This is a genomic window from Aurantivibrio plasticivorans (genome assembly GCF_055392955.1).
Genome location: NZ_AP036020.1, coordinates 1,845,491 through 1,903,161, shown reverse-complemented (window position 1 = coordinate 1,903,161; position 57,671 = coordinate 1,845,491). Strand labels below are relative to the sequence as shown.

51 protein-coding genes and 1 pseudogene (2 of these 52 running past the window's edge) are annotated in these 57,671 nt (G+C 45.5%); 27 read left to right on the top strand and 25 right to left on the bottom strand.

All coding sequences use genetic code 11. The annotated features are described in order from the left end of the window. On the top strand, positions 1–128 hold the 3' portion of the coding sequence (gene trmA / locus ACZ5NB_RS08425; RefSeq protein WP_460232698.1) for a tRNA (uridine(54)-C5)-methyltransferase TrmA. The gene continues 991 nt to the left of window position 1, outside the view; 128 of the gene's 1,119 nt are visible here — the last part of the coding sequence; its start codon lies beyond the left edge, outside the window; the stop codon is at positions 126–128. Positions 129–178: 50 nt separating this feature from the next. Here trmA and rmuC read toward each other — a convergent pair whose 3' ends face one another. Then, entirely contained in the window at positions 179–1,642 is a 1,464-nt protein-coding gene (rmuC, locus tag ACZ5NB_RS08420) for a DNA recombination protein RmuC (protein WP_460232696.1), read from the bottom strand. On the opposite strand from rmuC, the gene ACZ5NB_RS08415 reads away from it, so the two are divergent. From ACZ5NB_RS08415 to ACZ5NB_RS08380, 8 genes and pseudogenes are all read left to right on the top strand, one after another. Further along, positions 1,623–2,141 (top strand): tetratricopeptide repeat protein, encoded by a 519-nt coding sequence (locus ACZ5NB_RS08415; RefSeq protein ID WP_460232694.1) that lies wholly within the window; start codon positions 1,623–1,625, stop codon positions 2,139–2,141. The genes rmuC and ACZ5NB_RS08415 overlap by 20 nt on opposite strands. Continuing rightward, the gene (gene murI, locus ACZ5NB_RS08410) at positions 2,134–2,964 is read left to right on the top strand and encodes a glutamate racemase (RefSeq protein ID WP_460232692.1); all 831 of its coding nucleotides are present in this window, start codon (positions 2,134–2,136) and stop codon (positions 2,962–2,964) included. Before ACZ5NB_RS08415 ends, murI begins: the two co-directional genes overlap by 8 nt. A 46-nt stretch (positions 2,965–3,010) precedes the next feature. Next, on the top strand, positions 3,011–5,785 hold the full coding sequence (locus tag ACZ5NB_RS08405; protein ID WP_460232690.1) for a PD-(D/E)XK nuclease family protein: 2,775 nt from the start codon (positions 3,011–3,013) through the stop codon (positions 5,783–5,785). A 33-nt stretch (positions 5,786–5,818) separates the two neighbouring features. Further along, positions 5,819–9,328: a UvrD-helicase domain-containing protein gene (locus tag ACZ5NB_RS08400; RefSeq protein ID WP_460232688.1), complete on the top strand. Its 3,510-nt coding sequence runs from the start codon at positions 5,819–5,821 to the stop codon at positions 9,326–9,328. A 118-nt stretch (positions 9,329–9,446) separates the two neighbouring features. Continuing rightward, positions 9,447–10,511: a 3-deoxy-7-phosphoheptulonate synthase gene (locus ACZ5NB_RS08395; RefSeq protein ID WP_460232687.1), complete on the top strand. Its 1,065-nt coding sequence runs from the start codon at positions 9,447–9,449 to the stop codon at positions 10,509–10,511. A 256-nt stretch (positions 10,512–10,767) separates the two neighbouring features. Further along, complete coding sequence (locus ACZ5NB_RS08390) at positions 10,768–11,469, top strand: response regulator (RefSeq protein WP_460232686.1); 702 nt, start codon at positions 10,768–10,770, stop codon at positions 11,467–11,469. Next, positions 11,462–12,850: an ATP-binding protein gene (locus tag ACZ5NB_RS08385; protein WP_460232685.1), complete on the top strand. Its 1,389-nt coding sequence runs from the start codon at positions 11,462–11,464 to the stop codon at positions 12,848–12,850. The genes ACZ5NB_RS08390 and ACZ5NB_RS08385 overlap by 8 nt, the downstream gene beginning before the upstream one ends. 194 nt (positions 12,851–13,044) lie before the next feature. Then, positions 13,045–13,976, top strand: a pseudogene (locus tag ACZ5NB_RS08380) (GGDEF domain-containing protein). A gap of 14 nt (positions 13,977–13,990) precedes the next feature. Here ACZ5NB_RS08380 and rluB read toward each other — a convergent pair. From rluB to ACZ5NB_RS08355, 5 genes are all read right to left on the bottom strand, one after another. Then, positions 13,991–14,881 carry a 23S rRNA pseudouridine(2605) synthase RluB gene (rluB, locus tag ACZ5NB_RS08375; protein WP_460232683.1) on the bottom strand — a complete coding sequence of 297 codons (891 nt, stop codon included), beginning with the start codon at positions 14,879–14,881 and terminating at the stop codon, positions 13,991–13,993. Positions 14,882–14,964: 83 nt separating this feature from the next. Further along, positions 14,965–15,876 (bottom strand): SMC-Scp complex subunit ScpB, encoded by a 912-nt coding sequence (gene scpB, locus ACZ5NB_RS08370; RefSeq protein WP_460232682.1) that lies wholly within the window; start codon positions 15,874–15,876, stop codon positions 14,965–14,967. Between the two features lie 6 nt (positions 15,877–15,882). Continuing rightward, positions 15,883–16,827 carry a segregation and condensation protein A gene (locus ACZ5NB_RS08365; RefSeq protein WP_460232681.1) on the bottom strand — a complete coding sequence of 315 codons (945 nt, stop codon included), beginning with the start codon at positions 16,825–16,827 and terminating at the stop codon, positions 15,883–15,885. 229 nt (positions 16,828–17,056) lie between these two features. After that, positions 17,057–17,674: an L-threonylcarbamoyladenylate synthase gene (locus tag ACZ5NB_RS08360; RefSeq protein WP_460232680.1), complete on the bottom strand. Its 618-nt coding sequence runs from the start codon at positions 17,672–17,674 to the stop codon at positions 17,057–17,059. Positions 17,675–17,745: 71 nt separating this feature from the next. Continuing rightward, entirely contained in the window at positions 17,746–18,573 is an 828-nt protein-coding gene (locus tag ACZ5NB_RS08355) for a PHP domain-containing protein (protein ID WP_460232679.1), read from the bottom strand. A gap of 118 nt (positions 18,574–18,691) precedes the next feature. On the opposite strand from ACZ5NB_RS08355, the gene ACZ5NB_RS08350 reads away from it, so the two are divergent. The 7 genes from ACZ5NB_RS08350 (at position 18,692) to ACZ5NB_RS08320 (ending at position 23,334) form a co-directional block, all read left to right on the top strand. Beyond that, positions 18,692–19,420, top strand: a complete 729-nt coding sequence (locus ACZ5NB_RS08350; protein ID WP_460232678.1) for a VC0807 family protein — start codon at positions 18,692–18,694, stop codon at positions 19,418–19,420. A 40-nt stretch (positions 19,421–19,460) separates the two neighbouring features. Continuing rightward, positions 19,461–19,760, top strand: coding sequence for a YciI family protein (locus ACZ5NB_RS08345; protein WP_460232677.1), 300 nt, complete (start codon positions 19,461–19,463; stop codon positions 19,758–19,760). 176 nt (positions 19,761–19,936) lie between these two features. After that, positions 19,937–20,596 (top strand): TIGR04211 family SH3 domain-containing protein, encoded by a 660-nt coding sequence (locus ACZ5NB_RS08340; protein ID WP_460232676.1) that lies wholly within the window; start codon positions 19,937–19,939, stop codon positions 20,594–20,596. A gap of 64 nt (positions 20,597–20,660) precedes the next feature. After that, positions 20,661–21,215 carry a peptidylprolyl isomerase gene (locus ACZ5NB_RS08335; RefSeq protein ID WP_460232989.1) on the top strand — a complete coding sequence of 185 codons (555 nt, stop codon included), beginning with the start codon at positions 20,661–20,663 and terminating at the stop codon, positions 21,213–21,215. A 33-nt stretch (positions 21,216–21,248) separates the two neighbouring features. After that, entirely contained in the window at positions 21,249–22,004 is a 756-nt protein-coding gene (locus ACZ5NB_RS08330) for a pyridoxine 5'-phosphate synthase (protein ID WP_460232675.1), read from the top strand. A 110-nt stretch (positions 22,005–22,114) separates the two neighbouring features. Next, positions 22,115–22,534 (top strand): CBS domain-containing protein, encoded by a 420-nt coding sequence (locus ACZ5NB_RS08325; protein ID WP_460232674.1) that lies wholly within the window; start codon positions 22,115–22,117, stop codon positions 22,532–22,534. Positions 22,535–22,596: 62 nt separating this feature from the next. Beyond that, positions 22,597–23,334, top strand: a complete 738-nt coding sequence (locus tag ACZ5NB_RS08320; RefSeq protein ID WP_460232673.1) for a TrmH family RNA methyltransferase — start codon at positions 22,597–22,599, stop codon at positions 23,332–23,334. Here the strand turns inward: ACZ5NB_RS08320 and ACZ5NB_RS08315 are convergent. Next, on the bottom strand, positions 23,324–23,953 hold the full coding sequence (locus tag ACZ5NB_RS08315) for a hypothetical protein (protein WP_460232672.1): 630 nt from the start codon (positions 23,951–23,953) through the stop codon (positions 23,324–23,326). The genes ACZ5NB_RS08320 and ACZ5NB_RS08315 overlap by 11 nt on opposite strands. A gap of 378 nt (positions 23,954–24,331) precedes the next feature. On the opposite strand from ACZ5NB_RS08315, the gene ACZ5NB_RS08310 reads away from it, so the two are divergent. Both ACZ5NB_RS08310 and ACZ5NB_RS08305 read left to right on the top strand, forming a co-directional pair. After that, the gene (locus ACZ5NB_RS08310; protein WP_460232671.1) at positions 24,332–24,541 is read left to right on the top strand and encodes a cold-shock protein; all 210 of its coding nucleotides are present in this window, start codon (positions 24,332–24,334) and stop codon (positions 24,539–24,541) included. Positions 24,542–24,718: 177 nt separating this feature from the next. Beyond that, complete coding sequence (locus ACZ5NB_RS08305; protein WP_460232670.1) at positions 24,719–25,411, top strand: MgtC/SapB family protein; 693 nt, start codon at positions 24,719–24,721, stop codon at positions 25,409–25,411. A gap of 56 nt (positions 25,412–25,467) precedes the next feature. Here ACZ5NB_RS08305 and nfuA read toward each other — a convergent pair whose 3' ends face one another. The 6 genes from nfuA to ACZ5NB_RS08275 form a co-directional block, all read right to left on the bottom strand. Further along, positions 25,468–26,052, bottom strand: a complete 585-nt coding sequence (nfuA, locus tag ACZ5NB_RS08300; protein WP_460232669.1) for a Fe-S biogenesis protein NfuA — start codon at positions 26,050–26,052, stop codon at positions 25,468–25,470. 126 nt (positions 26,053–26,178) lie between these two features. Further along, positions 26,179–27,219, bottom strand: a complete 1,041-nt coding sequence (locus tag ACZ5NB_RS08295; protein ID WP_460232668.1) for an Ldh family oxidoreductase — start codon at positions 27,217–27,219, stop codon at positions 26,179–26,181. Then, positions 27,219–28,382, bottom strand: coding sequence for a carboxylate--amine ligase (locus ACZ5NB_RS08290; RefSeq protein WP_460232667.1), 1,164 nt, complete (start codon positions 28,380–28,382; stop codon positions 27,219–27,221). Before ACZ5NB_RS08290 ends, ACZ5NB_RS08295 begins: the two co-directional genes overlap by 1 nt. A 4-nt stretch (positions 28,383–28,386) precedes the next feature. Further along, positions 28,387–29,454 (bottom strand): hypothetical protein, encoded by a 1,068-nt coding sequence (locus ACZ5NB_RS08285; RefSeq protein ID WP_460232666.1) that lies wholly within the window; start codon positions 29,452–29,454, stop codon positions 28,387–28,389. A gap of 14 nt (positions 29,455–29,468) precedes the next feature. Beyond that, the gene (locus tag ACZ5NB_RS08280) at positions 29,469–30,176 is read right to left on the bottom strand and encodes an RraA family protein (protein WP_460232665.1); all 708 of its coding nucleotides are present in this window, start codon (positions 30,174–30,176) and stop codon (positions 29,469–29,471) included. Between the two features lie 51 nt (positions 30,177–30,227). After that, on the bottom strand, positions 30,228–31,217 hold the full coding sequence (locus ACZ5NB_RS08275) for a hypothetical protein (protein WP_460232664.1): 990 nt from the start codon (positions 31,215–31,217) through the stop codon (positions 30,228–30,230). Positions 31,218–31,709: 492 nt separating this feature from the next. On the opposite strand from ACZ5NB_RS08275, the gene ACZ5NB_RS08270 reads away from it, so the two are divergent. From ACZ5NB_RS08270 to ACZ5NB_RS08240, 7 genes are all read left to right on the top strand, one after another. Further along, on the top strand, positions 31,710–31,946 hold the full coding sequence (locus ACZ5NB_RS08270; RefSeq protein WP_460232662.1) for an acyl carrier protein: 237 nt from the start codon (positions 31,710–31,712) through the stop codon (positions 31,944–31,946). Positions 31,947–32,076: 130 nt separating this feature from the next. Next, positions 32,077–33,192 carry an acyl-CoA dehydrogenase family protein gene (locus tag ACZ5NB_RS08265; RefSeq protein ID WP_460232661.1) on the top strand — a complete coding sequence of 372 codons (1,116 nt, stop codon included), beginning with the start codon at positions 32,077–32,079 and terminating at the stop codon, positions 33,190–33,192. A 12-nt stretch (positions 33,193–33,204) separates the two neighbouring features. Further along, positions 33,205–34,680, top strand: a complete 1,476-nt coding sequence (locus ACZ5NB_RS08260) for an amino acid adenylation domain-containing protein (protein ID WP_460232660.1) — start codon at positions 33,205–33,207, stop codon at positions 34,678–34,680. Further along, positions 34,677–35,714 carry an amidohydrolase family protein gene (locus ACZ5NB_RS08255; protein ID WP_460232659.1) on the top strand — a complete coding sequence of 346 codons (1,038 nt, stop codon included), beginning with the start codon at positions 34,677–34,679 and terminating at the stop codon, positions 35,712–35,714. Before ACZ5NB_RS08260 ends, ACZ5NB_RS08255 begins: the two co-directional genes overlap by 4 nt. Before the next feature lie 27 nt (positions 35,715–35,741). Beyond that, positions 35,742–36,443, top strand: coding sequence for a hypothetical protein (locus ACZ5NB_RS08250; RefSeq protein ID WP_460232658.1), 702 nt, complete (start codon positions 35,742–35,744; stop codon positions 36,441–36,443). An 18-nt stretch (positions 36,444–36,461) separates the two neighbouring features. Next, on the top strand, positions 36,462–37,694 hold the full coding sequence (locus tag ACZ5NB_RS08245; protein ID WP_460232657.1) for a carboxylate--amine ligase: 1,233 nt from the start codon (positions 36,462–36,464) through the stop codon (positions 37,692–37,694). Positions 37,695–37,819: 125 nt separating this feature from the next. Then, the gene (locus ACZ5NB_RS08240; RefSeq protein ID WP_460232656.1) at positions 37,820–38,743 is read left to right on the top strand and encodes a VanZ family protein; all 924 of its coding nucleotides are present in this window, start codon (positions 37,820–37,822) and stop codon (positions 38,741–38,743) included. Between the two features lie 4 nt (positions 38,744–38,747). On the opposite strand, the gene ACZ5NB_RS08235 is transcribed toward ACZ5NB_RS08240, so the two are convergent. The 9 genes from ACZ5NB_RS08235 to ACZ5NB_RS08195 form a co-directional block, all read right to left on the bottom strand. Beyond that, the gene (locus ACZ5NB_RS08235; protein ID WP_460232655.1) at positions 38,748–40,358 is read right to left on the bottom strand and encodes a TolB family protein; all 1,611 of its coding nucleotides are present in this window, start codon (positions 40,356–40,358) and stop codon (positions 38,748–38,750) included. Positions 40,359–41,174: 816 nt separating this feature from the next. Beyond that, a complete protein-coding gene (locus ACZ5NB_RS08230; RefSeq protein WP_460232654.1) occupies positions 41,175–43,151 on the bottom strand; it encodes a hypothetical protein in 1,977 nt (658 codons plus the stop codon). A gap of 239 nt (positions 43,152–43,390) precedes the next feature. Continuing rightward, positions 43,391–44,848, bottom strand: a complete 1,458-nt coding sequence (locus ACZ5NB_RS08225) for an O-antigen ligase family protein (RefSeq protein ID WP_460232653.1) — start codon at positions 44,846–44,848, stop codon at positions 43,391–43,393. 44 nt (positions 44,849–44,892) lie between these two features. Then, entirely contained in the window at positions 44,893–45,858 is a 966-nt protein-coding gene (locus tag ACZ5NB_RS08220; protein WP_460232652.1) for a sulfotransferase family protein, read from the bottom strand. Beyond that, positions 45,851–46,987, bottom strand: coding sequence for a glycosyltransferase family 4 protein (locus ACZ5NB_RS08215; RefSeq protein ID WP_460232651.1), 1,137 nt, complete (start codon positions 46,985–46,987; stop codon positions 45,851–45,853). Before ACZ5NB_RS08215 ends, ACZ5NB_RS08220 begins: the two co-directional genes overlap by 8 nt. 7 nt (positions 46,988–46,994) lie before the next feature. Continuing rightward, positions 46,995–48,557: an MATE family efflux transporter gene (locus ACZ5NB_RS08210; RefSeq protein WP_460232650.1), complete on the bottom strand. Its 1,563-nt coding sequence runs from the start codon at positions 48,555–48,557 to the stop codon at positions 46,995–46,997. A 21-nt stretch (positions 48,558–48,578) separates the two neighbouring features. Next, positions 48,579–49,517 carry a sulfotransferase gene (locus tag ACZ5NB_RS08205; protein WP_460232649.1) on the bottom strand — a complete coding sequence of 313 codons (939 nt, stop codon included), beginning with the start codon at positions 49,515–49,517 and terminating at the stop codon, positions 48,579–48,581. Positions 49,518–49,575: 58 nt separating this feature from the next. Next, on the bottom strand, positions 49,576–50,604 hold the full coding sequence (locus ACZ5NB_RS08200) for a polysaccharide deacetylase family protein (protein ID WP_464107904.1): 1,029 nt from the start codon (positions 50,602–50,604) through the stop codon (positions 49,576–49,578). Between the two features lie 19 nt (positions 50,605–50,623). Then, the gene (locus tag ACZ5NB_RS08195; protein WP_460232646.1) at positions 50,624–52,663 is read right to left on the bottom strand and encodes a heparinase II/III family protein; all 2,040 of its coding nucleotides are present in this window, start codon (positions 52,661–52,663) and stop codon (positions 50,624–50,626) included. Positions 52,664–52,996: 333 nt separating this feature from the next. On the opposite strand from ACZ5NB_RS08195, the gene wecB reads away from it, so the two are divergent. Together wecB and wecC are read left to right on the top strand one after the other, a co-directional pair. After that, on the top strand, positions 52,997–54,121 hold the full coding sequence (gene wecB, locus ACZ5NB_RS08190; RefSeq protein ID WP_460232645.1) for a non-hydrolyzing UDP-N-acetylglucosamine 2-epimerase: 1,125 nt from the start codon (positions 52,997–52,999) through the stop codon (positions 54,119–54,121). Between the two features lie 45 nt (positions 54,122–54,166). Continuing rightward, complete coding sequence (gene wecC / locus ACZ5NB_RS08185) at positions 54,167–55,438, top strand: UDP-N-acetyl-D-mannosamine dehydrogenase (RefSeq protein WP_460232643.1); 1,272 nt, start codon at positions 54,167–54,169, stop codon at positions 55,436–55,438. Positions 55,439–55,519: 81 nt separating this feature from the next. Here the strand turns inward: wecC and ACZ5NB_RS08180 are convergent, their stop codons facing one another. The 3 genes in view from ACZ5NB_RS08180 to ACZ5NB_RS08170 are tightly spaced (at most 12 nt apart) and all read right to left on the bottom strand, a layout consistent with a single transcriptional unit that may run on beyond the window. Beyond that, complete coding sequence (locus ACZ5NB_RS08180) at positions 55,520–56,419, bottom strand: sulfotransferase family protein (RefSeq protein ID WP_460232641.1); 900 nt, start codon at positions 56,417–56,419, stop codon at positions 55,520–55,522. Further along, positions 56,412–57,575 (bottom strand): glycosyltransferase family 4 protein, encoded by a 1,164-nt coding sequence (locus tag ACZ5NB_RS08175; protein WP_460232639.1) that lies wholly within the window; start codon positions 57,573–57,575, stop codon positions 56,412–56,414. Before ACZ5NB_RS08175 ends, ACZ5NB_RS08180 begins: the two co-directional genes overlap by 8 nt. A 12-nt stretch (positions 57,576–57,587) precedes the next feature. After that, positions 57,588–57,671 carry the 3' end of a polysaccharide deacetylase family protein gene (locus ACZ5NB_RS08170; protein WP_460232637.1) on the bottom strand. Its footprint extends 948 nt past the window's final position, so 84 of the gene's 1,032 nt are visible here — the last part of the coding sequence; the start codon falls outside the window, past its right edge — the gene reads right to left on this strand; its stop codon occupies positions 57,588–57,590.

Sequence of the window (57,671 nt, the reverse complement as noted above, 5' to 3'; positions counted from 1 at the left end):
ACCCGAATACCTTAGCGGACAACCTCAAAGAATTAACCAAGACTCATCAAATAGAACGCGCTGCGTTTTTTGATCAATTCCCGTATACCGATCATATGGAAGCGGGTGTACTGTTGTCGAGGCGGTAGTCACGACAACACGTCAATAAACTAGGTCAATCAATAAACTGGGCAAAAATTTATTCTTCTTGTGCTTCAGTGGTTTTGGCTTCATCAGGATCAATTTCACTCGCTGACTCTTCCTCGTGAAACTCCACCAGGTGGCCATCCGCTGGATCGATGTGCTTGAGCTGCCGTTTTGTTTTTGCACCCAGCTTTTCTAGATCTTGAATACGCTTGTACAAGTTACCACGGCCACTCTGTAGGCGTTTTTGAGTTTTGTCGTAGGCTTCTTGCGTTTTACCAATACTCTGGCCAAGTTCTTCTAGCGAGTCGACTACCAAGGAGAATTGATCGTGCAACCCACCCGCCATATTGGCGATCTTTTCGGCATTGCGGTTTTGTTTTTCGTAACGCCAAATATTTTCCACGGTACGCAATGTGGCCAACAAGGTAGTCGGGCTAACCAACACAATCTGCTTATCGTACGCATATTGGAATATTCCCGGCTCTTGCTCTAGGGCCACCATAAACGCCGCTTCAATCGGGATGAAGATAAACACGAAATCCAGCGTACGGATATTATCGAGGCTTTCGTAGTTTTTCTTACTTAATCCATCGATATGTGCTTTAAGCGAACTGACATGGCCTTTTAATGCGGCCGCTCGTTCTTCATCATTCTCGCTATTAATATAGGTTTCGTAGCTAAGTAGCGAGACTTTCGCGTCAATCACGATATCTTTATTTTCGGGCAAACGAATAATGACATCGGGATTGCGGCGTTTTCCATCTTCGTCTTTGAGGCTGACTTGAGTCTCGTATTCCCTTCCCTTTTGCAAACCAGATTCTTCCAGCAGACGTTCGAGAATAACTTCACCCCAATTCCCTTGGGCCTTGTTATTGCCTTTTAATGCGGTTGCCAGGTTGACGGCATCTTCGCCTATTTTTTGTGTCTGCTTTTGTAGCTCGGTAATTTGGCCGATCAATTTATTACGTTCAGCATTTTCTTTGTGGTAGGCATCTTCGACTTGCCGTTTGAAGTCTTTAATTTGTTCTTTGAGCGGGTTGAGTGTGTTTTGCAGCGTCGTTTGGCTGGACTGCGTAAACTGGGACTGCTTCTTCTCGAAAATACTATTGGCGAGATTTTCAAACTCTTTAGTGAGTTGCTCTTTGGCATTTTTCAACAGCGACATCTGCTCGCCAAAATGACGCTGTTCTACTTCAAGTTGCGTTTTAAGGGTGGCGTTATCACGACCTAGTTGATGCACATCACGCTGGGATTCTTCGAGCTTTTGGCGAAGCTCGGCGAACTGCGCAATGGCCGCTTGATCAGAGGCTATCTGTTTTTCTAACCGGTGAATTTCTTCTTTTAAAACCTGAGCCTGTGCGAGTTGGTCGTTCATTGCCGCCTGATGTTGGCTTGCGTGCTGATTTAGGCGGCGCCCAAAGATAATCGATGTTATGACCGCGCCAAGGAGCCCCCCCGTCGCGACAGCTAAGGCTAAGATAATCAAAGGGTTTAGCGTGGAAACGACGTCATTCACTGGCTGGATTCACTCTGCGTTTATGTTAGGATTCTGCCCCACCGGGAAACAACAAAACGGCTTCATCATGTCCCAACTTCTATCTCTTGACCCCAGCATTCAGCAGAAAATCAAAGACCTCTGTTTTGAAGGCTATCAACGCTACGATGAAGCGGATTACCCCCAGGCATTACGCCTATTCTATCAAGCTTGGCTGCTAGTGCCCAAACCCCAACCGCAATTTGAAGAAGCCGGTTGGATACTAACCGCAATTGGCGATGGCTACTTTCGCAACAAACAGTTCCAGCAAGGCACCGAAGCCCTTCGCTCTGCCTTAAAGTGCCCAAAAACTGACCGAAGTGCTTTTACCCATTTACGTTTGGGCCAATGTTTGTACGAACTAGGCAGCAACGAGGCCATAGAACAGTTGTCTGAAGCGTTTGCCATTGGTGGTGAAAAAACATTCATTAAAGAACCCGTGAAATATCGTCACCTCGTTAAGCCGGTTGCACGTGCCTAAATCGACTGCCGCGCAACCGCCGCATATCCTGGTCTTTGACTCTGGTGTCGGAGGGTTAAGTATTGTTGCCGATATTAGGCAAACTCTTCCCAACGTATCGATTACCTATGCATCTGACAATGCCTTTTTCCCCTACGGCATAAAAGAAGATGACTTGTTAATAGCGCGAGTCACAAGCGTTATTGACGCGCTAAGTGCGAAATACACACCAGACATCATCGTCATCGCGTGCAATACCGCCAGCACCGTCGTGTTACCAAGCCTTAGAGCGACACATACACTGCCCATTGTAGGCGTAGTACCTGCAATTAAGCCGGCTGCCGAACATAGCCAATCAAAGGTCATAGGCCTAATTGCCACTCCAGCGACTGTGAGGCGACGATACACGCAAGAATTGATCGACAATTTTGCCAGTGATTGTGAAGTGCTTGCGTTGGGTAGCGGCGATTTAGTCACGGCCGCAGAGGCATTTTTACGCGGAGAACAACCTAGTGCTGATAGCATTCAGGCCGCGCTGTCGCCTATTTTAACGCATCCATTACTGCCACAGCTTGATACCGTTGTGCTCGCCTGTACGCATTTCCCACTGATTAAGGCTGAACTCTCGCAACATTTTGATCAACATGTGCAATGGTTAGATTCAGGCAAAGCCATCGCACGCCGCGTTGACTTTCTATTGCAAGAAGCCGGTTTTGAACATACGCCTTTAACTGCACCGACCTATCGAAGTGTATTCACAAAAGACAGCAACGACATTCATAGCCTGCACGATACACTTCGCCACCGGCTTTCCAGTAACATCGAGATTGTTAGCGTGGCATAATAATTCGTGGCCTCACCTCTGAATTCACTAGCCCTGGAACGATTTAATGCCAAAAGCACTTTTTCACATTGATCAACTGCTTACCGATCTACAGGCTGGTGCCACCGTACTTACCCCAAACAATCGCCTCCGCAACCAAATGCGGTTGGCTTATAGTCAAGCGACTGCCAGTAAAGTACAACCATCACCGCCTATTTATTCGCTTGAAGAGTGGATTCAGCTGCAATGGTCGACATTAATTTATCAAGCACACCCTAGCGCACAACATTTAATTTATTCCGATATTCAATTGGAATTACTCTGCGTAGACATATTAAAGCAATCTTCTCTCGGGTCACCCGGAGCAAATTATCAAATTTTGGCTGGCCAGCTCTTGCAGGCGTATCGTTATCTACTGCTATGGGAAATCCCTCTGAATGAGCTAATCAACGATGCAAGATGGCAAACCATTGATTCACAGACGCTACACCAATGGTTAACTGAGTTAGATAACGCCTTAAATAAAGCTCAGGCCATAACACGAGAGCATCGACATAGCATTTTGCGTGACGCTTTCCAACTCGGCCAACTCGATCAAATTGACGCGCTCTGTTTACAAGGTTTCGATGATTTAGCCCCTGTTACACAACAACTAGTCGATAACGCTACGGTCAGAAAAATACCCGCTATCCCCAAAGCCATCACACAAGCACATTGCACAAAAATCGGCTGTAAAAATCTCGGGACAGAAGCACGCTACGCGGCTTTGTGGAGTCAACAAAAACTGCGACAAAACCCCGAAGCCACCATTGGTATCGTGGTGCCTGAGCTAGGCCAAGTACGCGATCAAATTGAGCGCGCGTTTGTTGAAGTATTTGAGCCCCAATTTTTCGATCCAACAGAAAAACGCTATGCTCTGCCATTTAATATCTCTGCTGGCTTCCCTTTAGCCAGTGCACCGGTTATTAGCGATGCACTATTACTCTTAAAAATCGGACTTACATACCTCGACACTAACGATTGGCTAGCTATTTTAGATTCACCATTTTTCGGTGATATAGATGAAGAGCTGTTATTACGCTCACGTTTACGCGCTTTTATTCGAAGACAGCAAAGTTTTAACGTTCGAGGTGCACGTATTCGCGAATACGTGCATCACCTTGCCGAAGAAAACACGCCTCAAGCTCCAGACATTCACAGTGCAAATGAATTCTCTAAGCGATTACAGCAAGCCGCAGACTATCACCGACAACATAGCGACAAGTGTGATGGCAATACCTGGATCACTCGAATCCAGTCATTATTAGAGTTGCTCGGCTGGCCTGGCACTCGCCGTTTAGACAGTATCGAATATCAACAGGTTTCTCAGTGGTATCAACTGCTAGAAAAACTCGGCACCTTGGATCAAAGTGGTAAAAACTATAGCCACGCCGACATTAGCTCGATACTACAACGCATGGCGATGCAAACCCATTTCCAGGCCGAAGTGAAAGAATCACCTATTTATATTCTAGGTAGCTTAGAGGGTGCGGGCCTAGCATTTGATCATTGTTGGATTCTCGGAATGGATAACCAAAGCTGGCCAACCAAGCCTGTACCGAATCCATTATTGCCCATCGCACTTCAACGCCATTACCAGTTACCGCGCGCTTCTGTAGAGCGCGAAGTTCAGTACGCTCAATCAGTCACTGAGAAACTGTTATGCTCTGCGCCGGAGATCGTCGTCAGCTTTTCTGAACAACGGGATGAAGTGGCAACACCAGCATCCACGTTAATAGATCATCTCCCTAACGGTTCTATCGACGATATTCTAGAGTCAACCACTAGCCTATTCGAACAACACCACGAGTCACTTTGTGAATTGGAAGATTCAGTGTACGAATGGGTAGACTGTCAACACGGGCCACAATTCACCCCTATTCCGGGGCAACCAGTGCGTGGAGGCAGCGATATTCTCAAACAGCAAGCTCTGTGCCCCTTTATTAGTTTTGCCAAACATCGCTTGGGTGCGCGGCCTTACGACAAACTGACGCTTGGTCTCAACGCATTAGAAAAAGGTAACGTCACTCACAAAGTACTGGAATTATTTTGGCTTACTACAAAAAATCAAGAAAATTTACTGCAACTCGAAAATGAGGCTATTGAGGAACTTGTACGTCAGTGCGTCGACGAAGCCATGGACTTTAGTTATCAGCGAAATATTGTAGAGTTAGGTGATTTCTATTACGGCATTGAAAAGCAGCGTATTACCTCATTGGTATTGCGCTGGCTCGATATTGAAAAGGAACGACAACCGTTTTCTATCAAATCCTTGGAGGACAGTTTTACTACAGAGTTTGGCGGCCTAACCTTCAAATTACGAATTGACAGAATTGATCAACTGAACGATGAGCTACTATTGATCGACTACAAAACCGGTCGCAAAAATGAAAGTGCTCTCTATTCGTCACGGATAAAAGAACCGCAATTACCGCTTTACTTAGCCTCTTACGACGGCAATATCCGTGGCATTAGCTTTGCGAATATCCACACGGTAGATTTAGGTTTCACTGGCGTAGCAGAGTTTTCATCCAGCCCAGGTATTAACTCATTAAGATCGCCCAGCAAAGCTTTCAAAGATTTAACGTGGCAAAACCAGGTTATTGAAACCTGGGAGCAAGTCGAGGGGCATTATAAAGAGCAACTGCAGCTATTAGCCGACGAATTTAAGCAAGGGCTCTGCGCAGTAATATACGCGACTAAGGCGCCGGATATTTCTAATGAGGACTACACACCGTTGACTCGTCACAATGAACAAGAATTTGTTGCGTTCTCGAACGATCATCTCGCTAATCGAGATTAACGCCGTGCGCAATTATGATAATAGATACAGACAATGAACAACCAACATAATAAATCATCAACCGCACACGTCGTGACGGATATTGCTGCGCGGCAACAGGCGTTGGATATTACCTCGTCATTTATTGTCTCTGCGCCAGCCGGTTCGGGCAAAACCGGATTGATCACCCAACGTATTCTTAAATTACTCGCCATCTGCGAAAACCCGGAAGATATTTTAGCCATTACCTTTACACGCAAGGCCGCGCAAGAGATGCGTCATCGTATTATCGAAGCGCTTCGCGACGCCAAGTATTCTACAAGGCCAGACGACCCACATGCAGCGTTAACATTTGACCTTGCTACAACAGTACTTGAAAAGGACGAAGAATGTCATTGGCAACTGTTGGTCTTGCCGCATCGACTACGCATTCAAACCATTGACAGCTTTTGCCAATCACTTGTCAAACAACTGCCTTTCGATACCGGTTTGAGTAGCATTTTATCGCCAAGTGATAACCCTCAACCGCTTTACCGGAAAGCGGTGCGGCAATTTTTTGGTATCTTTAAAGGCGATCAACAATCACAGCAAGATATAGCGCGCATTCTGTCTCATCTTGACAACAACATGGGCAACCTAGAAAACCTATTGATCGAGCTGTTAAGCAAACGTAACCAATGGATAAGCCTCTTACTTGCTACGCACCATCAGCATGACAGTCACAGCGATATAAACGAATGCCTATCAATTATCGCCCTAGAAACTATTGCCAAATTACAACGAGAATTAACACCATGGCTAGGTGACCTCAATGATTTAGCCCATTACGCAGCAGAACAATTACGTAAAGTCGGTGAAGAGTCGCCAATTGCGTCACTGTTAAATGTGAACTTTTATCAAGCACCTTCGTCAGACCTGCTCACACAATGGAAAGCACTGAGCCAATTACTAACGACAGGCGGCGACTCACTACCTTCCACAGGGTGGCGAAAAGCGCTCAATAAAAACCAAGGCTTCCCTCCCGCCGCTAAAGGCAATAAAGACGGCATTGAAGCTGTACAAAAAGCGAAGATGCTGGCGTTGCTTAAGGAGCTTGCCGCTGACGAAAATAGCCGAAACTTACTGGCTTACGTGAAAGATATTAAAGCCGCGCCGAGCTTGGAAATGTCAGCCGAGCAATGGGAAGTCCTTGATTCTCTCGGGCGACTATTACCACGACTTATCGCTGAGTTCCGTTTGGTCTGCCAACAAGGCAATATTGCCGACTTCGATGAAATCACCTTGGCCGCTTTACTTGCGCTTGGCGATGACGATGCGCCCAGCGATTTCGCATTAAAACTCGACTACAAAATCCGCCACATTTTGGTGGATGAATTTCAAGATACCTCCCTTCCACAACTAACCTTACTGCAACGTCTCACCCAGGGCTGGGAAGTTGACGATGGCCGCACCTTATTTGTAGTCGGTGACGCGATGCAAAGTTGCTACAGTTTTCGCGATGCCAACGTAGGAATATTTTTGGATGCTCGCCGTCATGGTATTGGGCAAGTGGCCTTAACGCCGCTAGACCTCACGGTAAATTTTCGTTCGTCGGGTTCAATTGTTAAGTGGGTTAACGAGCACTTCCAATTTGCCTTACCGCGGCAAGATGATATTAACCGCGGCGCCGTTAGTTACCAATTGGCTGATCATTTTCATTCCGAACAAAGCGACACGCAGATCGCTGTAAAAGGGTTTGTGCAATGCGATGAATCCGATCAAGCTAATCATGTATTGACGTTAGTCAAGCAAGCGCTAGAGACATCCGAAAGCGACAGTATTGCAATATTGGTCCGCTACCGTAATCAACTACCGCCTATTCTCAATGCACTGCGTGATGCTAATCTACAATGGCAATCCACTGCGGTGGATGCATTGTCGAATCGCATGGCAATCGTTGATTTAATGTCGTTAACAAAAGCGATGCTCGATACGTCCGACCGTATTGCCTGGCTATCAATTCTACGCGCCCCCTGGTGCGGTTTAGACATGCATGACTTGCACGTACTCGCGAATCATCAACCGGAGTCAACAGAGCTAGGGGAAATATCGGGGAACTTCCCGTTGCTCATCACACAGATTTTCAATCACGATAGCTTGCCGTTGAGTACCAAGGGCCAAGCTTGCATTGCGCGTTTAGCCACTGTTCTACGAGAGGCTTTTGCAGAAAAAAGGCGTAAACCGCTCGCTTATTGGATTGAAGGCATTTGGTTAGCGCTTGGCGGCCCAGCCACGATAGCGAACCCCAGTGAGAAGCATAGTCCGCAACGTTTCTTCGCCCTACTGGCTGAATATGATCATGCCGGGCGCATTCGAGATTGGGATGAATTTGACCAGGCACTAGCACAACTCTATGACGACTCTGATGAGTCATCACGCATTCAGGTCATGACCATTCACAAGTCTAAAGGGTTGGAATTTGATGTAGTAATTCTTCCAAGTTTGGAGAAGCAATCACCCGCGGATACTAACAGTCTATTGTTGTGGCACAACTTTTTGGATACCGAAGGCTACTCGCATTTATTAATGAGTCCGGTGAAAGCGACCGGACAAGACGATGCCGTGTACACCTATTTAAAACGCGAACTCACCTTGCGCCAACAACTAGAGGCGGCGAGGTTACTGTATATCGGCTGTACGCGAGCCGTAAAACACCTCCACTTGTGTGCCAACCTGAAAGCAAAAGAAACTAAAGACGGCTTAAAAGTATTACCGCCCTCTGACAGGTCACTGTTGTCTCACGTTTGGCCAACGCTAGAACATGATATGGATCTGACCTTTGGCGATGTGGAACAAAACGACACGGTAATGCCGCACACTCAGATTCTTCGACTCAAATCAAATTGGTTTGCCCCACCGATTCCACGCAATGAGACCTTAGCCGATTTCAAACAATCCACGGCAATCGAAAATGCCGTCGCAACCGAGGCGACAACCACCAGTCCGCAAGACAAATTAGCGCTGCAAAACCGCCCTTCTGCCGATGCGTTACTCATGCGCCAGCAACGCTATGTAGGCACAGTGCTGCACCAAGCCATTGAGCACATCACAGAATCGGGTGTCGACAGTTGGACGATGGCCAGGCTTGCACAACAGCTCCCTTTTTGGGAACTGCAGCTTCGTCAGTTGGGCATACAAAAACAAGTCGCAGGCTCAGAGAGTAAACGTATCCTTCAAGCCCTGACCACCATGCTCAATGATCAAACCGGACGCTGGCTACTGGATAATAGTCATGAACAAAGCGCGTCGGAACTACCACTACTCGACCCTAACGTCGGTTTTAGAGAGTTCCGCATTGATCGCACTTTTGTCGATGGCGGTACGCGATGGGTAGTAGATTATAAATCGAGCGAGCCAGCACCGAACCAATCGGTTGACGATTTTGTCTCAATGGAAGTCGCCGCGTACCGAACGCAATTGGCTCGCTACGCGACGCTTATGTCACAGTTAGATCCTGCCCATCCAACCAAACAAGGACTGTACTTCCCACTAATGGGTATATTCCACGAAATCACCAACAATTAACTCAAACTATCGGGTATTGGCTTGATAATTAATCGCACAAGCTTTGCATTTTCCTTTAGAATGCTCAGCCCACGCAGAAAATGACTCTGCAGGTATAAGAAAAGAATTGGTAACGAAAATGACACAGGTTGTTGAAGATCTCAATATTGTCTCGCAAGATGTCCTGCTCACACCGCAAGACCTCAAAAAAGAGATGCCACTCTCGGACGCTGCACTAGAATCAGTGCTTGCAGGCCGACAAGCGGTTCGCGACATTCTCGACCGCAAAGACCCTCGCATTATGATTGTGGTTGGCCCCTGCTCTATCCACAACGTAGATGAAGCCAAAGATTATGCTAAGCGCCTCAAAGTATTGGCGGACGAGGTTTCGGACACTATTTTGGTTATTATGCGCGTCTATTTTGAAAAGCCGCGTACCACTGTTGGATGGAAAGGTCTCATTAACGACCCGTACTTGAACGATTCATTTAAAATCGAAGACGGACTTAGAATCGGTCGAAGACTGCTAATTGATATCGCAGAAATGGGCCTACCACTAGCAACCGAAGCACTCGACCCAATCTCACCACAGTATTTACAGGATTTGGTGTCATGGTCTGCCATTGGTGCACGCACCACCGAATCTCAAACCCATCGCGAGTTAGCGAGCGGTTTATCGTCCGCTGTTGGCTTTAAAAATGGCACTGATGGTGGCCTCGGCGTTGCGATTAATGCGTTACAGTCAGTATCCAGCCCGCATCGTTTTCTCGGCATCAATACTGAGGGGCGTGTTGCTGTTACGCATACTCGCGGTAACGCCTATGGGCATATCGTTCTGCGCGGAGGTAATGACAAGCCTAACTATGATTCCGTGAGCGTTGCGATGACAGAAAAAGCGTTAGAAAACGCAGGCCTCTCAACCAACATCATGGTTGATTGCAGTCACGCGAACTCGAACAAGAATCATGAGTTGCAACCGCTAGTTATGAGCAATGTGACCAATCAGATCCTAGAGGGCAACAAGTCCATCATCGGTTTGATGGTCGAAAGTAACATCGAGGCCGGCAATCAAAAGCTCACCGACGACATTAGCGCATTAAAGTACGGAATATCGATTACCGATGCCTGCATCGACTGGGATACAACCCATTCCACCCTCAGCGAAATGCGTGACAAGCTAAAAGAAGCGATAAAGTCACGATGATCTGCAAAAAAGGCCACTCACAGTGGCCTTTTTTACGCCTGACGCTCGCTTTATGGGCCATGTAGGCAAACTCATCTCTCCTAATAGACTGATAATCTTAGCAATTGACCAGAAAATCTTACCTGGATGAATTCTGCCACTGCTTTACAATAGGACGCTAACACCATAATAATAGGAGGTTGGACGACTGGTCACGGCCGCCCACCTAGACTAAGACCCGATAAAACCGACAATCATAAAAAGGCACCAAAGCGCTATGCCCAAAATTCTCTTAGTTGATGATGATTTAGAACTCTGCGATCTGCTCCGCGACTACCTTCAAGGAGAAGGGTTTGATGTCTCAATGGTCCATGACGGCGCGAAAGTAGTCGATGCCACCAAGGAAACTGAGTTCGACGTCATCGTTCTAGACGTCATGATTCCTAACCTCAACGGCTTTGAGGTGCTTCGTAAACTGCGCGATACCATCAAGACGCCCATTTTGATGCTGACCGCCAAAGGCGATACAGTCGACCGTATTGTCGGCCTCGAACTGGGGGCTGATGATTACCTGGCCAAACCATGCAACCCACGAGAGCTGGTCGCACGGTTGCGAGCTATTTTACGACGCAGCAGCGAAGAAAAAAGTAAGCCAAAATCTGACGACAGCATTAGCGTTGATCATCTACGAATTCACCTGGGCAGCCGCACAGTGCAGTACAACAATGACGCAGTGACGCTTACCGGCGCTGAGTTTGCGGTATTAGAGTGGTTGATGCGCTCACCCGGTCAGGTCATCAGCAAAGATGTGCTCACTGAAGAAGCCCTAGGCCGAAAGTTAACGCCCTACGATCGCAGTATTGATGTCCACATCAGCAACATTCGCAAGAAACTCGCCTCGAATGGTGCTAGCCGCGATTTGATCATCAATATTCGTGGTGCCGGCTATATGCTGACCACTAGCGAGCAAAATGACTAGGATATATTTGCGAATATTTATTGGCTTCTGGCTAATCAATATCGTCACTATTCTGTTCCACAATGTCTGGGCGCACTGGTTTGATTTAAACCCAAACCGCGCGCTGGTTCGCTACGAAGACAACCCCTATGACAAGTTCGCGGTTCGTGGTTTACACGCAACGGTAGATTCGTTAATCCACTGGGAATTAGATATATTGCGAACGGGTGTAGCGGAGGCACCGGACTGGCTGTTTCAACGTGTTTTCATTGTCGATGAATATGGCTACGACTTACGCGCACGACCAATACCGCCAGAAGTTGATGAAATACTCGGTAAAATAAGCCTCACCTCACCCTTTTACAAAAGCAGTGGTGATGAACAAAGCTACGCAGGCCGCTATATATTGCTACCCGACGGCAACAATCTACGTATCGTTTCCTTTTCAACCCCCTTCTATGGTCGGCGAGTATTGTGGCAGCTTTATGTCATTAACAACTGGCAATTCTTTTTAATTTCTATATTAATTTCCGGTTCAGTTTGCTTTGTCTTTGCTCATCATATGACACGTGATTTCCGTGCTTTTCGCGAGGCGACCTATGGTGTCGCTAAAGGTGACTTGGGCCTACGCTTAAGCCCCACCTTTGGTAGACGCCACGATGAAATTGCCGAGCTTAGTCGCGATTTCGATAACATGACAGCTCGTCTTGAGCGCTCAATGGCGGAACAAAAGCGCTTAATTAAAGACGTGTCCCATGAATTGCGCTCGCCACTGGCAAGAATTCAATTTGCTTTGGGAATCGCCCACCAAAAAAGTAGCGACGAGGTTAAACTCGAACTCGACAAAGCAAGCAAAGCGGCGGATTACCTAAACGATATCATAACCACCATTCTGTCGTTCCCAACAACTGAGATCGACTCATGGGATCTGGACGATGTGGTTGACCTTAAAGCGCTGTTGGAAACAGTCGTCAATGATTTTGAAGAAGAAACCAAACCAAAACAGTTACGCCTACATTTTGAAACATCACTCGACGAAGCGTTAGTTGCAACCTACAGCAATACATTAGTCGGCGTTTTTGAAAATATCATTCGCAACGCAATTCACTACACAAAGGCCAACAGCCAGATCGATATCCAGCTACAAAGCGAAGGCGAAGACTACATGATATCTATCTGCGATCAGGGCCCGGGTGTTGCCGAAGCAGAGCTAAATGACATCTTCGAACCCTTCTACCGCACGGATCAGGCTCGTGATCGTTCCAGCGGTGGATACGGATTAGGGCTGAGTATTGCTCAACGGACAGTCGAACTTCATAAAGGCCACATCAAAGCCAAAAATCGGCCTGATCAAAGTGGCCTCTGCGTCGAAATAAACCTGCCTAAAAGCGAGCTTTTCTAAGCGTTCAAGCTAAGTAAGCTCGCGTCAATTTTTTTGCCCCGCCCCTATTGGATGCCCGCAAACAACACTAAGTTGTTGTTTTTACAGTGTTTTTATGCTTGGCACGCAAATCGCATTAAAGTCTTCGTAAACGGTGATCTGTCAAAATTCTGAGTGTTACCCTGAGAGATCATCAAACCAGACTTATTTTAGGAATGATGACGATGCCATCCATACAGTCAATATCGAACAAAAAGCCCAACCAAGCGGCAAATATCTCAACCCAGGCAAGCCAGCTTCCTGCGCTAGAACTTCGAATTGAATTGGGGCAAGCCCTACAAGCGACACTTGAGTATGAAGAGCAGTTAAAAATTTTCGCGAACTGGTTGAGCGATAAATTGAAGACAGCTAGCGTTAGCTACACCAACGAGGCTCTCGGGATAGAGCTGTCTTTAGGGCGCGACGCTCGCCACAGCTGTGAATATGATATCGGCGTTCAGAAAGAGAAGCTGGGGCAACTCGTCGTCACCAGGGCCAAAAAGTTTACGGAAGAAGATCTAGAGTTTGTCGAAATCGCGCTGAGCACTCTCATATACCCTTTGCGCAACGCCATGCGCTACCAACAGGCACTTAAACTTGCAATGCTGGATCCGCTGACTGGCGCTGGTAATCGTATTGCACTGGACAACACTCTTCGTCGGGAGCTGCAGCTATCGGAACGCTACGACCAAGCCCTGTCGTTACTAGTCATTGATATCGACCATTTCAAAACCATCAATGATGACTTGGCCACTCAATTGGCGACCAAGTCATCAAAAATATCGTGGGTGCAATTAAAGCCATTATTCGAGACTCCGACCTGACGTTTCGCTATGGTGGTGAAGAATTTGTTGTGGTTCTCAGCAAAACAGACAATCAAGGCGCAGGATTAATTGCAAAGCGCATCTGCGACTTTATTGCAGATTCTGTCATTGAGATAGAAGGTAACGCGCTAAACGTCACTGTAAGCATCGGTGTAAGTAGCTTGGAAAATGGCGAGCATGTTAAATCAATGTTTGACCGCGCCGACCGCGCGCTATACTTGGCTAAGCAAAGAGGTCGCAACCAAGTCGCATCTGAATCGCACAATGAGACATGTGAAAGCTAACTGAAGAGCCCGCGCTACCGGGAACGACCTCCTCGCCCTTTTGGATTACGCCGCAGTTTTCTTTCGTGACGTAAAAAAGCTTTTTTCTCTTCTGGTGAAAACGGTAACGTACTTTCAGGCATGTCATAGCCTGCAGTTTGTGCTAGCTCGGCAATCTCACGGGCATTTAACTCAACCCATTGACCCACGCGTACATGACTGGGGATAAATATATTCCCATAACGCACACGCTTAAGACGGTTCACTTTTAGACCTTGTGATTCCCATAGGCGACGAACTTCTCTGTTCCGCCCCTCCATTACCACACAGTAATACCAGCGGCCACTTTGGTCATTATCCGATGGCAAAATGTCGGTGAATTTCGCTACACCGTCTTCCAACAAAACGCCTTCGCGAAGACGTTGAATTGCTTCTTCGGTAACATCACCATAGACACGAGCAAGGTATTCTCTATCAATAACAGAGGATGGGTGCATCAATTTATGAGCAAAATCGCCGTCGTTGGTAAATAATAAAAGTCCGCTTGTATTGATATCCAAACGGCCAATCGAGATCCACCGACCTTTATTTAAGCGCGGCAAACGATCAAACACTGAGCGCCGCCCCTCCGGATCTCGACGCGAACAAATCTCGCCTTCCGGCTTGTTATATAAGATCACACGTAAACGCTGCTTTTGAGCTTCTTCGCGTTTAACAACTCGACCATCGAAAATTATCTTATCCGTCACCGTCACCCGGTCACCGAGTTTTGCGGGTTCCCCATTCACTTTAACGCGTCCCTGAGTAATCGCCGCTTCCATTTCTCGACGCGAACCAAAACCTGCTCGCGCTAAAACCTTGTGAAGTTTTTCATCTTCGGCGCTACTAGGATTGGCTTTGTCTTGTGTCTCGTTTGTGTCGCTCATACATTACAACTAGGGAGTGGTAGGTTGGTTTTACTGTAGCGTTGGTTGTTTATGGGCCAGCCTTATTGGGCTAACAACCATAACTAGGGCTCAAATTGAATAACGTTTGATTTCTCAGGCTCTTCTTCACTATCGCCAGATGCTTCCGTAACTTCATCTCGCTCTTCATCTTGTGCCTCTGATGCAGGCTCCGCACCGTGATCTTGATCCTCTGCTTCAAAATCAGCGCCCTGTTCTACAATGGCTTCTTCAACCTCTGTTTCTACTGGCTCACCAGATTGGTCGTTAGCTGCTTGCGACTTTGCTTCTGGGTCTTGATCGTTTTCCGACACTGACTCGGCCTGAGCATCTAGATTTGATGCTGCATTTTCGTTGGCGTCAGGCTGCTCAGTATTGGGGGTTTCACCGTTGAAGTTAAGCTCAGAATCGATAGCATCAAGGTCTTGAATATCTTGCAAGCTAGGTAGCTCATCCAAACTTTTGATATTGAAATAGTCCAAAAATTGTTTGGTGGTTGCGTATAACGCGGGACGACCAGGCACATCACGATGACCAACAACTTTAACCCACTCTCGCTCCGTCAGCGTTTTAATAATGTGTGAACTCACGGCCACACCACGAATAGATTCGATGTCACCTCGAGTGATAGGCTGCCTGTAAGCGATCAGTGATAACGTTTCTAGCAAAGCACGTGAATACTTCTGAGGCTTTTCTTCCCACAGCTTTGAAATCCACGGTGCCGTTTCTTCAACAACCTGAAAACGCCAACCGCTGCCCAATTCTTTTAATTCAAAACCGTGGTTTTTATAGTCACCCTGAATATCTTGAAGAATGGCCAAAATTTCTTCGCTGCCTGGAACTTCTGGCTGCTCTTCCAGCTCCAGCTCGGCACCTTCAACCGGCTCAAACAAGGCGCGGATTCTTTTCACGCTGAGGGGAGTACCCGCTGCTAGCAATGCGCCTTCAATAATCTTGCGTAGTAATTTTTCGTCCATAGGTCTTTATTCAACTTCGTTTTGAATGTCTTCGGCGCTTTCGCCTTCATCTTGGTATGGTTTTGAACGGGCCTTAACGTGAATCGGGCCAAAAGGCTCGCTTTGCACAATTTCCACTAGAGATTCTTTAATCAACTCCATGACCGCGAGAAAACTCGTAACCACCCCCAGCTTGCCTTCTTCGACGGTAAAAAGGCTAACAAAGGGCACAAATCCACCGTTACTTAGGCGATCGAGAATCGTCCCCATCCGCTCGCGGGTAGATAATTTTTCTCGCTCGATATGATGACTCTCAAACATATCAGCGCGACGGAGTACTTCGGCCAACACCATCAATAGCTCTTTCATATCGACATCAGGTTCAGGCCGGGTAATCTCACTCGGAGGCGGCTCGGCACTAGCCTGGAAAACATCTCGACCGGTGCGTGGAACTTCATCGAGATCTTCAGCTGCTTTTTTAAAGCGCTCATACTCTTGTAAGCGACGGATCAGCTCCGCCCGAGGATCTTCTTCCTCCTCTTCGGCTTCTTGGGAGCGTGGCAGCAACATACGTGATTTGATTTCAGCCAACATGGCTGCCATCACGAGGTATTCAGCTGCCAATTCAAATCGGATGGCAGACATCATTTCTACATACCCCATGTACTGACGCGTGATTTCCGCTACATGAATATCGAGAATATCGATGTTCTGACGACGAATCAGGTATAGAAGTAAGTCGAGCGGACCTTCAAAAGCTTCAAGGAACACTTCAAGCGCGTCTGGTGGAATATAAAGGTCTTTCGGAATCTCTGTGACGGCCTTGCCTTCAACAACGGCAAAAGGCATTTCACCTTGCTCAGGCTTTTGCTTGGCTTCAGCTGGCGCACTCCCGCTTTCGGGTGAGGTCTCAGAAGCCCCATCTGAATCGACTTGCTCAACTACAGCAACATCTTCATTTTCGCTGACCACGCAAACTACCTTTTATGATTCTAATTGTGACTAATCGGAGAGAAATGAGTGGGGTTTCCCCGCCTCAATCACCGGCCCTTCACAGGGGGACTGGAGGGGCGAGATTATAGTGAATTACACCGTATTACAACAGCAAAATATCACCATAGAATCTACTTTAAGTTTAATATTTTCTTTTATTTTCAGAATGTTATGCATCAATTTGAATGTGATTTATAAGCGATACACATTAAATATCTAGAAATTCACCACAGCCCTGACGCGCAATGATGGGGGACTCTCCCGTGAGGTCGACCACCGTTGTCGGCTCCATGCCGCAAAAGCCGCCGTCGATCACTAGATCTAGCTCATGCTCGAGGCTTTCGCGGATATCGTAAGGGTCGGTTAGAGGGTACTCGTCACCAGGCAACAACAATGTACTGCTCATTAGTGGCTCCCGTAACTCTTCCAATAGTGCCAAAGCGATATTGTTGTTGGGTACACGCATGCCAATAGTTTTGCGCTTCGGATGCTTCAGCCGACGAGGCACTTCGGAAGTAGCCTCCAAAATAAAGGTAAAGGGCCCCGGTGTGTACTTTTTAATCAAACGAAACATTAAGTTGTCGACCTTGGCGTAAGTAGCCAACTCCGACAGGTCGCGGCACATGAGCGTGAAGTTATGATGTTTGTCTAATCGGCGGATTGCGCGAATGCGATCTAGAGCCATCTTGTCGCCAATATGACAGCCAAGCGCGTAAGCAGAATCCGTCGGATAAGCCATCAAGCCTCCCCGCCGGATAATATCAACGGCTTGATTGATAAGGCGTTGCTGTGGATTTTCGGGATGAATTTGGAAGAACTGGGCCAAAAGAGAATCCTCAAATACTACATATTCGTCCAACGGCCAGGCGCCAGAATCGAGTGATGATTAAGGTGAATTTAACTGAGCGGTACCATCTTACACTGGGGCGGTAGTTTGCCAAATCCGCCTAGTGAATGCCACGGCCACTCTGGGTTATGAAAATCGCTGCCTGCACTAGCATACAAACCAAAATGCTCTGCTAAATCGGCCAAATAGCGTGTTTCATCCGCTGTTTGCGATCCAGATATGACCTCTAACGCTTGCCCTCCCGCATCACAAAACACCTCCACCAAACGGCGTCGCTTTGTATTGGTCATTTTGTAACGTTTGGGGTGAGCCAACACAGGTATGCCTCCGGATTGCAGAATCCAGCGAACCACTTCATCCATTTCAGGCCAAAACTGCTTTACATCACCACATTTGCCAGCCCCCAAGTAGCGGCGAAACGCAGCGTTAATAGAGGTAACGTAGCCTTTTTCAACGAGATAGGCGGCAAAGTGTGGGCGAGTCACCAGGTCCCCTCCCGCGTGTCGTTGAGCCCCCTCCAGTGGTGCTTCGATACCCTTTTTTTCAAGCCGAGCAGCAATCAACTCACTGCGCTCAGCGCGAGCTGCCTTTTGCTGTGCCACGCCATTCACCATGGACTTAGCATGTACATCGATATGTAAACCGACTATGTGAATTCCCACACCGGACCAGGTGCAGGATAGCTCTATGGCCGGAATAACGTTTACACCAAGCGCTTCGCCACTGATTTTAGCTTGCTGAATACCAGAGACCGTGTCGTGGTCTGTTAATGCGAGATACTCGATGCCGGCAGATTTAGCACTCGACACCAATTCTTCAGGGTTTAGAATACCGTCTGATTCAGAACTGTGCGTGTGAAGGTCGAAGTAATTTTTCATTCAAGCAGTCTAACGGTTAGCGGATTAAGATGGGACAAGATTATAGAGCCCACACCATTTAAAGTACGATTAGCTATACCAATAACACCCGTTATCAACTCATTTCAAAGCGTTTTATATGTCTTCTACACCTGCAAACTCGTCCCCAAATACCCAAGAGCGCCCATCCGGTAGCAGCCTATTTGTTGAACTCTTGGTCAATATCATCATCCCTACTGTGGTCCTCAGTTACCTCTCTAAAGAAGAGTATTTGGGTAATAAATGGGCGCTCGTGGTGGCGCTCTCCTTCCCCATTATCTATGGCTGCAAGGATTTTATCGGCACGCACAAGGTCAACTTTTTTTCGATTATTGGCGTTGTCACTGTTGCCTTGACCGGCGGCATGGGATTGCTTGAAATTGACCCTAAATATATTGCTATCAAAGAAGCGGCTATTCCTGCAGCGCTTGGGCTCTTCACGATTATTTCGCTTAAGACACCTTACCCTCTGGTGAAAACATTTATCTACAATGAAAAGATCATGCAGGTTAGCCGCATCAATGCAGCGTTGCATGAAAAGCAAACAACAGCACTATTTGAACGTAGCTTGGTGATTGCCTCTGTGCTCTTGGCAATGTCCTTCTTTACCTCTGCCACAACAAACTATGTTTTGGCGAAAGTGGTTCTTGTAAGCCCTCCTGGAACAGAGGCGTTTAATGTAGAACTAGGCCGGATGATTGCTTTAAGCTACCCAGTGAACGTTGTTCCGGCAATGATTGTCATGATTATTGCCGCTGTTTATACCTTTAATGCCATTCGCAAACACACAGGATTGAAGCTCGAAGAAATCCTGCATAACGTCGAATAACTTAGATCAACTTTATACACAAACAAACAGCTAGGTCCCTATGCTTTACGCCATTATTAGCCAAGATATCGATAACAGCTTAAACAAACGACAATCGGCACGACCTGCACATCTCGAGCGTCTGCACATACTCAGAGACGCGGGCAGGCTTATTCTGGCTGGCCCTCATCCCGCCATTGACTGTAATGAACCCGGCGAAGCGGGGTTTACGGGGAGCTTAGTCGTTGCGGAGTTTACGTCACTTGAGGACGCTCAAGCCTGGGCTGACGCAGACCCCTATGTCGCTGCTGGCGTTTATCAAACAGTAACCGTTAAGCCTTTTAAGAAAGTGTTACCCTAAAACGACCCGTGAGGGAGTTCGCATTCATCAGATAGCGTTTCGTATCCTCAATCCAGTTAGGGTTATAATTTACGAATCGTCTGTCGACTGTCGCGTGGTGAGCTTAATTTGCTGCCCATTCTCAAGACGTAATACAAAACCAATAACGTGATCGTTTAAACCTAAGGCAACCCATAATGAAATACGTGTTCATGCTGCTATGCATCACTTTGGCCAGCCTCGCCCAAGCGCAAACGCGCTATGTTTCAGATGAGCTTCGAATCAACCTTCGCTCTGGAGAGGGTGATCAGTACCGAATTACCAAGTTTTTACGTAGCGGTACACGCATGGAGATTCTCGAAGCCGGTAGTACCGAAGATTGGGCAAAGGTACGCATCGCCAGTGGAGAAGAAGGCTGGGTTCGCACTCAATACCTTCAGGCTGAGCCTATCGCTAGAGATTTGCTGGCCCAGGCCCGCAAAAAAATTGCTGAACTTACCGCACTGCAAAACAACTTAAATAGCAGCTCTTCAGAGTTACAGCAGCAAAATGCGACGCTGAGCGCCCAATTACAAGAAAGCCAAGAACTCGCGGCAAAACTAGCTCGTGAGCTCGATGAACTAAAACGCATTTCAGCCAACGCCGTCCAGCTAAATAATGCAAACAAGCAACTGATGGAACAGCGTCAAATCCTCGATACTGAAATTGACGTGCTAAAAGCTGAGAATGAGCGCCTTAGTGACAACTCAAATCAAACCTGGTTTTTGTACGGTGCAATTGCTGTCATTATTGGTGTACTTCTCACATTAATTCTGCAAAAAATACGCATGCGTCGTAGCTATTCAGAGTGGGCCTAAGAAAGTGACTGGCAAATTTTCCATTGGTATAGCGCATAACCTGAGAGCAGTTCTGTCATTTTATTTGTTGTTGCTAATCTCCCCTTCGCTGTACGCAGAACCAGCCCAAGATGATGTCATTGTTTCACTTGAAACTGATTTAGGAACAATTACCGTTCAACTGTTTAAAAAAGAAGCCCCCATCACGGTTGAGAACTTTCTTCACTATGTCAATTCGGGGTTCTACGACGGAACTCAATTTCACCGCGTAGTGCCAGGTTTTGTTGTGCAAGGCGGCGGTTTTACATTCGACTTCGTTGAAAAAGAAACGGCGGACCCCATCATTAACGAAGCGGGCAATGGCCTCCCCAATACCCGCGGCACATTGTCAATGGCGCGCACCCCAGACCCCGACAGCGCGACATCGCAGTTTTTTATTAACCTCGCTCACAACGTCACCCTGGATCACAGCGAACATAACCCTGGATACGCTGTGTTTGGACAAGTCATCGACGGCATGGACGTCGTTGACGCCATCGTCGCTATCCCTCGGGGGCGCTACCGAACCTTTCCAGAAGCGCCAAACGATATGGTCCGTATATTAAAAGCCAGTGTTTCGCGCACTGACATCACCGAATAAATACCACCGCCAGCGCCAATCGAGAGAGTTTCAATGCCAATAGCACTCAGTGTTAACCTCAATAAAATCGCCCTCATTCGGAATTCGCGCGAAGGAAATTATCCCAGTGTCGTGGAATTTGGGCGCATTGCGCTAGAAGCCGGAGCCGATGGTTTAACCGTTCATCCGCGCCCAGACCAACGACATATCCGACCGACTGACGTCACAGCACTTGCTAGCTTGGTGTCAGAGTATCCGAACTGCGAATTCAATATAGAAGGTAACCCCTTCGCGGAACCTCAAGGGAGTTATCCTGGTTTGCTAGAACTGGTAAAAGAAACATCACCGCACCAGTGCACGCTAGTGCCGGACTCCAATGACCAACTGACGTCTGACCACGGCTTTGATCTATCCAAAGATGCAAACAGGCTATTACCGATCATCGAAGAGTTGCACGAAATGGGGGTTAGGGTGAGTCTATTTATGGATCCGGACCCTGACCAAATCGCACGCGCTAAAGCACTTGGTGTCGCGAGAATTGAGCTCTATACCGGCCCGTACGCAGCGCAGTGGTCTGCTGATAACGACTCATCTGACACCCTCTATACACGCTATCGCCAAGCTGCAGAGTTCGCTGGCGAGCAAGGCATAGAAGTCAACGCGGGGCACGATTTAAACCTGGAGAATTTACCTCAATTCGCGACAATACCTGGCCTTAAAGAGGTATCAATTGGCCATGCTTTGACCGTTGACGCCCTGCGTTTCGGTATGAGGCCTGCAGTTGAGCGTTATTTAACGATTTGCCGTTGAACGACTATCGTACTGACCGTTAAAAACTGCTTGATTGGCCATCCTATATCACGGTAGTTTAGAGATAGTTTAACTCGCGGGTTTGGCCCTTAATTAGCACTGGATATCTTATGAGCTCATCTATTTTAGTTACCGATTATATGGATAATGATCCTCACGCAATTCCCGTTAGCGCCAATGTTCGTGATGCAGTTGAGAGCCTGCTTAAATCAAAAGTTCACGGTGCGCCGGTCGTTGATGAACAACACAAATTAGTCGGGTTTGTTTCCGAGCAAGACTGCATTAAAGAGCTACTCAATTACGCTTTCTATTGTGAAGAGCCTTCACCAGTTACCAAAGTTATGCGTACCGAAGTCATCACAACAACCCCGGAAACCTCCATCGTTGAGCTGGCAGAAAACATGACAGCACAGCGCCCCAAGAACTATCCCGTGGTAGATAACTTCGGTAAGTTAATCGGCCTTATTAATCGCTCTCATATATTGAAAGCGCTACTTGAAAATGACGAAGACTGCTACTTGCGAAAGTAGCAGATCACTCAACAAAGCCCACCTTTCTTGCTTCCACCCTCTCCCGCGAATACGGCCGCCTAGTGACTGTGACAAATCTTCCTGCAAATTTATTAACTATTTACGGCCGCAAGCCTGTTCTCGAAGCCCTGCAAGATACTTCTATCGAATTCCACAAGGTCCATTTTGCCGATAGCAACAAGCCCAGTGGGATCATCAAAGATATCAAAGACTTATGTGCGCAGCGCGGTATAGAAATCGCCACCCACGATAAACTTGCGCTGTCTCGAATTTCTAAAAACAAAAAGCAAGATCAGGGCGTAGCTGCCGATATTCTGGCGACAAATTTTTGTGATGCTGAAGACTTTTTCAACGCGCATGACCACTACAAAGTTATTGCGCTCGAGAATGTTACCAACCCTCAAAACGTTGGCATGATTATTCGCGCCGCCTGCGCTGGTGGTGTCGACGGGATCCTTATTCCAAAGAAAGGCTGCGCCAAACTCGACGCATTAGTAATTAAAGCCAGTGCGGGCACTCTGTTTCGAGCCCCTATTCTTCGTTGCGAACAAATGACAGCGGGCTTAGTGTCTGCAAAAGCAAATGGAGCGTGCGTATTTGGCCTTGCATTGCAAGATAGTCAGCCCATCAACAGTGCGCACAAACAACAGAAAGAAGTCTATGTGTTAGGCAACGAAACGGACGGTATGTCACCCGCTGCCCGAAAGCTTTGCGATGAACTACTATTCATCCCAATGCAAAATGGCATTGAATCACTGAACGTAGCAATAACGGCTGCACTTATCGCCTTTATGCGTTAGTTCCCGCCTTACGACGAGGAACGGACGGGTTCTCATAATGGCCCAGAGCACGCGAAAGGCGCTCACGTCGGTTGGCCAATAAGCTTCTAACGGTAGGTGCGAACTCGGAGTCCGCCTGATGCTTACGCTCGAAGCGCAAGCGAGAGACTTCTGCCTCAAGATACCCAGACAGATTGTGTTTTTCTAAGGCATCTTTTCCAAACAAAACCGTTATCCATTCGTTCATGCAATCAACATAATCGTCAATTCCCAAGGTATTATATTTCGCGAAAGCGTTATGGATACCAACTAAAGACTTCTCTCCCGGAGCCGCTAAATCTCCAGGAATAACAAACGTGCTAAAGTACCTAAACGGAAAAGCAACCAAATGAAATAGCGCTTTCACAATGAGGCTCAATACAATAAGTGGAAGAAGGCATAGCACGATAAGTGCTTGGAGTAAGGCGACCAAAATGTTACTCGACCAGTGTAAACGGGACAACAACCCTGGCGTAACCGACCTGGGGTCAAACAAGTCCCTTGCTAACGCCCGCCTTTTATAACGACATGCTATTTTAAAACATAGCGTTTCTTTTTCGGTCAGTAATACGTGCTTTCTGCCGACTGATTGAATCGCCAAAGTAATTCCTTAAATGAAATCTCTAAGCTAAGGGGGACGTCATTTTATACATTCACGTCCCTAGCCAACTTGTTAGTTTTGCTACGAAAATCAGCGCCGCAAAAACGCAAATTTAACGAGCCACAAATATACCAGTCGTCTTACAATTTGCCAGCTTTCGCGAATCGACTTACCCGCACATTATGAATCTAATATTAACGATAGATTTATACACCCTGGCACCATTTTACTATTGATCTCGATTTCTAGGCGCTCTAAACTGCTTGCGGGGTGGCCAATTGTACTAGTTGAGATCCACTTTTGTGGAACTCGAGTGATACACGTTGGCGTCGTGCAATACACTGCATTTTGCAGTCTTTTTATCTTAAGGTTAAGTTAATGTCTGACAAGCTCACCGGCACCGTTAAATGGTTCAACGAAAGTAAAGGTTATGGTTTTATCACCCGTGATGGTGGTCCCGACCTTTTTGTGCATTTTAGCAACATCATGGGCGAAGGTTTCCGTACCCTGCAAGAAGGGCAACAGGTCAGCTTCACTGAAGGCCAAGGCCAAAAAGGCCCGCAGGCCGAGAACGTTGAACCTGCGTAAGTCGTTCCCAAGCGTATTATAAGATGGTGGCGCCAAGCGCTACTGTCTTACCCATCAAAATCTCACACTCCCGCTACTCCTCTAATGGAGCCAGTTAGCGTTAGCCCCTACTGTTCCCAAAACTTCATATTTATTAGCAGCCCTACACATTTCAGCAACCTGGATTATAGTTAATGTATGGATGCCGAATTAATAGAAGGAAGCTTAAGACTATTTGCCGCTACTACTGCTGGCGGGCTAATCGGGTTAGAGCGTGCGTATAATGGCCGGGCAGCCGGCTTCAGAACACACGTTTTAGTTTGTTTGGCCTCCGCCCTGTTGATGCTGCTGATGCAGTTTCAATGGCTCATCGTACCCAGCAGCCAAATCGATACTTTGCGTGTCGACCCAACGCGCATGGCCCAAGGTATCATGACAGGTATAGGCTTCTTAGGCGCGGGGGTGATTCTCCATGATAAACGAAGTATCCGCGGACTCACTACGGCAGCGTCAATATGGATTACTTCCGCCATAGGTATCATCATTGGGTCGGGCTTGTACGCTATTGGCATACTCGCGGTAGCACTTACGTTGATCACCCTTTCTCTTTTCCGCTGGGTCGAAAAAACCATTCCCACCAGGCGCTACGCTAAATTAGCTGTTGTCGCTGAAATTGATGTATTAGACATCGAGGGTCAAATTAAAGAGCTACTGAAAAAGAACGGACTAGAGGGGAATGGCTTTGCCTACACATCCAGACAAGGGGGGCATGAGATACAACTTCAGACGACCATCAGCACCTTTAAAAGCCGACGCTTCAAACAGCTATACCAAGCACTTTGCCAGCAAGCCGAGTTACGCGAATTTACTATCACCCCACTTGATAACTAATCGAACAGGGCGCTAAGCTAACCCCGCATTAGGCAGGGTCAACATTAAGAAGAGGGTTAGTAGTACGCGTTGGTTTTGACGGTATGGTCAGTCACATCTCTGACCCCAGCAACTTCAGGCACCTTCTCGGTCAGGGTCCGTTGGACGCCATCCTTCAATGTAACATCGATAGCGCTGCACCCCTGACAGCCGCCGCCAAATTCCAATACAGCGAAACCATCCTCGGTATACTCCACCAAGCTCACCTGCCCACCATGGGCCGCCAACCCTGGGTTAATATCGTTATAGAGCACGTAGTTGATCTTGTCCTCTACCGGGCTATCGTCGGTCACTTTGACCATCTTCGAATTGGGCGCCCGAATGGTTAACTGCCCTCCCATACGGTCTGGCGAGTAGTCGACTGATGCTTCGTCAAGAAAGGGAATACTGCGCGGCTCAAAATAAGCATTAAAGCCTTTCAGCTCCATCACCACGTCATCCTCTTTCTCCTCTCCAGGACGAGAGTAAGCGATACAGGTCTCCGCTTTTGGTGTACCAGGGTCTGAAACAAACATACGAATACCGATGCCATCGGTATTTTGTTTATCTAAAAGCTCTTTGAGATAAACTTGAGCGGATTCGCTGAAGGAAACATTAACCATAAGAAATACGGGCACTTTGATGAGTTACGAAATAACGAAGGGTATTATCCTCTGTCACATGCTATATAGCAAAGCCCGACCAGGAGAAAATACTCATTGTTGCTTGAAAAGGCCAGATCACCAAATTTAAATAAAAGTCGGAAGTGCCACGCCGTGTTGTTTCGAAAGATCTGATAAGGCGTCAAGAGTTGCTTTGTCTAACTCCACACCCTTGGTATGCGACTCAACCTCTTTAGAAATCTTTTGAACACCCGGTAAACGAACATTGCCATCTGCCAGCAAATACTCACGCAACCTAGACCATCCGCTTTCATAGGTTTCGCTATCAATGTACGAACTTGGTGAAATAGCGATAAAAAGCTGACCATTACCCCCAGGCTTTTCAGGGTGTTTATAGAGCGAGCCAATTTCTTTAGAAAGACTTGAGCCTGTTAAAACGCCCGCGAGCATTTCAACCATCAGCGCCAACCCAAAACCTTTAGCACCACCAAAAGGCAGTAATGCACCTTGATCCACAAGCCTCGGATCTGTAATCGCCTCTCCTTTAGAATCGACCGCTATACCTTCCGGCAAGCTTGTACCATTTTCAATCGCTTTGGTTATGGTCGAACCCGCACTCGACGCCGTAGCCATATCAATTATTAGGTGCTCCCCTCCAATACCGGGAAAACCCACGCCGAGAGGGTTGGTACCTAAAACCGCTTTCACTCCACCATAAGGGGCGACTTTGGGGAACGAATTAGAAAAGACAAACAACACACAGTCGTTATCAGCTGCGAGTTTAAGATAAAACCCCAGGGCTCCACAGAAATTGCTATTACTTAATGCAATGCCAGCAATTCCCTGAGTTTTAGCGGTTTTACACACTTCGACAGTAGCTTTTGCACAAAGATAATGACCAAATCCAGCCCCTCCATCGATATAACTAAAAGCCGGCATTTTTTTACGCACTAGCCACTTCGATGGGGAGGTGATTCCACCGGACGCCAGCTTTTGCAATAAAACGGGTAAACGCCAAACGCCTTGATTCGGAAGCCCTGCCGCTGAACACCATACTAAACACTCAGATACCGATTTTGCTTCTGGCTCAACAACGCCAGCGCTACAAAGGATATTGTAAGTAAATGCCAAAAGATCTGAATATGAGCAACGTTGTGAAATTACCATTAGCCTAAGCGTCGCCTAAACCAACCAGAAATGATTTTTACGTATTGATAAACAGCGGGAAGCGGATCAGATAAGCGAAAATACGGAAATACCTGGGGCGCAGCTATACTCTTAATCCACTGAATGAAGGTCAGTTCTCCCAGTGCTTTTCTTTGCCTAAATGAACTGAAGTCCCTCCACAAATAAATTAGACGCTTATCATCCTTAAATGTCGTCGGAGCGTTAGCGGGTTGGCCCATTAAATGCGAATATACAACCTTATCAGTACTCATACCTGATTGAACCAGAAGTTCATGGGCTGCTGTAAACCTCGGGTTACACTCGATGAGCTTTAACGTATTATCTCGAGGGTCTCGCTTAAATTCTATATTGCCTAGACCTCTATACCCTATCCCCTCGAAAAACCGTTTGCCTAACTCAGCGACATCTGGCTGCCATTTAGAAATATGGTAACAGCCACCACCAAAATTCTTAGGAAATCGTCGTATAACAGACTTTGTATAATCGAAAAGAAATTTCCCACTCTCATCAACATAGGTGTAATAGCTACACAACAAGTCATCCGGCCCAGGAACATATTCCGTAATCATCACTTCCAATCCGTTTGAGTAAACCTCCTTTAAGTGAGCCTCAAGTTCTTCCCTATTTTCAACAGGTAATAGCTTGAATTTGAAAACCTTCCTATAAAGGTGGGAATGTATAGGTTTAACCAAAACTGGGAACTGTATATCTATGCTGCGATAAAATGGGTCACTCTCTATGTGCGCCCAGCAGCTTGGCGTAGGGATACCTATTTTTTTTGCCATTTCAACTGTAGCAAACTTATCGAGCAAACTTAGTTGTAGGTCCGGATCATTAATTTCCAGCAGGTATTGAGACGAAAGCTTTTCATGATTTCTAGACACGAAGTCTATTGCCTCATCACTACAACAAAGTACCACTCGACCAACCAATTCCTCTCTAGGGTTTTCCAAAAGGATTTCTCGCCATAAACTTGGCAAATCCTGATTTGATCCAGGTGAATAGAACTGGCTACAACACCTAGAATATTTCGCACCCGACTTTTCATCGGATGAGATAGAAACCTTAACCCCTATACTGCTGAGACTTCGAGCTATCGCAAGCGTATTTTCCGCCCCCCCCAAAAGTAAAACTTGTTTCATTACGTCATGCATCCTCTGACAATAGTTTTCCTAATATTTTTTCCGCGACCTGACTAGAGTTTCTTGACGTCGATACTAAATAATGGTGATGTAGACCAGGCGTGGTATTCACTTCATTAATATACATTGCCGAACTCCATGGTTCTGTTACATTCGGAGCCATTAAATCGACCCCAGCTAAAGCAATCCCAAGCTGCTTACATATTTGGCTACCTTTGCTCTCAATACTCGGGTGCACAGCATCGAGTACGCAAATATTCTCGAAACGATTATTTTGGTTTATGACTGTTTTCAAGAACACGTATTGACCATTCACTGGAACACTTTTCAGAGATAAGCCTTGGCATTCCAGACTAAGCTCTAAGTCTAAATCACGACTGACTAAAAAAAGGCTTCTAACCTGAGTATCGTTAATTCTTTGACTGTTCTCCTGTTCCAACAGTTGTTTTACGGAACTTTTGCCATCCCCCACAATGCTGGGCGGTTGACGCTCTACCGCATCTATAAGCTTGCCATCAAGATACAGCAGCCGATAGCTATTTAGCGATAGCTGTTCCTCAAGTAAAATTTGGTTGTTGTAGTACGCTGCTTTTTTTAACGCTTTTTTGAGCTCTTTGGGGCCTTTAACACGGGTCGTAACACCTCTTCCAGCTCCCGTCCCGAAAGCTGGCTTTACGACGATTGCGCCTTCGTGATCAGATAAAAACTTATACGCTTTACTCACACTCGAGGTATCAACCAAAATATGCTTAGGAACATTTGAACCAATTTCACTTAACAATTTATAGGTTAAAGGCTTATGCCCCATAATCTTAAGTGTTAAATGATCATCAAGCATGACGGCAGAGCCATTCACAATGGTTGAACGATCCCCCAACGTAATGCGCTCATACCCGTAACCCAGCGATTCAATATTCGCCCCAATATTAGACGAAGGCTTCGCCCAAAAATCCTTATAAAATAGCTTTTGTCTGGATTTATTAAATTGACGCAACCGGCGCTCAACAGGGCTAGCATTCTGTATGAAATGTTCAACACGGAGAGCCAATTTTTGAAACTTTGAATTTACCATTTTGACGACGATGCCTACTCCGAAAAGCAACCATTGTCATTCAGGAGCTTGTCCACCCATTCGTTCGAGAACTCGCCTTTTTTAAGTTTAGCGATATATCCCTCTAGCGACGCTTGCCGTTCAACCAGTTTTCCGAGAATGGACTCAGCAAATTCATTTCGGACAACAACAACGCCGTTTGAGTCCGCCACCACCAAGTCACCTGGTTTAACCACTATACCACCGCAGCTAATCGGATGATTTACCTCTCCAGGACCACGATGAAGCGGCCCAATGGGGCTCACTCCAATTGTGTATACCGGCAACCCAACTTCTTTTAGGCCAGGTAAATCTCGAGTTAATCCGTCGATAATAAATCCCGCCACGCCTCGATGCTTAGCCTTAGTAGCGACCATATCACCAAAAACAGCGTTCCCAGTATGGCCGCCAGCGTCAACGACAATAATATCGCCGGGCCGTGCTATATCTAACGCCTTGTGAACCATTAAGTTATCACCAGGATATACTTTTACGGTGCAGGCCACGCCACATAAAGGTTTATCGTTCACCAAATTTTTAATATCGGATGACATGGTATACATACGGTTTAACATGTCAGAAATATCAGGCGTTTCAAACTTACTATAGTGTTCTACAAGCTCTCGAGAAAGAGTCGGATAGTCGCTTGTTATCCGAAATCCAGGCCCGGGAGTCATCTCTGCGGATTGTGGTCGCTGATTCATTTTATTCTTCGCTTAAGTTAAGTGTGCAAAATATTTTTTTAAATTCAATCGCTAATCAAGCAGATCGATTGCCTTGAGTTTAATAAGTCGACGTAACGTGCCAACTGTCGAGAGCTGGTGCTTTTTAGGAACACCTAAACGATCAAAGAGTTGCGCAACTGAGTCGCCTTTGGCGAGCTTTGTAATAAGCGAGAATTCAAACTCAGTTAGGGTAAATTCTTTCTCCCCCACCATATTCGCTTGTATGACTTCGTTCCAATTCAGCCGAGTGTATAAACGACGCACGTTTTCTAAGCGCGGTGATACAGACAAACCCAAGGAGAGCAATTCCTCGTCAGAACTCGTCTTCAGGAGGCTTTGAGATCGATCAAACTGGGTTATAGTGCGATCATCTTCACCGATAGGATCTAAGTCGATTGCGTTAAATTTAAGGTACAGCAACGATGTGAACGCAGGATTGACGCGTTCATGGTAGATAGAATTGCCCTCAAAGAAAACAACGTCACCTGGCTGCACATCCAAAGAGACCGGCTCAAGGCCCTTAAGGACATTTTCCGGCAATTGATCCTCATCTAAACTGGAGCGCCATAGCGCCGTCGAACTAAACGGGTTGATTGTCAGTTCATCATTGGGATAGAGAATAATGTAGGAATTAGCTGGCACTTTTAACGGAATACCGACCGTGATCTGCGAGGCCACGCGGTCTTTGTGCGGTGGCGGATTAGTATTCGCCACATCCTCATAAATTTTAATGTGTCTCTCACATAGTGTTATGCTGCCGCGAGGGTAACCAGCAACATCCGCAACAAAATCTAGTACTTCAGTAGGACATGAACCACCATCAGCAAATTCAAAAAGATACTGCTGTTTCTTACCCTTAAACTCCCACTCTTCCATGCCCTCTCGATTATTTTGCTTCTGTGTAGCGAAGGTTTGAGCAAAATCGAGGAACTCAGGAGTAACCCCCCCAACAATATTTACGTATCTCTCTTTACTGTACTGAGCTGAAAACGCAGTCGCATCCTTATTAAAGACTTTCATATCTAACACCTAGTAAACACAATTAGGTAGGCTGTATATCGCTACCAACAGTTAATATCATCATTTTTCGAAGCACGGGGAGTAGTTTGGAATGCAGCAGTGGTCGATCAATCGGACAAGTAGTGCGTGCATGAAGTTCAACCATCCGTGTAGACTCATTACGAAAAGAAACCCAACACGGTTTCAATCACACGCCGTATTGTACACAGTTAAAAGCCAAAAATAACCAAGATCTATGCCAACCCACTCCAATCGATTTCAATAATAGGTAAGCGATGCTTACCACTCGTCTCCAGACCGCGAGCTATTGCATAGCTGAGACCAATGCCACAGAATAGCGGCCCTTATTCCGTAGCTTTTGTGGTGACTTTCTCGTGCTCGCTCATTAACCCAACACAACCAAGCTTATCGCAAACAAAACCGGAATTTTAAAGCCCAATTGACCAAGCAATTTACCCCTTGAACGCTTATTTGAAAGGAGAAATTTCCGATATGGAGTTTGCCCCCCAAATCCTCGAATATATCAAGACTGAACTTTCAGAAACTGCCCCTGACGACTTACAGTCCTCAGACAACCTCCTCGATTCTGGGATTCTAGATTCATTATCTATAGTCCTCCTTACAGAATTCCTACAAACGCAATTCAATGTAACTGTTGACCCTGACGACCTAACGCCCGAAAACTTTGAAACTGTCGACGCTATTGTACAAGTCGTAACCAAGGGATAGTTGAGCTTCTCGACGGCTTTAGCTGTAGATACTTACCTCAGGCCCCCAATAAATACATGAGACTCTATTTCTGTAGAGCTCAAGTGCTTATAATTGCCAGGTCACGGATATCTTTCAGACCGAGAAAACCATGAATATAAATTCCGATCAGGCGATTCGGTTCGCCCAAAACGAAATTAATAACCTGAACTGCAACGAGGATGACTTCCCTTTCGACGGGTGGAAAAAACTCGCAGAGTTTGGTGTGTTTGCTTTGCCGATCTCTGAGGAACATTCCGGCTTGGGTGTTTCCTGTGAGGAGACTTGCGATGTGCTCGAAGCATTGGGCTACGCCATGGATGATCAAGGCCTTTTACATGCAGCCTGCACCCAAATCCTTTGCGGCATTGCCATCGATAAGTTTGGCAGCGACGAAATAAAGGCTGAGTACCTCCCTAAAATTTGCGACGGCAGCCTTATAATGGCTCAAGCACTTACAGAACCGAATGCTGGTTCAGCTCTTGGTGAAATGGCCACCACAGCCCTTTTAGATGACAGTGGTAACTATCACGTTAAAGGTAGCAAAATTTTTACAAGCAATGGGCCAATAGCGACTTCAGTCCTAGTATTTTGCGTTACTCACCCGCAACGCAAGAGTTTCGGGCGCATTAGCTGCCTCATCATGGACCCTCCCCTCCAGGGCATGAACCAAAGCAAGGCAATGAAAAAGATGGGCTTACATAGCCTCAAAAATGGAGAACTCTTTTTCGACGACTGTATAGTCCCTGAAAGTAAGATCCTTGGAAAGCCTGGTGCAGGAGATGCGATTTCTAATAGCGTTATGTCTTGGGAGCGAACGATTCTTTTTGCAACCATGGTTGGAAAGCAACAAAAAATTCTAGAGGGCTGCATACAGTACGCAAATGAAAGGCATCAAGGCGGCCAGGCAATCGCAAAATATCAGGCGGTTTCACATAAAATTGCCGATATGAAGGTCAACCATCACCTCTCAAAACTAGTCGTTAAAGACGCCGCAAATGCGATAGACTCAGGTAAGAACGCGATGCTTGAAAGTGCCATTTGCAAGTTAGTAGTAAGCGAGAAACTCAAAGCTGCCGCACTTGATTCAGTTCAAATCCGCGGAGGATATGGCTACATGACTGAGTACCCTGCCGAAGGCGATGTGCGGGATAGCATGGCATCAACCATTTATTCAGGCACATCTGAAATTCAAAAAAATATTATCGCCCGCCTTATTGGACTATAAAAAGGGATTCCCGTGGCAAATAATGCACTATTAGATAATCTCCCCCAATCTACGGCGATTGTCTGCCCACAACATGGAAATGTTAGCTACCCACAACTACAAAAGCTCTCTGAGCAGTTTGCCTTTCAGCTCGAAGAGCTCCAAGTACAACCTAACGATAGAGTTATCATATGTGGCAGTCGTTCAGCGCACTACATAGCGGCCATTTTAGGTGTTTTATCTGTAGGGGCAAGCTACGTACCAGTGTTTGAAAAATCTCCAGCTTCACGCGCCCAAGTGATCGCAGAAAACTCTGGCGCTAAAGTGGCGATTGTTGACACTAAAGGGCAATCTCTATTCCAAGGCCTTCAGTTTATCGACTTAGACGCGCCGGGCAATGATGGAATCGAACGTGCAATACGTATGAATAGCGGGCTTTGCTATCTCCTCTATACTTCGGGATCTACAGGGGCTCCTAAAGGTGTAGCGGTACCGAGAACAGCTGTAGAGCATTACGCGCACTGGGCTGCGAACCACTTTGATCTGACCGTTGATTCAAACGTTTTGTGCACCGCTCCTTTTTATTTCGACATGTCCGTATTCGACGTTTTCGCAACATTATTAGCGAGAGCTACGCTCGTTATCGCTAATGACAAACACCTAATGTTTCCAAAATTGTTGGTACAGTTGATACAAGAACAAAAGATCTCACACTGGAAGGGCGTATCATCTCTACTTCATTACATCGTGAAAATGGGCGCGTTGGATGGCCAAGAATTGCTCAGCCTAAAATATGTTCTATTCGGCGGTGAAAAAATTAACAACAATCATCTCGCGGCATGGATGGAACTGGTACCGCATGCGCGGTATTACAACGCCTACGGGCCAACAGAAACAACAGGTGTTAGCAGCTGTTATCATGTGCAGTCGCCTCCAGCAGCCAGTGACAATCTGCCCATCGGTTTAGCTCGACAAGGAACGGAAATACTCGTACTCAACGAACAACGTGAACCGTGTAGTACCAATGAAAATGGCGAGATATTCATTGGCGGTGCGGGCTTGTCCGATGGCTACTGGAACGACGAAACAAAAACAGCTAATGCTTTCCTAGAAATCAACGGAAAACGATTCTACAAATCTGGTGATATTGGCCATTATCGAGAAGACGGAAATTTAGCGTTCGTCGAGAGAAAAGATAATCAAATTAAAGTTCAAGGATACCGAATAGAACTAGGCGAAGTTGCTGCGGGAGTGTTAACACAAACACAGGTGTCTGAAGCTGCCGCTATCGCTGTAGAGAACCCTTCAGGCGAACAAGAAATCGCTGTCGCCTACACCGTCAAACAACACGAAAAACTCGACGAGAAAGAACTAAGGAAGTATTTAATGCAATCACTTCCTAAATACATGCAGCCTAAACATGTCCTTTTACTCGACGCCCTCCCCTTAACGGATCGAGGCAAAACTGACACGGCACTATTACGTAAAAGATTATTTGAAAAATCATGAGTTCACTTAGCTTAGAGCAAGTCACGACATATCTTGACCAACTAAAAGAGCTTGGCAAGAAACATTGCCTCTACGATATTCACACCCATGCGACTGAAATCATCTTTGATGAAATCGAGTACGAACAAATCTCAAACGATTTACTCTCGTCGAGCAAGACCGCCTATAAAGAGCCTAAATTGTCGCCGCTAAGATTGGTTCACCCTCCATTAAATAGCAACCAGGAAACTTTAAACAAGGTTAGCAAAATAGGATTCAATCGGGCATACCAGCATATCGGCCCACGCGTATACCTGGATCAAATGAGTCTATGCGGGGTATCTAAAGCTGCCATATTGCCGGTGTCACGACCCGACACAAACTTTCAAAGGCTTTGGAATCTTCATCAGGCTTTCGCTAACGAAAATAGTTCTCTTTTACTCGGATATTGCGTACCTATTGAAGTAGAAACGAGCGATATTAAAGCCCACCTTGAAAACGCTCTAGACACTCATCCCATTCGCATATTAAAAATACACCCGAATCTAACAGACATAAGCATTGAAGAAACAAAAGGAAAGGAGCGCATTGAAAGTATGCTAGACGCATGCTCCGCACTAAAACTACCCGCACTCATACACGGTGGCTGCAGTCCAATCTTACATGGCCATGATAGCGCCTACCACGCAAAAATTGATTATTTAAAACTTATTCCTTGGGGCAATTATACTAGCCCAATTATTATTGCCCATTTAGGCGCCTACGGTTGTAAAGCAGAATCATTACCTACCGAACAACTTAGCCAGCTGGCCGCGCTGCTGCAAACTCACGACCACTTATACACTGACACGTCCGGGTTGGCATACCCAATCGTGCAAGAGGCGATCGACCGAATACCATCATCCAAAATCGTCTATGGCTCAGACTTTTCATATTATCCGATGTGGCACGGTTTAGTTCATTTGCTACATGCGTATACCAATAAGTCTGGCGAGGCATTAGACAAAATAAAACAAATAGCTCATACCAACCCTGAACAGATTTTTAATCCTTAAAATTATCAACCGAAAGATGATACGACCATGTCAAATAAAGTTTCCAAGTTATTGAAAAGAATTAAAGACGGGGACTGGAACTACCTTCGAAAGAGACTTCTTCCACGGGGCAACCCGATCCTCTATATCGGCTCACAACTTGTCTTCGAATTAACTGATACAGAAAAATTTAATAAACTCTACACTCTGGTCAATAAGATGTGTGACCATGATATAAAAATTGTTCAGGACAAGGACGTACCGCAGTTATGCGCCACCTTTCCTGAGAGCGCAGAATTATTCAAACGACGCTTTGCTGAAGGCCATAAGAAATGCTACGTATCGCTAAAAAATGGCGAAATGACGGCACACCTGTGGGTTACAGAGCCGCAAATGGAATATTTTAACACCAATAGTCTATGGAAATTTTATTCAGGGGTTACAGATGCAATATGGTGTTTCGATGGCTACGTAAAGCCAGAGCATCGAATGCGCGGATTATTTCCTTACCTTATGGGCGCTATAAGAAATGATTACCTAACAAAAGGCTATAGAACTCAATTTGGTGAAACAGACGCAAACAATGATATGTCGCTTAACACGCACCTCAAAGTCGGCTACGAGATCATTTGGCGTATCACCATTGTTTCGATCTTGGGACTTAAAATCTATTTCGCTCGTAACGAACAATCAGGAAACAAAAAAATTAGCTTTCGCTACGCGCTGAACATCAAGAATCGTGTTCTCTAACAGCCCTAGTAGACTACCATGAGTAATGCGTTCTCACATTTCATCCATTCCTCCAAGGCTAAAAATGACCTGCCTATTGCAGTTATTCTTGGCAAGAATGTAAATAGCGATGACATGCTACTTAGCCTAAATAAATTGGGTATCGACACAGTAGTTGTCAAACTTACATTAGAAGTAAAGGATGATTATGGTGAGAACACCTATGACAACCCTATGCTCATTGCTCTGGCTAACCAACTGATTCAATATCTAAATTTAAATATAGAAAAGAATAAAAAAGGCATTATATTTTCATCTGAAGACATTTATAGTGTGCTACTGGCTTTCTCCGAAACAGAACTTGATACACGCTTTCATTGTGTTACCCCTTCAAAAGATATCGTTAAAATTTGTGCCAATAAGATTAAATTCTTTGAATACTGTGAGGCACAAGGAATTGATATTCCTGCAACCCATGTCTTTTACAACAAAACAGATATTGACACCGTTACGAATCAACTTAAGTTGCCTGGCATTGTCAGGCCACACTACTCCGGGGCATTACCCAAGTCGATTGTACCCAAAGTACTCATGATCAATACTATTGCTGAGTTACATACACTAGGTGAAAAAGTATTCGAATTAGGACAACCCGTTTTCTATCAGGAGTTTATTCCAGGAGATTCAACATCCACATGGTTTTTAGGTGGTTTTTTTGGAGTCGACGGCAAACCATCTGATTCATATTTTGTGGGCCAGAAACTACTAGAACACCCTCTGATTGGAGGAAACACAACCCTGGCGACAATGCGATGGAATGATCCAATCGTTGAAAACGGTCTCCAATTTATTCAAGCAATTAACTACTCCGGGCTAGCTGATATTGAATTCAAATTCGACCACAGAGACCAGAAATATAAAATCATCGAAGTAAATCCTCGTATTGGACGATGGCACAGCATAAGCCAATCAGCAAAAACAGACATAATAAGAGAGTTCTACCTAACTTTACTTGGCATGCAGACAGCACCCTATTCATTGCACCAAGAAGGGCGAGTTTGGATGGCTCCTGTCCCAGCCTTTTGTAGTTATATAGAAAGCAAGGGTCTTTTCGTCGGAATTACTCATTGGCTCAGAGCAATCTTTAAAGCTGATATAAAAGCCGGGGTAGATTTGCGGAAACTAAGGCAAACGATGCACCAGCTTCGCGCTATTCAAGGTCATATTCGCAGCCTATCTTTCAAAGAATTATTACGAGGTTGCAAGCAGTAGTCTCGAATGCACGTTATAAAACGTTATGTGATGTCTTACAATGGCATTCCCGGTGAGTTAAATTTTGAATTTATAACATAAAAGCTTCTTAGCGCATCCCGGCTAATTTATATAGTTCTATTCTTATGACGGATACACTTTCCCGCAGCTCCACTCGATCCTTCTATTCCTATATCTTCGGATTCTTGTTGATTGTTACTACGCCGCTGTTGTTTCTTAGACCAAAGATTCACGAACCAACCGGTATTTGGGACGAGATCTGGAATCTTGGTCATATTCCGTTTTTCGCTATTATTTCCTATTTTGTTTGCCTCCTAATTCGACTCAACACCTGGGCTAAGTTACTCGGATATACCCTCGCCGTTCTTGTTGTAAGTATTGTTATTGAATTCATACAAGCCAACATCGGCAGAAGTGCCAGCCTGATTGACGTAGGCATGAATTTAACAGGTGCTATGCTAGTTATTTTTTGGTTAGCTGCGCCAAACGTTTTCACTTGGATCGGAAGGATTCTCGCTTCGGCAATGCTTATAACCGTGATGGGCAAAACGTCGCTAGATATTGTTGACATACTCAAAGTGGTAAAACAAATGCCGGTCATTGCGAATTTTGAAACTGAACTAGAATTTGACCGGTGGCGAGGAAGAGTTGATAAATCTGTAGAACACGCAACAGAAGGGGCTCAATCCGGGAGGTTTAGGTTGAGAGCACGCCGCTTCACAACGTTCGAGCTCTCAAAGATTTATTCTGATTGGCGTGGATATGACTCGATTCAGTTCGACATATTCAACCCATATCAGTCGAATCTAATTTTACTCTTTCATATTCAAGATAATTTATTTGACAGGGAACTTTGGAATAGTGACCGCTTCAGGACTGAGCTGGTTATTAAGCCTGGTCAAAACCAGTACACGTTTGCGCTTAGTGAGGTAATTAAGGCACCAAAAAACCGAGAGCTAGATATCAGCAATGTTAAAAACATACGATTTACTTCTCCTCGACTGTCCGAAGAAAAATACATCTACATTGATAACATCCATTTAAAATAGAGAATCAATTGACCCAGTTAAAATCGTAGACATCGCCGCTGGACGCAAGCTGATTGTTAAGACGATCATGTACCAGCCCGTCTGCACTCACTCGGAATAATTCATTTTTACGATTTGTTATTTCATCGGCAACGTACAAAAGGTTTGCGCCATCGCTAGACCATTTGAAATCGATGACGTCACCACCTTGCACTTGGACGCCATTAACTTTCGTCGATGACCCTGAGCCATCTGAATTTACCACGTAGAGTTCAAAAAGTTGATCAACATCCTGATCAGCCAAGTATGCGACCTTGGCACCGTCCGGCGAAAGCTTCGCGTACACTCCATCGTTTCTGATGCTGCCATTGTTAACCATTTGGTCAGAAAGCCTGATAATTTGAGAACCATCAATGGTCGCTCGATATAGTTCCGCCCTTCCTAAAGCCTCTTGGTGAGCGACATAATAAACAACGTCACTTGTCAAACCCCACTCAATAGACTCAAAGATACCATCCTGAGCCAGAGGTAAATTTAGAACTCGTCTAGTTGAAGCGTCATACTGTGTGACGTAAAGTTCAAATCGCCCTTCTACAATACCATCGGAGACGTAGGCGACCTTAAGGCTATCAGGAGACCAAATCCAATCTTTAACTAACTGCTCACCTGCAATTGGGGCATTCAGTTTTACCAATCCAGTGCCATTGATTGCGACAGAATATAGTTCGAATCTCTCGTTTACATCTTGATCAGCTGCATAGACTAGCTTTGAACCATCAGGAGAGATTGCCCATGACGCTTCACTGACATCTCCACCGGAAACGAGGGCGCCATTTAATTTCACGCGGTTGCCGCCGTTAGGTGCCACAGAAAACAACTCATATTGGTTGTTGTTATCCTGATCAGCCAAATAGACAACGCGATTAGAGTCAGGTGTCCATCTAGCTTCGACGACATCGCCGTTATCTACTAACGCCGAGTTTAGTCGTGTTGGAGCCCCACTACTGCCAGGCGTAGCGGTAAATAGCTCAAACACCCCTTGAGTGTTTTGATCAGCGATGAATGCAACAGTGGTACTATCGGGAGCCCAGCCTAACCACGTGACTTGCTGCTGAGCACCAAGAGGAGAGTTTAATTTATTCAGATCGCTTCCATCGATGCGCACTGTATAGGCTTCAATGACACCGTCTGTATCTTGGTCTGCAGTGAATGCAACCATTGCCCCATCTGGTGAAACTGCGAACTGACCGACACCGACAGAACCGTTCATCATGCCGCTAATTTTAGTGAGGCCATCTCCGTCGAAAGACACACTATACAACTCGGGAGTGCCATCTTGGTCATTATCGGTCGTAAATATGACCGTTTCACCGTTTGGAGTCCAGGAAACGCCCTGTACATTGCCGCAAGCAGCTAATGGCTCATACACGGCTTGAGAGCTTGCTGCACCCAACTGTGTGTATATCTGATAGATACCGTCAAACTCTCCGTCTGCCACAAAAATGGCGGGCTGTGAAGGGCTCACATTCGCTGGTGGATTATCTGCGCCTTGTCGTTGAACCACATCAGAGTCCGTTTCCCCTTCCTTCTGGCAGCCTCCAAGCCCAACAACGCCTGCTATTAACAGGGCTGCCATCTTTAAGCTTGATTTTGCTCTTGTAGCTGTTGCCGGAACGTTATTCAAAACAGGTACTCCAAAAATTCACCATTACGTTGATTAAATAATAACAGTAAAATTTCTGATTGATGTGCTTTCACAATACTAATGTTTCGCCTTGAGGACTGGGTCGCAATATGTTCGGAACCAGGTGCAAATGATTTAGGTTTTGCGATCTTTAATTCACCATTCGAGGTGCATTTTTTTGATCACTACTATCAGAGTGGATCGCTTTTAACCTTAAAAATACGGGTTTTTATGCCCTGAAAATCAAATACCAACCCGTAAACATCTAACATTTATTCGACAAAATCTTTCATAAATTTTTATTGAACTTCGAGCAGAAGTTTCTGATCCTAAACGGTCAGCAGGCAGCGACAAACGGTAAATTTTTAAACTAAACGATGTCAATATCTGCACCAATGAAAACAGGTACTAGAAACCAAATGTGCAAGCTTCGACTGTATCGCAACGACATCCAAAATACCCAATATTGACTTATTAGTTGGCTCGCATAAACACAACTTATCGGCGTTTTGCATTTCGTGAGCGATAGTCAGTATCTTGCCTTTGCAAAGCCTTCCAATCTACGTTGAGTCGCTGCCCCCAAAGTGTGACAGGGTCGTCAATCCAGCAGCTGCTCATGGCTTATTTTGCGAACGACTACAGAAAGGCTGCGGAATCATAGCAGCTGCGCAACGGAATGCGAAACTCTATTCAGTACGGAGCAGACGATATGTTGGGGGTAGAACTGATAGAGGGTTATCAACCCTCTAATGAATGGGATAAACAAGCTTAACCGGCTTTTTTGAGGGAGGGAGGGCCATTGTCGTCAGGCTCACATTGCTCTACAGGAGCTGGGTCTGTGGGATCTGTGGGATCTGTGGGATCTGTGGGATCTGTGGGATCTGTGGGATCTGTCGGATCTGTGGGATCTGTCGGATCTGTAGGATCTGTAGGATCTGTAGGATCTGTGGGATCTGTGGGATCTGTGGGATCTGTAGGATTAGTCGGTGTATCTGGCAACGGTGTCGCAGCACCTTGGTAAGCCCCTGCGTCTAGAGGGTCACCCGCACTCCATGTGTTTCCGAAGTAATCCTTCCTAATACTCAAGCCGTACATTTGCTCAAACAGCCCATAAGCATCGTTTTCATCGGCCACTAAGCCAATGGCAGGTGAGCCTTCTTGAAGAGTATAGTCACCGCCCGCTGCATTCCCAAAACGGATATTCTGATTAAAGACATTGCCGCTCAAAACGTCATAACGACGGGTGACCAAGTTAATATTTCCACCACTGGTACGATAATGGGCGTTCTGGGTGTGACTTAAAAATAACGGACTTTCTGAAAAGGTCTCCCAGTTGTGCGGAGAATCCTCACTGCCATCCACACAGTTGTAGAAAACATTACCATCAATCTCTACGTTCTGATCACTTCCAGAAGGGTTTTGAACATTTGTAATAGCTTTAGCACTCAAACCGCAATCCATGGTGTTTTGGGCGAAAGTCATACCAAATGGGCACGTTTCCCCGGAACTCCCCCCACTGTAGCAGCGCTGTGTAAACGCTAACCCAGCACTACTAACATCACGAATAATATTGCCGAGCATAAAAATGTAGGCATCACTTGTGGTCGCTTTTGCAGCAAATGCGGTTCCGCTTCGCTCCACAAGATTGTTAATAAACCACGTATAGCGGCCACCTACATCACTTTCACTGTCCTGCTCTGTGATGATTGCTGTAGCGTTGGCGCCTTTTTGCGAGTTGTAGAAGTCGTGAACATGATTTTCCGAGAATACAACGTGATAACAGCCCTTCTGATCATACGCATTTTCATAGTTCTCGTAGAACTCATTCCCACCAATATAAATATAGTGGGGTCGCGATGCATAGTTGTAATCAAACCAGCTCGAATTCGCGCACTGAATTGAGTCACCCTGCAGATGTCCAAGGCGGCTATCTAGCAGCCAGATATAACGGGTCCAGCGATTGAATTGCATACCATGCATGTCTGTTGACGTCGAACGATCGTCTTGCCAACGGCCTAATCCGTATATATCTACATCGTAGAAGACAAAAAATTGGGTGGGGTTTGCCTCTGTTCCACCTAGCGAGAAACAGCGTCGAGATTGCCCCGAATGCGTTCCTTCCGAACCGGAACATTTAATATGCCGAAACGTGAAATACTCAACAGGAGCTGTTGAGCCGTCCCATCGCATAATAAAATCATCAGTCGGTGATTTGAAATGCACAGTATCGAATATAACGTGTGAACCTTCTGAAAACCAAAAGCGATCAAACAATAGTATCGGCGCGGTATCGCCAACCCCAACGATCCATATCGGATTCGAAGCCGTTCCATTCATCGTAATGTCTTGCAAGTCGCCGCTATTCCCGTAGGTCGCACCATCGCCTACTACGAAAACCTGGCTTCCCGCACTTAACGTCCAGCGGCTACCCGAGATTCCAGGTAAATCACATCGAGGGGCTACCGGGCTACCTCGACCATTATTAGAAGCGTTTGAACACGAAGAATCTGATGAGTCTACGTAATATTGGGACGGGCTATCAGACCAACTAGGTGTTGGTATAGCAATCGGGTCATAGGGGAACGCTTGAATCTGATTGGCTGCCGTTGGCAAGGAAGGCATTATTGCTGAAGGCACAGATCCTGCCGGGTCAGGAATGCCAACCGGCAGCGCTAACGCACTGACAGGAAATATTATAGGAGCCAATGAGCTGGTAATTAGCTTCGCAATCCGGCTGTTTAACATCAAACTCTCCCAAAATTTACTCATAACCCTTTATGCACCAAATTAGATAATTCAGAAACAAACGTTTTATCGAAAAACCCGTAATAAATACAATACCCTACTGACACAATAGCCCACTCTGACAAGAGCAGATGTGAGTTACCGCGCCTTTCACAAACTCGCTTTCTGCAATGTTGTAAATTGCCAACCAACTCACATTGGTAGCTCTACATTTGAGCACTTTTTGTAATGTTCTGAACCTAATCATCCCACTGTATTTTCAAGGACTTTTCCTTTGAGCTTAATTCTTGAGTTCCGGTTGGCTTGAGCCAACTTTCTGACTTATCAAGCTCGACTGCGGACCGAAGTATAAGTGCAATGCCGACCCATAATGGCACAGAGCTTTCTACTGGATAAAAATACTGGGCAGATATCGCAGCGGTTAAAAAAGCAAATAATGTACTAGCTCCGACCCCACTTGCCGCCGATGCCGCAGCGTTTAACTTTGCACCAAACATTCTAACAGCTCGCTTTGCCGTTAGAAAAAATAGCAAGAAGACGGGAATTGCGCCTAATAGTCCATTATCGATAGTGAACTGCAAATACGCATTATGTGGATGGGGAAAGGTAGGATCATTCAGATCGTCTGCTACATACAAGCCTGCGCCACTGGTAACAAACCCCCTTCGGCCATAACCCCAAAATGGTGCTTCTCCGATTTTACCTATAACAACAGGCCAAACCACCAAACGCCCTGAAGAGATCGAATATAAGTCATGTTCACTACCCGCCATATTCACAGCTTCTAAGCGACGTTGTTGCTGCTCATTAGCTTCACCACCAACACCTTCGAACAGTCGATCTTTTACCGCAGGCACAAACGCGAAAACAGCCAACACCACGAACGGGGCCATGAAAATCAACTTTCGCCACCGATATAAAGCGAAAATAGCCCCAATAACAGCCCAGGCAATATAGCCTCCACGCCCCCCGGTGAGTGCCATACCTAACAAGCAAATAGCAGCACCGCCCAACAGAAACAATCGGTACTTAGTAAATAGCATACTCGAACAAACAAACATCCACGAGCCACCTGCCAAAATCATAGCTAGGTCTGTTTTAAAATAACCTACCTTGTTCCCTAGCACACGTAGGCCGCGATCATTCAACGCATCGGCATTGGCAATATCCGTAATTGGCATCCAGCGAATCACTTGAAGTGCAAGCAGCATATGAAGCAGTAGCATAGCACCGACCGCCAACTTCAATCTTTGCTCGCTATTACACCCGTAAAAAATTAAGAAACCAGGAACCAAATACCGGACACTATTTATAATATTGTCTTTTATTAGATCTGTACCCGACGGAGCGGACAAGCCCAGAAATTGATAAAACTCCTGTAGAGGCCCCATATTATTCATCAAACGAAATGTCGATATGTATATCAGCAGAAAATAAACCACCAACATAAACGTAATGGCTTTGGGCATGTCCCAAACTAACCCTTCTCTTTTCCGGGCTAAAATAAATGCCCCTACGACATTCACAAGCAAAATATTCCATAAATTTAGCCCAGGAATACCAAACATAGTGCGCGGGATATCTGGCCATTTCATGAACGCCATTAAAAAAACTAATGCGCAAGCACTTTTATACCAATCTCGCCAGGCGTAGACAGTAAAGAAAGCAAATAGTAAATAGATAAGTGCAAGCTTCATGATTTGTTATCTTCGGGATATATTCGTCTTGAGAAGATAGTTATTTAGCTGTTTAATCGAATAAACAGAGGGTCAACTATAGTCTTTACTCGTTTTTGCTGTTCCAAGGTCAACTTTTCTTTCCATTCTAGATCTTCTCGCACTTCAGCGAGTTTCTTAAAGCGATGTTTGTTTCCCGCAATTGTATGTCGTTTAAGAAACTCGTCATCAGGGGTCGTCAAACGAAAAGGCGAAACCCCAGCAAATTCAGCCACCTTTTCCAAGACAAGCTCGGGATCACGACACAGCTCTTCATACTCGACATGTATCCATTGGCTTTTTGGAACATCATTCAACAAATCGAGTATTCGTTCATTTAGTCTAACCCAAGTCTTTGCGGTTACATCCACTGACTGATTTTTGTTTCGCAGTGATGACCATGCTAGCCCCATTGGGTTTCGGGTTAGGAAAATCACCTTAGGGTTGAGCCTACTGAATTCGACAATATCTCTCATTTCTATCGGATCTTTTGAAGCATCAACTACGAAATCAACGCCCGCATCCTCTGCATAAAAATCGATAAGATCGTCTCTTCGTTCTATTCGCGATCTAGTAAATAGATCAAATATAACTCGTAATCGAGAGCGGTTTTTATAAGCAGAAGACCGAAGAAAACGGGTCGCTTTGTACTTAAAATAGGTGAAAAGCTTTTGCTTACCGAACTCCTCTTCCAGCCCCAAATCTGATACAGTCCAAGAAAAAGGGCTAACCATCAAATCAGTCTGATTCTTTTCATTTATCGCCTTAATAACGGAGCCCCAACGAGGGCAGCGATTTGGGCGCTGGCCGCAACTGCATTGACCAACCCATCGAGTCTTTTCATCTCTATATAGCTGTAGAGAGAACAAACTAATTTCTCCCATAGAAGCTACATTATCTACTCGATTTAGTAATAGCTCTAGGAGAGTTGAACCAGAGTGGCCCATCCCAACGATATAGAGCAAGGTTGGTTTAGGTCTTATATCAGCCATAGGAGGAAATCACCTCTTTATAGCAACGCATCGTCGCATCAGCCACTGAATCTGGATGAAATTTTTCTCTCGCATCAATCTTGCCATTTTCAGAAAGAGACCGTCGAAGAGATGAATCCGATAAAACTTCTTTGATTGCGTCACCAATTTCAGAAATAGACTCTGGATTTATTAATATACCCGAAATCCTGTTACGCACCATATAGGGAACGCCACATAGATTCGAGGCAATAACCGGTACACCTGCGGCCATAGCTTCAGAAATAACCATTGGCGCATTCTCTTGAAATGAGGGCAATACGAGAACAGTTGCTCGCCCAAGTTCCTGCTTCACTTCGGACTGGGAAACGCGCCCCGGAAGTTCTACAATCTTCTGTAACTGATGACCAGCTATCTCGCGCTTTAGCTCATCATAATACTGCGGATCAGAGGCCTCTCCACACAAACGAACCTTTAAATCAGGAAAATCTTGGTGGATTAGAGAGACTGCTTTTACAAGTGCTACTGGGTTTTTTCTTGAATTTAGCCAACCCAAAAAGAGAATAGTAGGAAATTTTTCACACCTAGAAACCTCAAACACTTTTGCATTTAGAGAATTCCAAATATCGTAGATCTTCGCCGTAGTAAGCACCTCGATTTGTTCACGAACGTAGGGGGCAATCGAAATTAGGTGTTTTTGTTTACTCATAGCAAAGCGCTCTATCCAAGCCCAAAATTTTGCGCGCAGCCTCCAACCAAACCTCTTCTCAGCAGGTAAATTGAGACTATCAAACCCATGTACCGTAAAAACATTTGGCAGCCTCAAATAGTATGAGCCAAACCCCCAAGTTTCATGAAAGTGGACGATATCTGGTGACAAGTCATACAAATATTTTCTAAGTCTCTTGCTTGAAGGGCCGTTGAATACATCGATAATCATTGGCAACCTCGAGCGCTTAAGCCTATGCACGGTTATACGTCCATGTGTTTCAACGATAGGTTGCTTCACACTTTTTTCCAAGGTAACCACATGAACATCATTCCCTTCGAGGCTCGCCAATGCTTTTGCTAAACCGACAGTTGCTGTCTCAACACCCCCGCGAGGATTATCAGCATCTTTCGGGAAACGACTAACCAGAATTATCTTCATTTTCAATTTAGCTCCTGCGCACCTTATTCAAACCGGACTTTTTGAGCAGCGAAAAAAATATTTTACGAGCTTGTTCACGGCCAAAATCAGACAGGATCCACTTATAATAAAATACCGCCTGAATTAACCCTGCTAAAACGACACTTGAGACAAGCAATAAAAACGAGCCATTACACACATAAAAGTAGCGTCCCACTGGAAATAAGACTATCGCCGGAGTACTGCAGAGTAGCGCGATTATCAGCGTCTTACTGGCAAAGGTGAATACACTAATATTAAAACGGTGTTGGACATATAGCGGGATAACAATTCCATTGCCAATAGGCCAACAGATAGCAACCAATGCTGCTGCTGAATTCATATTCCAAGTAAAATAAATGCTAATCACCGTAGCAACAACAACTAGCGCAACAACACTAAGAAAAAAGTTATATATCGATATTTTTCCATGTGCATTTAATCCCGCAAGAACACTGTAAACGGGAGACATAGATGAGGCGAGGCACATCCCAATCGCCAAAAGACTAATCATTAATTGGTTGTCGTATCCCTCGCCCATCCATAGCAGCAGGATGAGATCTCCAAAACAAATGAACATAACCGCTAACGGTATTGTGACGGCTGCTCCATAACGGCCGGATTGAACAATTAAATCTACAGCTTCTTCCTTTCTGTCCAAGCCTACCAAACTGCCCGATATAGGCAAAAACATTATCGCTACTCGCTTCACCGCTGAACTTACTTGCCTTACTAGAGCAACACCTCTGTTATACATCGCTAAAGCGGCAGGTCCGGCAAAAGCCGTTAACAACATAGCCGTAGACTGGAATAGTATGATCTGAGGAATTAACCCGACAACGGTCTTTGAACCAAACGATAGCATTGAAAACGCCACCTTCGCATCCCAATATTTCGCTGCAATATGTACATCTTTGACTAGAATGGTAGCGAATATAAACCGCGTTGCAGTGGTACATGTAGCAATTGTAAGCACCGAGGCCGCCATCCACACAAGCCCTCCGCCAAGGATTAATACCCCAAGAACCGCGATACCCTGAGCAGTAGCATTAATAGCATTGATTGATTGAGTAACATCCCATCGATGATGGGCGGCCAGTACGCCAGCGGCAGAATTTGACAGTACATTTACCGACAAGCTTAATCCAAGCATCAACAACGCAAGCTCAGCATGAATTAACGATATAGTTGAAGGTATTTCGATCCATAAATGAACCGTAAAAGCAAAGATAGTCGCTACCAGCCCAGTTAAAACTGAAACGGCTAACTGCCATACTGTAGACGCGGTATAAACTTTCGAAAATGATTCGATGTCTCCTTGCGCTCGATATTTCGAGCCGTAACGCATCACTGCGGTGCCTACACCCAGATTCATAACGGAAAGATAATTAACTGTTGCCCAGCCGAGATCCCAAATACCAAGCAAGTCAGCCCCGAGGCTATCGTTTATTTTCCTAGGTACGAGAAACCCAACCACAAGCACAAACAACTGCATTCCCCAAGCAACTACAACATTTCTCGTTAACTGCTTGCGCCCAGTAACATCACCCATAAATTATTTAATACCCACTATCTATTGCTGTTTGTTGTAGCCGAAGCTTTTATTTTCGAATCCCGCTATTTTCTCGAAGGTATCAAATTCATGTGCTTCAATTTCTGTTTGCCAAGAATCATCATACCGAATGGCTATCCGCTCTTTAGTTCGCATATTATTGCCAAGTATATGATGTTCACTTTGTTTGAGATCGACATCTGTCCAGTCTTGATCAAGAGGATTAACCCCCATCCACGCCCAGATATCATTCATTATCGCATTAGGGTCGCCACATAGGTCCTCGTACCTGAGTTTATGAAGGCGATCTCCAGGGAGGTATTTAACTACCTCATTCATCTGTTGAACGGTATAGCGCCAGTCTTTCGAAGCTTGTGCGTAAGTCATCCCGTGTCGCTCCTTACGGCGCGTCGAGTGAGCTTGAGCTCTCCCGTCACGAATCATATAGATAACGTACACATCCCAATGCCCCGACTGAACAAAGTACAAAAGCCTATTCGGGTCTTTAGAACCATCCAAAAATATATTTGAAGACTGTAATTGAAGTACTTGATCGATAAGATATCGATTTCTCTCTAGAATTTTCATCCATTCGCGATGCAAACCGGGAATAACTTTAATTAGGAGTGCACGCAAGCTCTCGAAGACCCTTCCCCTAAGTTGCGCACTCAATATCCTTCCCCACCATCGATCGGGCGCTTTAAAATGCGTCCCAAAATCTTCGACTGTGAATGCAATATCATCACGACCAGCTCGCGACTCTATTTCTCGCCAAAATGAGCAGCTTTTCATCGCCGCCCCACAAGAGCATAAGTAATTATCAAGGTCTCCTCGAGATGTTGCTTTAAGCTCGCCGATAGTGGCAATCTCAGCATGCTGAGCAAGCAACATTGTCAACAACGTTGAGCCAGAATAACTTGGCGACAAAATGTATAGTAATTTAGACTTTTCTTTTCGCATTTCTCCACCGAAAGCTGTAGCGTTGAGATTCACCAAGACGTTGTGCCTTATATTTCGATTAGAATGGTTTTAATTCTTCAAAATCTGACAGCACACGACATACTAAATGTTCATTGCTCCTCAAAAAATTTCCGAATGCACGCACGGAGTACGGCGTCAAAGACTTTGGATGACCCATTATGTTAAATACCGCATCGTCTCTTCTCATTTGGTGCTTCTTGTACGCTGATGGCACTTGACCAGATTTAAGCCCATCAATAGACACCGGTGAATACGTTTTTGTAAATAGTTTCGAGAGGTAATAGCCAGAATTCGCCTGCATGACATTTCCGTCACCAAACGGCTTATTCTCCGCTCGCTTAAATTTTTTAGAAAAAGCGAGTTTCCAGAAAAATAATGGGGAGAGCATTTGGCTTGAGATTGGTAGCTCTATAAACTTGCCGGAGGTATCGATTTTATTTGGATCGTCAGAAAAACTCCAATATGGATTAACAGGCGTTTCTCTATAATCGAACCATCTGAGCGGGTCATCAGAATAGCCTCCGTAATAAACGGTACTATCTAGCCATACTCCATTCTGAATCAAAGCGTCTGATATCTCAGAAAATGGCTGCATACACCATCCCCCTGCCCGGTAGGCAAAAATATTGTTTTTGGCTACTCTCTGAAGTTGAGCCTTATATCGGGCTACAATATCCAGCCTCTGGCGAGGGTTGAACGCATGCAGACGGTATCGATTTACATCCACACTCCAAGTATTACCGTTGTAATGAGTATCTTCCCAGTGAGGATGAATGTGTAACTGAATATCATGCCCAGCACTGCTCAGACTGATTAAATGCTCGGATATTTGGTCATATTGTTGCAATAACTGTGGATAGGAAACCCCTTCTCTTTGCAAAGCTTCTAGATAACCAGCATCAACAAAAAGCACCAACCGACACCCCGCCTCACTCACCTCATCAAGCAGATGTGAAATCGGTTCAAAAAGACTTTTCTCGTTTGTACCAGTCTGGGATCCAAAAAACAGCTCGTAGTCGAGACTAAGCATGTAGCTGTTTTTAAATAAATCGTGCGAATGTTGCATAGACTTCCTTCTTCTCCCGCTACGTGCTGGCCCATTTCCAGCTGATACGAACATTATTGGATGCATTTCCTTGAATACTTGTGGCCAACATTATTGTATGGATAGGAATACGCTTGTGATACCCACGGCTGAGCCAGCCAAGCCTACTTTCGTCTCCATGAAAACAACTCGCTGAGACATGCTCACCAAACTCCATAACAACAGCACCCCCTGGAATAGAAAACGAAACAGAATGCTGGTTGACCACAACGTCCTCACAATACTCCGACAAATGAAAATAGGACCGAACCTGGTGAGATGCTTCCGCGCTAAACTCATCTGTAATGGAAAGCAGGTTGTCATGACTAGCTAGTACTATGCTGCGCTTATGAGTGACGGGATCGGCTAGGCGATGATACCCGGTATGACTTCCTACAAATTGGGTGCAGTTGTTGTCAACGTTCCACACTTCGCACTCCGCCTGCGCATGATCACCCCACATAAATGGTCCGAGAATTGTAGATTGATCTAGACCGTCGATTTCCACGGCATTGTGTGCTTTCGTTTTACGAAAGTAATGGCGCCAATCTGGATAGCTAAAGTAGTCATAAGTTCCTGGATCAACAAAGACATCAGTACCATTTAGCCTGAGCGTAAAGCTCAAAGCATCCGCGTGGCCATGCGCCGCAATGCTCTGATAGCCCAAATCAGCGCAGTCGACCAGTACGCTAGCACCATTACCCAATTGACGATCACCGCTTTGTAGTAGGTAGTAGCCACTCTCATTAAAAGCAATTGACTCCAAACGACTGGAAATAACACTACCTGCTCTTGGATGAGCTCCAAATAACCAAAGGCTCGATTCATGTTGCTGCGACGGCACGAGTGGCCATTGTTCATCTTTGTAATACTGTGCAGCCCAAGCCATTAATGCCGAGACTGAATGTTGTGAATCACCAAGATCCAAAACATACCCATCATCAGCATCACCGAAAAGTGGAAGCTGATCTCCTCCTCTCGCTATCAGTGCTACAAAATTGATGAGACTTTTTAGAGTTGCGTGATAACCAGAAGAAAATGGATGGCCAACTTTGTCCGCAACGATTGAAGAAAATAGATAGAATTGAATAACGAAGAATTGATAACCAAGTGCATGCTCTCGCGTACAACCATCTGGATAGGTTTGAGCTGTAATTTCTCGCTCGAGAATATCAAAGGCACGATTACGCCAAGCATCACTTTCTGCGAACAATGTAAAGTATGACGCGGCGATGTATACGCCAGCGGCTTCTCCAACTAAATGGTTATTTGCCGACGAACCTTCTGAGAACTTTGAGGCAACATCACGTATATGGTAAAAAATTGAGTTAAGCCACCGTGATCTGAACTCAACGCTAAAGTTTTTAGTCGCATCACAGAGATCGTAAACCCAAACCCAATTAATGAGTCGAACCCCAAGTTCGAGAGGGCTTTTCCAATTCATGCCTTTACCGATGGGGTTCTGATCAAACCAAGACTCAAGCTGTTCTTGGATAGCGGTGAGATAACGCCGATTACCACTCACTCGCCAAGCTCGAGCCAGAACAACAAGATGATGGTGACGGTTTGGCTCCCAAACCATCTTACAATCACCATTCGTCTCGAAATCCCTATAATCAACGAACAGACAATGCCGAACAGGCGCGACACGGCCTGCTGAGTGGTCCAAATGCCAATTGATAGGCTGGCCAAAATCTGCGTTTTTAAGATCAAAAAATGAAAGCTTTCCCTCAGAAATGCTATTTGCTCGGTCTAGCAAACTGGTTTTCCAGTCGTCTTGGTAGGATGAGCCTGCATCTTCTTGTAGGGGGTCATAATCTACCAGCTTTATAGACGGGATAAACGAATCAACTGTGGCACCCTGACGAAGCTTTATCGCAGGCAATACTCCCAACTGGACCCTGCCCGCCTCTATTACAGCTTTCGTGAGACTTGATACTCGCCAAACAACTTCTGCTGGAGACATACTGCGCAGACGATTGACATACCAACCTATAGATCCCATAGCAAACCCTTCCGCTCGAGCCTCATCGCTGAGCACTTAAAATATCCAATATTAAAATGACAATAGGTAACAAACGATATGCTATCCCTAGTTTCAGGCTGTGCTTCCTTGCTCTCGGTGAGCGATACCCTAGCCAAGAGGTTAGCCCGGGTAAAGTTCTAGCTCTTGAGGTGCCCCTGGGCGCGACCGGAGGAAACAGGTTAACTCGTCAGACAAAGCACACCCGGCATCAGAAACCGGCGCGCATTGTAGCAAAAATATGGTAGAACTTCTGTTTAATGAATTAATTCGATCTCCAACTTCATGACATAGCATCTAAGTAGTCGTTCCTCTACAATATGGTGCTTGTATAAAGGAATAATCGTAGTTATGAAAGTACTCACCGTTTTTGGAACCCGCCCAGAAGCCATTAAGATGGCCCCGCTCGTAAACCAGCTTGCATCAGACGATTTTTTTGATGCTCGCGTTTGTGTTACAGCCCAGCATAGACAAATGCTTGATCAAGTGTTGAGCTTGTTTCAGATCACACCTGACTATGACCTAGATATAATGAAACCAGGACAAACACTTGGTGAAATAACAGGCAACATTCTCCAGAAAATGAGCGCTGTTCTCCAAGAATTCCGGCCCGACATTGTACTAGTCCATGGTGACACTTCGACGACATTTTCAACTGCGTTAGCCTGCTACTACGAACAAATTGCAGTTGGGCATGTTGAAGCAGGCTTAAGAACCGGCAATATTTATTCCCCCTGGCCCGAAGAAGCAAACCGCAAGCTTACTGGCGCAATTACGCGTATACATTTCGCCCCAACGGCTAAATCTCAAGCAAACCTGTTAGCTGAGAGTGTAAACGAAGACCATATAGTCGTTACTGGTAACACCGTCATCGATGCGCTTAAATGGGTTCAAGCAAGTATTCATAATGATGAGCATCAACGCCAACAACTAGCTTCAAACTACCCTTTCTTAGATGAAGACAAAAAGCTAATTTTGGTCACTGGGCACCGTCGGGAAAGTTTTGGCGGCGGCTTCGAAAGGATTTGTTCTGCATTAAAAACCATTGCAGAAACCCACCAAGATGCTGAAATTTTGTACCCAGTACACCTCAACCCCAATGTGCAAGAACCGGTCAACCGTTTACTCAAAGGATTACCCAACGTCCACCTTATTGCACCTCAAGATTATCTTCCTTTTGTCTACTTAATGGATCGTGCAACCATTATTCTGACCGATTCGGGAGGAATTCAAGAAGAAGCGCCGTCTCTCGGTAAGCCCGTTCTGGTTATGCGAGAAACAACCGAACGACCAGAGGCTGTCGAAGCAGGAACAGTTAAACTCGTGGGGACGGATGTGGAAAAAATTACACAAGAAGTGAATACTTTGCTAACAGACCCAGTTGCTTACAAAACCATGAGCAAGGCGCACAACCCCTATGGTGACGGACAAGCCTGCCCGCGCATTCTTGAAGCACTAAAAGCAATCGCCAAGTAAACTGATTCAACTTATTCGAATTTAATTAAATATGGAGTAACTATCGTGGCATTTGAAAGTATCTCGGTCATTGGACTTGGTTATATCGGGCTACCCACAGCAGCAGCAATCGCAGCACGCCGTAAAAAAGTAATCGGTGTGGACGTAAATCAAATGGCTGTCGACACCATCAATGCCGGCGACATTCATATTGTTGAACCAGAATTAGATATAGTGGTCAACGCCGCCGTTTCGCAAGGTTATTTAACGGCGACGACGACTCCACAAGCAGCTGATGCTTACTTAATCGCCGTCCCTACGCCATTTAAAGAAAACCATCAACCCGACTTAAGCTACATACAAAAAGCTTGTGAATCAATTGCTCCTGTATTGAAAAAAGGCGACTTAGTTATTTTAGAGTCAACATCTCCCGTCGGAGCAACGGAACAAACAGCGATCTGGCTTGCCGAAGCACGAACAGACTTAACTTTCCCTCATCAAAAAGGCGAACTGTCTGATATTCGCGTGGCTCACTGCCCGGAACGCGTACTTCCCGGGCGTGTGATGCGAGAACTGGTACAAAACGATCGCATCATTGGCGGCATGACCCCTGCTTGCTCTAAACTTGCCGCAGAGCTCTACCATATTTTTGTCGATGGAGAATGCATTCTAACCAATGCTCGCACAGCAGAAATGTGTAAGCTCACGGAAAATGCGTTTCGTGATGTCAACATTGCATTCGCGAACGAACTTTCCATCATATGTGACAAACAAAACATCAATGTATGGGAACTCATTCAGCTAGCCAATCGACATCCCCGCGTGAACATTTTACAACCAGGGCCCGGTGTGGGCGGCCACTGCATCGCTGTAGACCCGTGGTTTATTATTAGCCAATCACCAGATGAAGCTCGACTTATAAAATCTGCACGAGATGTTAATGATGGAAAACCAAAGTGGGTTCTCGACAAAGTCAAAATTGCTATTGCTGAATTTTTAAGTAAAAACCCTGACAGAACAGCTGCCAGTTTGAACTTAGCGTGCTTTGGCTTAGCGTTTAAGGCAGATATCGACGACCTACGCGAGAGCCCTGCATTAGATATCACCTTAGAGCTCGCTGATATGCATCCCGGCACAGTTTTAGCGGTTGAACCGAATATCCACACATTACCCAAAAAGTTGGAAGGCAAAAATGTTGATCTTACTAGCATGGACGTCGCATTGACTAAAGCAGACATCATGCTTGTATTAGTAGATCACAAGCCATTCAAATTTATTTCCGCTAACAAGATGACTGAGAAAATCGTCATCGATACACGTGGCATTTGGGCTAATTAGTTTTTCGAGATCAAGCTATAACTCGAATCTGGTAGATGGCCCTATCTTTTTTAACTAAAAATGATAGGGCCACTCTGAAGCTCATGAGTTGATACATTCAGCCTGTTGCGACAACCAACGCTCTGGGTAACTATTGGGGTACCTCCGCGCTAAAGACTCAATTGACGCTTTGTATTCGCCAACCAAGTATTCTCTTATTTCTGAAGGCATAGTTTTGTCAAGCGAGGCATTGACCTGCTTGTTCTCAGTGATGTCACTGAGCAATTCAGTCGAGATTCCCACGAAGTCAAAAAGCGACTTTCGAATAGTATTTGGCTCTTCTACAATTTGATCATACCAAAGAACAAGAAATTGATTATCGGGTAATATCTTTTCCCATCGCTCTATAACCATTTCATAATTTGATCTTTCAGTGATTGCTGCGTATGACAAATAATCCTTAATATCTTGCGTTGACATATCCGTTAGCTTTTTGCCGTAACGTTTCTCATGATATCGAATAGTGGACCATGCTCGCTCGATTGGGTCCCTCAAGATAAAAAACACTTTAATATCAGGCAACAGTTCAACAACCTCTTTAACACCTTGGTCGTTAAGCAGGCCATAAGCGGGAGTAATCTCACCGGTTACCTTTTCTCCTGGCACATCGAAAAGACTCTTGTACCACATATTGCCTGGTTTACGAAAATAATACTTCAGATCCCATGATAGCTGTTGAGAATTAGGGGAAACAATATTCCTCCCCATGGCTTTGATAAGATTGTAGCGAAACTTTTTAAAGTCTGGATCAAACGAAAATAATCGATTTATCCAGCCACCCTCCTTCAAGTAGCTCGAAGATAGATAACTCGGATCTCTAGTAAAATAATGAAGTTCCTTCCTTCGCGGCATCCAGACATTAGGATGTTGCTGAAGTTGCGCTGAGAGCCAGGTTGTCCCAGAACGAGCGGCACCAATACCCAAGAAATCCGGCTTAGACATTGCTCATCTCCTCCTGGTAATTTTTATCACTTACCATCTTTAACATTAGCTTTTCAAATTGCGAAATTGTTTTGTCCACGTGGTGAAAGTTATTAAAATAATCTGATGCATTATTTGAATATTTTGCACGATTCTGCGGAACTAGAGCACTGGTAAGCTTTGAGTATAACGACTCTACAGAGTCAGCTATTTCACCTAACCTATGCTTTTCAACCACACCATCTGGATCAAATGTGGTCACCAAGGGCACACCAACACTCCAAGCCTCTAAAAAAACATTCGGAAAACCTTCATAAACTGACGTCGAACATAGTACATCGGCAGAATGGTAGAATTTACCCATATCTTCATGCGCAACACGTCCACACAATTCTACATTTGATATTGCACGCGCCCGCTCTACGCATGACCTTGCATATTCAGTATCTGTATTCGCTGCCCCGACAATTTTAAAATCCACATGCGGCATTTTTTCAGCAACGGAAAGCAACCACTCCAAACGCTTCTCAGGGTTAATACGCCCAACCCACAAAACCATAGGCCTGTCAGAGCTTGTTGTTTTTTCTATATTAGAAGTCGACTGAAAACCTTGGCTTGGCATTCTTATCGTTGTCGCTTTTTTGTTGTAGTTCTGTAATAAAAGCTGTTTTTGACGATCGGTTTGACACACTATATCCTGCGTCATCTTCACGCCGAGCTTATACAACATTTTTTCCCTGATCTGTGGCAAACCCCGGAGTTCTTTCGTGCAATCTTCGTCACTTGCAATCGAATACATTACTTTTTTGTTGTTGCGTTTTGCCCAAAGCGTCAGCTGCCCTAACCCCAAATCGCCACAGTTATAATAATAAATATCGGCGTCGGCTCTATTTAAAGCACCTACAAAACTTGTCCAGCGGGGATGGATAAATCTAAACACTGGAATCCCCTCATTTTTTTTGCACATCCCAATCGCCTTGACTCCTCCTACATCGTGGTCACCTGAAAAGTAATCACTCCAGCAAATCATACTTACGCGATAACCTTTTTCAGCGAACCAATTCGCCATGAGTGGAACTTGCACCTCGATCCCGCCAGCATGGCCGGTATCCTTTGACGCAAGTACACCGTATGCATTGTGGGCGATAAAACATATAGAGGGTTTTTCGGTCGTCATAATATGGTCAAGTTAATTAGATCTAAATCTTAGTAATTTCGTGGACAGATGGAATAAAGCTTCTAGTGGGTTTTTGGCATGATGAGGAAACGGCAG

Excerpts from the sequence above, each read along its gene's own strand:
- ACZ5NB_RS08405 (WP_460232690.1), top strand. The coding sequence starts at position 3,011 with ATGCCAAAAGCACTTTTTCACATTGATCAACTGCTTACCGATCTACAG.
- ACZ5NB_RS08400 (WP_460232688.1), top strand. The coding sequence starts at position 5,819 with ATGAACAACCAACATAATAAATCATCAACCGCACACGTCGTGACGGAT.
- ACZ5NB_RS08395 (WP_460232687.1), top strand. The coding sequence starts at position 9,447 with ATGACACAGGTTGTTGAAGATCTCAATATTGTCTCGCAAGATGTCCTG.
- ACZ5NB_RS08390 (WP_460232686.1), top strand. The coding sequence starts at position 10,768 with ATGCCCAAAATTCTCTTAGTTGATGATGATTTAGAACTCTGCGATCTG.
- ACZ5NB_RS08385 (WP_460232685.1), top strand. The coding sequence starts at position 11,462 with ATGACTAGGATATATTTGCGAATATTTATTGGCTTCTGGCTAATCAAT.
- rluB (WP_460232683.1), bottom strand. The coding sequence starts at position 14,881 with ATGAGCGACACAAACGAGACACAAGACAAAGCCAATCCTAGTAGCGCC.
- scpB (WP_460232682.1), bottom strand. The coding sequence starts at position 15,876 with ATGGACGAAAAATTACTACGCAAGATTATTGAAGGCGCATTGCTAGCA.
- ACZ5NB_RS08355 (WP_460232679.1), bottom strand. The coding sequence starts at position 18,573 with ATGAAAAATTACTTCGACCTTCACACGCACAGTTCTGAATCAGACGGT.
- ACZ5NB_RS08350 (WP_460232678.1), top strand. The coding sequence starts at position 18,692 with ATGTCTTCTACACCTGCAAACTCGTCCCCAAATACCCAAGAGCGCCCA.
- ACZ5NB_RS08345 (WP_460232677.1), top strand. The coding sequence starts at position 19,461 with ATGCTTTACGCCATTATTAGCCAAGATATCGATAACAGCTTAAACAAA.
- ACZ5NB_RS08340 (WP_460232676.1), top strand. The coding sequence starts at position 19,937 with ATGAAATACGTGTTCATGCTGCTATGCATCACTTTGGCCAGCCTCGCC.
- ACZ5NB_RS08330 (WP_460232675.1), top strand. The coding sequence starts at position 21,249 with ATGCCAATAGCACTCAGTGTTAACCTCAATAAAATCGCCCTCATTCGG.
- ACZ5NB_RS08325 (WP_460232674.1), top strand. The coding sequence starts at position 22,115 with ATGAGCTCATCTATTTTAGTTACCGATTATATGGATAATGATCCTCAC.
- ACZ5NB_RS08310 (WP_460232671.1), top strand. The coding sequence starts at position 24,332 with ATGTCTGACAAGCTCACCGGCACCGTTAAATGGTTCAACGAAAGTAAA.
- ACZ5NB_RS08305 (WP_460232670.1), top strand. The coding sequence starts at position 24,719 with ATGGATGCCGAATTAATAGAAGGAAGCTTAAGACTATTTGCCGCTACT.
- nfuA (WP_460232669.1), bottom strand. The coding sequence starts at position 26,052 with ATGGTTAATGTTTCCTTCAGCGAATCCGCTCAAGTTTATCTCAAAGAG.
- ACZ5NB_RS08295 (WP_460232668.1), bottom strand. The coding sequence starts at position 27,219 with ATGGTAATTTCACAACGTTGCTCATATTCAGATCTTTTGGCATTTACT.
- ACZ5NB_RS08290 (WP_460232667.1), bottom strand. The coding sequence starts at position 28,382 with ATGAAACAAGTTTTACTTTTGGGGGGGGCGGAAAATACGCTTGCGATA.
- ACZ5NB_RS08285 (WP_460232666.1), bottom strand. The coding sequence starts at position 29,454 with ATGGTAAATTCAAAGTTTCAAAAATTGGCTCTCCGTGTTGAACATTTC.
- ACZ5NB_RS08280 (WP_460232665.1), bottom strand. The coding sequence starts at position 30,176 with ATGAATCAGCGACCACAATCCGCAGAGATGACTCCCGGGCCTGGATTT.
- ACZ5NB_RS08275 (WP_460232664.1), bottom strand. The coding sequence starts at position 31,217 with ATGAAAGTCTTTAATAAGGATGCGACTGCGTTTTCAGCTCAGTACAGT.
- ACZ5NB_RS08270 (WP_460232662.1), top strand. The coding sequence starts at position 31,710 with ATGGAGTTTGCCCCCCAAATCCTCGAATATATCAAGACTGAACTTTCA.
- ACZ5NB_RS08265 (WP_460232661.1), top strand. The coding sequence starts at position 32,077 with ATGAATATAAATTCCGATCAGGCGATTCGGTTCGCCCAAAACGAAATT.
- ACZ5NB_RS08255 (WP_460232659.1), top strand. The coding sequence starts at position 34,677 with ATGAGTTCACTTAGCTTAGAGCAAGTCACGACATATCTTGACCAACTA.
- ACZ5NB_RS08250 (WP_460232658.1), top strand. The coding sequence starts at position 35,742 with ATGTCAAATAAAGTTTCCAAGTTATTGAAAAGAATTAAAGACGGGGAC.
- ACZ5NB_RS08245 (WP_460232657.1), top strand. The coding sequence starts at position 36,462 with ATGAGTAATGCGTTCTCACATTTCATCCATTCCTCCAAGGCTAAAAAT.
- ACZ5NB_RS08240 (WP_460232656.1), top strand. The coding sequence starts at position 37,820 with ATGACGGATACACTTTCCCGCAGCTCCACTCGATCCTTCTATTCCTAT.
- ACZ5NB_RS08235 (WP_460232655.1), bottom strand. The coding sequence starts at position 40,358 with ATGGCAGCCCTGTTAATAGCAGGCGTTGTTGGGCTTGGAGGCTGCCAG.
- ACZ5NB_RS08230 (WP_460232654.1), bottom strand. The coding sequence starts at position 43,151 with ATGTTAAACAGCCGGATTGCGAAGCTAATTACCAGCTCATTGGCTCCT.
- ACZ5NB_RS08225 (WP_460232653.1), bottom strand. The coding sequence starts at position 44,848 with ATGAAGCTTGCACTTATCTATTTACTATTTGCTTTCTTTACTGTCTAC.
- ACZ5NB_RS08220 (WP_460232652.1), bottom strand. The coding sequence starts at position 45,858 with ATGGCTGATATAAGACCTAAACCAACCTTGCTCTATATCGTTGGGATG.
- ACZ5NB_RS08215 (WP_460232651.1), bottom strand. The coding sequence starts at position 46,987 with ATGAAGATAATTCTGGTTAGTCGTTTCCCGAAAGATGCTGATAATCCT.
- ACZ5NB_RS08210 (WP_460232650.1), bottom strand. The coding sequence starts at position 48,557 with ATGGGTGATGTTACTGGGCGCAAGCAGTTAACGAGAAATGTTGTAGTT.
- ACZ5NB_RS08205 (WP_460232649.1), bottom strand. The coding sequence starts at position 49,517 with ATGCGAAAAGAAAAGTCTAAATTACTATACATTTTGTCGCCAAGTTAT.
- ACZ5NB_RS08200 (WP_464107904.1), bottom strand. The coding sequence starts at position 50,604 with ATGCAACATTCGCACGATTTATTTAAAAACAGCTACATGCTTAGTCTC.
- wecB (WP_460232645.1), top strand. The coding sequence starts at position 52,997 with ATGAAAGTACTCACCGTTTTTGGAACCCGCCCAGAAGCCATTAAGATG.
- ACZ5NB_RS08180 (WP_460232641.1), bottom strand. The coding sequence starts at position 56,419 with ATGTCTAAGCCGGATTTCTTGGGTATTGGTGCCGCTCGTTCTGGGACA.
- ACZ5NB_RS08175 (WP_460232639.1), bottom strand. The coding sequence starts at position 57,575 with ATGACGACCGAAAAACCCTCTATATGTTTTATCGCCCACAATGCATAC.